Raw genomic sequence first — 57,671 nt, forward strand, 5'->3', positions numbered from 1 at the left:
GGCCCGGGCGAAAGCTCTTTCGATCAGATCGCTCCGAGATTTGAAATGGAGATAGAAGCCGCCGTGCGTCAGACCGGCGGCCTTCATGAGCCCGGCCACCTTGACGCCTTCAACTCCTCGCTCGCGGATTCGAGCCGAAGCGCGATCCACGATACGTGCGGATGTTTCGGCTCTATGTCCTTTTTCATATCGCATATTGTCTCGCGGTCACGAGCTACTCGACGACCGAAAAGTCCGCGCGACAATGTTGCCGCACCCGTCCTGCATCCACCGGTTCGGCCGCGCTCTGGACCACCGTAATTCATGCCGATGCGGCTCGACATGGCAAAGCTGGTGCTACGCCTATTCAACATTGAATTACGCCCTCGGATTTCTGGATGTTAGATATCATGTAGGTTCGCAAGGGAGCCGGACAATGACGAGGATTTCTGCGCCTTTGGACGACCGCCCCGGTGCTCCTGCGCAGGCGCGCCAGACTCGCTCGGGCGATATTCGCAAGCGGACGGTTCGGGCCAATGGACTCGATTTTCCGGTCCTCGAAGCCGGGAGCGGTCCTCTGGTGCTATGCTTGCATGGCTTTCCCGATCATGCGCAAAGCTGGGTCCACATCCTTCGCCGCCTTGCGCAGGAGGGATATCGGGCCGTCGCTCCCGCCTTGCGCGGATACTGGGCTGGTGGCGCAGCACCTGACGGATCCTACCGTGCCGCCGCGATCGGGCAGGACGTCCTCGCCCTGATCGAGGCCTTGGGGGCCGATCAGGCTCATGTCATCGGCCACGATTTCGGAGCGCGGGCTGCCTACTCCGCAGCAAGCCTCGACGCGTCGCGAATCTGCAAGCTTGTCGGGCTGGCGGTCCCCTACGGGAAGGGTCTGCCGCAGGCATTCGTAGCCGATGGCGAGCAACAGCGACGAAGCTGGTACATGTTCTTCTTTCACACGCGCTTTGCGGAGCCGGCCGTTCAGCTCAACGAGTTCGCATTTCTCGATCGGCTCTGGCGGGAATGGTCGCCCAGCTACAAGATGCCGGCTTCGGATCGCAGCGCGTTGATCGAGACGTTCAAACAGCCTGGCGTCCTGCCTCAGACGCTTGCCTACTACCGCCAGCTGTTCACACCGCCGCCCGAAGCGGAAGCCCAGGCCCTGGAAGCTCGCGCGAACGGCCCGATCGCTGTCCCCTCGCTCTACCTGCACGGGGAGGAAGACGGTTGCATGTCAGCTCGGCTCAGCGACGACATGGCAGCGGCGTTCACGAAAGGCTTCGAACGCGTCGTTCTGCCCGGCGTCGGCCATTTCCTTCATCTTGAAAAGCCCGAGGTTGTTTTGGGTCACATTCTGCCTTTCCTCAAGACCTGATCGCCGCAAGGCGCGGTCCTGCTACGGCGGGCTGCCTTTCCACTCAAAAGGAACGCCCGTCATCTCCTCGAAAAGGACGTTGCGATGTCGAAACCGAGCCCCATTCTGATTACCGGCGCCGGCGGCGACGTTGGAACGATCCCCGCGGCTCCGCGAAGCGCTCGGCACGCCATGACGGCAGGATCTCCCGTCATTCAACTGAAGCTCGGGCTACGTCTCGCGTCTCTAACCGGCTTTCGCTGCCGATTTGCCACCGGATTTTACGCGTCGGACCGGACGGCGGATCAAGGCATCGGAGGCTTGCTGTAGGTGGCGAATGCACTCGTCGTGCTGCAGGCCAGGCTTCAATCTCCCGTTGACGTGCCGGACGCCCCACTGACCGAGAGCCAGAACGACGACGCCAAGCTCGCGGCCCGAGTCCGTCAGGGTATAGGCCGCCCTGGGCGGATGATCGCTATAGAACTCGCGGCGCACGAGGCCGTGCTCCTCAAGTGTCTTTAGACGATCGGAGAGCACATTGGGCGCCATGCCGGGCAGACGCTCCTGAAGATCCTGGAAGCGCATGGTGCCGGGAAGCAAGTCCCGGACGATGAGGAGCGTCCAGCGCGCGCCGACGATATCGAGCGTGCGGGCTACAGGACAAGATGCATCCAGACTGTTTCTTGCCATCCAATATGGTCCAAATTCCTACCTTGTCCAAATATAGTCCATATTCCGGGAATTGAAACTATCCGCAAACTCCCGGCGGCCATGCCACCTCGGATTCTGGAAGGCTCTTCGAGAGCGCAAGGGGGCCTGTCAATGGCTCGGAAGCCATGTGCAGCCAAGGGGTCTCAGCGGACCGATCATCGCCCCCAGCCGGATTGTAACCGGACGGTAGGTCCCATTGAACGGCCAGACCAACGTCCGGATCGAGGCTGAGTCGTAGATTCCCTCGACCGAAAACGGCGCCTGGTAGGGTTCGACGATCCCGTCAGCCGCTGACTTCTTGCGCTTCACTCCTCAACTCGCGGCGCAGGATCTTACCTACATTGCTCTTCGGAAGTTCAGACCTGAACTCGATCTGCTTCGGAACCTTGTAGGGCGTCAACTGTGTCCCTGCAAAACTGACGAGCTCCTCTGCCGTCAGTCGAGGATCGAGACGAACGACGAAGGCTTTCACCACCTCGGTGGATTTCGGGTCCGGCACACCGATCGCGGCGCACTCCAGAACCCCGGGGTGACTCGATATGACTGCTTCGACCTCGTTCGGATACACATTGAATCCCGAGACGATGATCATGTCCTTCTTGCGGTCCACGATCTTGATGAAGCCGTCGGCGGACATGACGCCGATATCGCCCGTTCGGAAGAATCCGTCATTCGTCATCACCTGGGCGGTCTCATCCGGTCTGTTCCAATAGCCAGCCATGACCTGCGGGCCTTTTCCGCAGATTTCGCCGGCCTCTCCGATCGGCAGTTCGTTTCCTTCATCGTCGCGGATCGAGACATAGGTCGATGGCAGAGGCAAACCGATCGTTCCGGAGAACTCGGTCATATTCGGCAATGTGGAGGTCAGCGTTGGCGAAGTCTCCGAAAGTCCGTAGCCTTCGGAAAGGATACAACCCGTCACCGCGCGCCACATGTCTGCGACCCCCTTTTGGGTCGCCATACCGCCGCCGATGGCCATCTGCAACTCCGAGAAATCCACATTCTTGAAGTCGGGATGGCGCAGCAGACCATTGAATAGCGTGTTGACGGCCGGAAAGCTGTGAATTCTGTGTTTGCGGAGTTCTCGAACGAATCCATCGATGTCACGCGGGTTTACGATCAGAAGATTGACGCCGCCGACCCGGACGGAGAACAGGAAACAAACGGTGAGCGCGAAGATATGATACAGCGGCAGCGCGCAGACCGTCATAAGAGGCTCGCCCACGCGATGGTTGCGGAACGCGGGCTCGCTCCACGCAGTGATTTGAAGGACGTTTGCCACCATATTGCGATGGAGCAGGGTCGCTCCCTTCGAAACACCGGTGGTGCCTCCCGTGTATTGCAAGAAGGCAACGTCGTGCGGGCCGATATCGGGCCTCCTCAGCGCCATCCTTCGACCGGCCGATAGGGCATGGTTGAACGAGACGGCGCCGGGCAGAGTGAAGGTGGGCACCATCTTCTTCACCTTGCGCACGACAAAGTTGACGAGAATGCCCCTCGGACCGAGCAACTCCCCCATGGAGCAGATGATGATGTGCTTGATGTTCGTTCTTGGCAGCACCTTTTCCAAAGTCGCGGCGAAATTCTCCAGAATGAAGATGGCCTCCGCTCCCGAATCGTTCAACTGATGCTCGAGTTCTCGAGGCGTGTAGAGAGGGTTGACGTTCACCACCGTGCAGCCCGCACGCAATGCCGCCGCCCCAGCGATCGGGTTCTGGAGAACGTTCGGCATCATCACCGCAACTCGACTTCCCTTGACCAGACCTTTGCCCTGCAGGTAGGCGCCGATTGCGGCCGACATTTCGTCGAGCTCACGGTAGGTGATTGCCTTGTCCATACAGATGGCCGCTTTGCGATCTCCAAATCTGGCAAAGCTTTCTTCGAACATTTCGATCAATGACGGAAACTGATCGACGTCGACGTCCGCCGGCACGCCGTCGGGATACTTCCCAAGCCAAAACCGTTCCACGTTACTCCCTCCCCAACAAGGACCGCCTTTGCAGTCTCTATTTCTCCGCCGAATGCGCCGCAGCCAGAAAAGACAGGCAGTCGGCGTCCGGGCACAATGCAGTCTGTCGAAGCCCTTGTTTGGCCAATGGACTGGCTATTGCCCGAACTTTGCTATGCGCCATCTCACCAAGTCGTCGGCCCCCGGGCCCGCCTTTGGACGAACATCCCTCAAGCGGACGGTCGCGCCCGATTCCTCATCAACAATCTCCAACTTCACCCGTCGCCCTCCGTTCTTGTTAACGAATTCGAGTGGAGCTCCGGCATCTCCAGTCACTCCCCATTTATCACCGACCTGAGCAAGCGCCTGGATGACGAGGATCATGTCCCAGCCTTTACCGGACAAGAAGTACTCGTAGCGATCGGGGCCGGTCCGATAGAGGCGCCGTCCGATCAATTCGTTTCGTTCGAGATGCTTCAGCCGATCAGAGAGCGTGGCATCGGTGATGCCGGTCGATTTTCTCAGATCATCGTACCTGCGCACGCCCAGCGATAAATCACGCAAGATCAAGAATGCCCAGCGGTCGCCAACGGCATCGAGTGCCCCGGCGATCGAGCACGCCATTCCTTCAAAGCTCTTCAATCGCATCCGTCTTCGTCCGAACAACCTGTATTCCAAGCACGCGCCAGGAGCTTGCATTCGATATCACCAAGCGCCAGCAAAAAATAGCTTGATACAAGTCACTATTATTATTAAAGTGACTTCAATAAAAGAATCGCGCTCCGGCGCGGGAGGAACCATGCCTACCCCAGCAAGCCCGCACACCGTGACAATCGAAATCAATGGATCGCGCAGGACCGCGACCGTCGAGGCGCGGAGGCTCCTGGTCCATCTCATACGGGAGGATCTCGGCCTCACCGGCACGCACGTCGGCTGCGACACGTCTCAATGCGGCGCCTGTACCGTCGAGATCGATGGAAAAGCCGTGAAATCCTGTACGGTGCTCGCCGTCATGGCGGACGGCGCGTCGATTACGACGATTGAGGGGGTGACCGGCAGCGGCGGCGAACTCAGTCCTGTTCAGATGGCATTTCACGACCACCATGCGCTTCAATGTGGCTTCTGCACACCGGGCATGGTGATGAGCGTCCGGAGCCTGTTGAAGGAAAACCCCAATCCCAGCGAGCGCGAAATCCGGCACGGCCTGGCCGGCAATATCTGTCGGTGCACCGGCTATCACAACATCGTTCGCGCTGTGGAAAGCCTCGCATCGAAAGGCGGTGTGGCGTGACCCTTCCGACCGGAATGCGACACATCGGCCAGCCGCTCAGGCGACGGGAGGATCTCAAGCTGCTCGCCGGCAGAGGGCGCTACGTCGACGATTTGAACTTGGCCGGCATGCTGCATGTGGCGATGCTGCGATCGCCGCACGCTCACGCCGCGATAAACGGCATCGATCCGTCGAACGCGAAGAAAGCTCCCGGTGTTCGCTTGGTTCTCTCCGGCAATGAGCTCGTCGACAAGATCGGCCCGATCGTGCCGAACTGGATTATTCCCGGTAGCAATGTGCCGGTCCGCCCGGTGATCGCGACCGATCGCGTTCGCTTTGTCGGAGAATGCGTGGCGCTGGTCGTGGCGGAAACCTTCGCGCAGGCCTGCGACGCACTCGAGCTGATCGAGGTCGACTACGAGGTGTTGTCCGCGGTGACCGACGAGGCGTCCGCCATCGGAAAGGACGCGCCGCAGCTTCATGACAACGTACCGGGCAACGTTACCACCTTCTACAAGGTCAAGGGCGGCGACTACGACAAGGCGAATCGAGAGGCCGATCAGGTCATCAGCCTCCGCGTACTCAATAACCGCCTCATTCCGACGTGCATGGAAACCCGCGCGATCGTCGCGGCACCGGAACCGGACGGCACGCTCACTGTCTATATCGGAAGTCAGGTCCCGCATATGCACCGCCGCTGGATCGCGGAGACGGTCGGTATTCCCGAGAATCAATTGCGCGTGGTCGCGCCGGATATCGGGGGCGGCTTCGGGGCCAAAATGCATCTGTACCCTGAAGATCTGCTCTGCCCGTACCTTGCTCGCGAACTCAACGCGCCGGTCAAATGGTGGGAGTCCCGCTCGGAGAGCCATCAATCGACCAGCCATGGCCGGGCGCATACGGAAGATATCGAGATCGCCTTCAACGACGATGGAAGGATTCTCGGCCTCAAAGTCAGCACACTGGGCAATGCAGGTGCATATCTGTCCAACATGGCAACCGGCGGGCCGACCGTGAACACGGTCAATTTCGGCACCGGCACCTACAAGATTGAGAACTACGAAGCTCTTTCCCGGGTGGTCGTCACCAACACGGTTCCGGTGGACGCTTATCGCGGTTACGGTCGCCCCGAAGGGGCCTACATCGCCGAGCGCGCCATCGATGCGGTGGCGCGCCATCTCAATCTCGACCAGGTGGACGTCCGGCGAAAGAACTTCATTCACTCGTCCGATTTCCCCTACCGCCCTTACAACAGCACCGGCGTGATGTACGACAGCGGCGACTATCAAGCGCTGCTGGACAAGGCACTCGCGGCATTTGGTTACGAAGAACGTCGCGCGGAATGCGAGGCCTTGCGCGAGCGCGGCATTTATCGCGGCGTTGGAGTTGCCGCCTACACTCATATGTGCGGCATGGCGCCATCACGCCGGTTGGCCCTCGGCGGCTTCAACCGCGGCGGCTGGGAAAGCGCACGGGTTAGTATCGATTCCAGCGGGCGAGCCACGATCTATTCGGGCTCGATGAGTCAGGGACAAGGCCATGCCACGTCGCTCTCGCAGATCGCTGCGGACGTTCTCCAAATTCCGATCGAGGATATCGAGATCGTCCAGGGCGACACCCGCCAGGTGCAAGCGGGCCACGGCACGTTCAACTCACGGTCGATGGCGGTCGGCGGATCGAGCGTCCATGTCTCTGCCCACCAGGTCATCGCCAAGGCCAGGAAGATCGCCGCGGGCATGCTGGAAGTGGATGAGAAGGATGTCTCCTACACGGCGGGCGCATTCACCGTACCCGGCACCGATATCGCGCCGCTGTCCTTCTCCAAGGTGGCCCGTATGGCATATGTCGGCCATAAGCTGCCCGACGGCGTGGCCCCCGGCCTCGACGAGACGGTTTTCTATGATCCGACCGGCATGGGCGCACCGTCGGGCGTCCATCTCGCTTACGTCGAGGTCGACCCCCAGACCGGAACGGTCGACATTCTCGATTATGTCGCGGTGGACGATGTCGGGACGTTGATCAACCCGCTTCTTGCGGCCGGCCAGATCCATGGCGGTGTCGCGCAGGGCATTGCTCAGGCCCTTTATGAAGAGGTCAGCTACGACCCCGACAACGGACAGCTCCTGACCGGTTCGCTGCTGGACTACGCCGTTCCGCGCGCCGAGCATGTTCCCAACATCAGATCGCTGTTCCAGGAAACGCCGTCGCCGACCAACCCAATCGGCGTGAAGGGCATCGGTGAGAGCGGCTCGATTGCTGCTCCGCCCTGCATGGTCCACGCCGTGCTCGATGCGTTGTCGCCATTCGGCATCAAGCATCTCGATATGCCTCTCACGCCGCCACGAATCTGGGCCGCAGTACGCAACGCACGCGGAGGAGCCGCCTGATGATCCCCGCTGCATTCGACTATGTCCGCGCGTCTTCCCTCGCCCAGGCGATTGAGCTGTTACGCGACAATCCCGACGGAGCGAAGCTCCTGGCCGGTGGCCATACCCTGCTCCCAGCGTTGAAGTTGCGGCTGGCTTCGCCCGAGCTTCTGATCGACATCCGAGGTGTCACCGAGATCAAGGGGATCGAGATCGGCGAAACCCATGTCAAGATCGGCGCGCTCACGACCCACGCCGAGTTGTTCGCTTCCGAACCGCTAAATCAAATATTCCCGGTCTTCCGGGAGGCCGCCAACGTTCTGGCCGATCCCCAGGTACGTAACCACGGCACGATCGGCGGTTCGCTGGCCAATGCTGACCCGGCAGCGGACTGGCCAGCCGTCGTCTTGGCGCTGCGAGCGGACATCGAGATCGCCGGCGCAGCTGGACGTCGCACCGTACCGGCGGAGGACTTTTTCGTCGATATCTTCACGACGGCCCTCGAGCCTGACGAAGTTCTTGCCGCAATCCGCATCCCGAGGCCGAAACTCGGCACGCGTTACACCTATCGGAAAATCCGGCATCCGGCGAGCGGGTTTGCCGTCGTGGGAGTCGCGATAGGAGTGCGAATACAGGGCGGTATCGTCAACGATGTTTCCATCGGCATTACCGGTGCAGCGAACCACGCTTTCGTGGGCAAGGCAGCGTCCGAATTCTTGACGGGCAAGGCTCTCTCTCAGGACAACATCGACGAAGCCGCCAAAGTGGTCGGCGAGATCACCGAATGCCTCTCGGACCGATATGCGCCGGCCGAATATCGCGCGGACTTGATCCGGGTCGAGCTCGGGCGGGCTCTACTTGCGCTTTCCTCTTGAGACGGCACTGACCGGCTTGGCGACATTACGGTCGCCTGAAGTGCCGCCAAATCGCTTTCGGTTGAAAGACACGGCACCCGCGCCGGGGACGATCTCAACGTCCTCGAGCCGCAAAGGCCGGCCGTCCGCCCTTTTCAGCTTCGGATACTCAATCGGACGTCCCGCCGCGCGATCGAGAAACACGACTTGCGGGCCTTCCGGCTCTGCCAGCCAGTCGTCGCCCCATTTCTTCAGCGCGAGATAGGCCGGGAAGAAATCACGTCCTTTCTCGGTGAGGACGTATTCATATCGTCCGGCATGTTCAGGCAATCGGACACGAGCCATGATCCCAGCATCGACCAATTTTTTCAGCCGCGAACTCAGAATGTTCGGCGCCACGCCGATGTAGAACTCGAATTCGTCGAAGCGCTTCACTCCGTAATACGCTTCGCGCAGGATCAAGATCGACCAGCGATCGCCAACAACCTCCATAGCCCGAGCCATGGAGCATTCCTTGTTCGCAAGCCGACTTTGCTTCACACCGGACATAGCCATCCTTCTGCCGCCAATATCAGCTCTACCATATTGATGCCGAATTCGCGCATGTCCAGCGCTACTCTCGCAATCTACCTCGGACCGAGCTGCAGAAACAGCTCAATCAGGATTTTTGCGGCCCCGGCCATGAAAGGCTGCGCCCGGCAGGACCGCGCCGGCGGGGGCGTTCTCAGGCGGTAAACGACCTGGATCTCCATGTCCCACGCACGTTGTCGGGAACATGGACTTGGAGCTCCGCCGGCTTGATGCAGCCAATAGAGGACGATCGATTGCCTATTGCAATTTCAGGGACATCGACCCGATGACCCTGAGATACTTCTCACGCTCGCTTTTGAAGAACGTCATTGCCTGAGACACGTCCATGGGCGCGACCGGTCGCGCGGCGCTGGCCTTGATTCTTTCGACATTCTCATCGCTCGCGCTCCAGACGTTCATTGCCCTATTCAAGCGCGCGACGACCTCGTCAGGCGTATCCGGCGCCGCGAACAGCGCAGACCAGATGCTGTACTCGAATCTGCCAACGCTCGCGCTTTCGCTGATGGTCGGCACCATGGGTAACATCGGATTGCGCTCCGCGCTAGCGACGGCAATCGCCTTGAGCTCTCCGGTCCGGATGAGGCTCAGCGCTCCAGTGCCCATGGGGACAAAGGCGAGGTCAATATGCCCGCCCAGCAGGTCTGCGATCACCGGCGCGGCGCCCTTGTACGGGACTTCCAGGAATTTTGCCCCCGTCCGCTGCTGGAAGTCGGCTCCGACGACCTGTGACGAAGAACCGGACCCCCAATGCGCAAGGGTCAATTCCTTGCCGTCCGGCTTGAGCGCATAGTCGACAAGCTCATCTGCCGACTTGAAGGAATGGGCTCTGCTCGACACCAGCAGGAAATCGGAATCGCCCACGATGCCGATGAGCTTGAACTTTGCTGGGTCGTACTTCGCCGATGGCAGGGTGACTGGCGCCGTGATGAAGTCCGAGCCTGTGGTACCCAGCAGCGTATAGCCGTCTGCCGGAGCCTTCAGTACAGCGCTCACAGCAATCGAACCATTCGCTCCCGGAACATTCTCCGTCACGAAGGATTTGCCGAGATCCCGCTCCATCACCACGTTCGCGGCGCGGATTGATACGTCCGCCGGCCCGCCGGCGGGGAATGCCACTTTTACGGTGATGGGCTTGGCGGGGAAGTCCTGTGCGACTGACGGCTCCGTCGCCCAAAGCAAAAGCAACGCAGCGCTCAGCAACGGTCTCTTCATGCGACCTTTCATTCTGGACCTCCCAAAGCCCGGTCCGTTCCGCGCTATGAAGCTGCGACAACGAACGCAACGAACGTTATGATTGTGACACTCCAACCCATCATGATGATCGTCCAAGGCTGCGGCGCACCCTCGGTCTGCTTGAACTCCATGCCTCCATCAATTTGCACCATCGGCTGGACACTCCTGATAGAGCTTCGGTCGTCGGACAACGAACGAAGAGCCACGCCTCAAAGGTGTTGCTGGAGCTAATCTCGCCCGCGGTTTCAACCGACCTGACGGCCGAAATCGAGTTCAGGTGGAAAGAGGGGCGCGCGGATGCGAGACGAGAACTCCGGCATCGCTCAGGCGTTTCAACTCCGCTTCGCTGATGCCAAGCTCGCCGAAGACCGCTGCGTTGTGCTCGCCCTGGAAAGCGGGCGCGCCGATCGGCGTCAACTCGTCCACCGAGAACCGCCACGGCCGTCCCGGCAGGCGATATTCGCCACCACTGCGATCAGGAACGTGCTGCACCGCGCCCCAGTAATCGCTCCAATCCGACGCCGTAAGCTCCTTGATCGACCGGATCTCGCCCATCGCGATCTTGGCCTCATCGAACTGCGCGTCGAGGGTCGCCATATCCGGAAAAGTCAATATCCAGGATTGAATCATCTGGTGCAGCAGGCCGAAATTGAGACGGCGCGCTGCCGCGGAGGAGAACCTCGGATCGTCCAGAAGATCGACCCGACGCATGGCGCGCAACCAGGATGGAAAGGTCCGGCTACCGACGATACTCGTGGCAACCGTGAACTCCTCGCCTTGCGGTCCCGTGAAGAAAGAACAGTCGGTGGCCCCAAGCACCGCAGGCTCCGCACCAATGTCGTCGTCCGAAAGGTCGACATGCGCGCGCTCGTTGACCGCGAGTAGGGTTGCTGCCATCGCGACATCGATGTATTGGCCCTGCCCGGTTTTCTGCCGGCTGTTCAACGCCGCAAGAATCGCGATCACCGCCTGCAGTCCCGCATAGACGTCGGCATGCGACAGGCTGTCTGTCCGCGGTTCGGTCAGCGCGCTACCGTAGTGACGGACGCTGTTTTCGGTGAAGCCGGCCTCCGCCTGCACGGTCGGTGCGTAGGCCATCCGGCTACGCCAAGGGCCGCCCTGGCCATAGCCGGTAATGGACGCATAGATCAGGCGCGGGTTGCGCCTGGACAGGGTTTCGTAATCCAGGCCGAAGAACCCCAGCGTGCCTGCACGGAAATTCTCGACGATAATGTCTGCCGTATCGCAGAGCTTCAGCGCCAGTTCATACGCTCCGGGAACGTTGAGATTGATGCTGACATTGCGTTTGCCGGCATTTTGCTGGGCGTAGTAACCTGACATCCCGTCAGTCGACGGAAAGGCGAAACGCGAGACATCCGGACTTGGTGGTTCGATCTTGATGACCTCGGCCCCAAGATCTTGCAACGTCCGGGCGCATAGCGGACCGGCAAGCACCCGGGAGAAATCCACCACACGGATTCCGCTCAACGGACCACTCATGTCAGCGCCCCGCGAACTTGGCAAGGCCGGGTCCATTCTTCCGGAATGACGCCAGGCCAGCCTTCAAATCTTCCGAGGCCCAGATCGGCGCCTGAACTCTAGCCATGGCCTCGTCGGCGGCCGCGACGCCTTCGTTCACAGCGATGTGCGCGAGTTGCTTCGTCGCCGCGTGCGCCACGGTCGGTCCCTGCGCAAACTCTTCGGCGATCGACATCGTGGCGGTCTCGAGCGACTCCTCCGGGACCGTTAGATTGATCAATCCCCACTTCTCCAGCGTCGGCGCATCGTAGCGCCGGGCCAGCATCGACATCTCCTTGGCGCGCTGCGCACCGATCCGCTGCACTTGACGCTGAATTCCACCCAGCAACGGATGTAGCCCGAGCGTCGCCTCGACCGAGCCGATCTTAGCCGATGAAGCTGCGATGATGTAATCGCACGAGAGCGCGAGCTCGAGACCGCCCCCGAGGCAAACGCCGTGAACACTGGCGATCAACGGGATTGGCAGCAACTCCATGAAGCGAAGAAATTCGACGCCGTTCAACCGTCGATTTTCGTTGGCCTGGTCGGCGCTACCCGCTTCCACCCGCTTGTCGAAGATGTCCAGATCTGCCCCGGCGGAGAAATGCCGCAAGCCACTTCGGATGACGATGGCTCGACTTCCGGCCTGCTGCGCACCCTCCACCTGTTCGACGATCGCGTTGATGAGCTTGGGGCCAAGCAAATTGTATGGCCGATAGACCATCGTCAAAACGGAGATATTGCCGCGCTGCTCGCGCGTCACCAATGCATCCTCGGACAAAGCTGCCTCCTGTACTGATGGCTCTTGCGACCATCCCTTAAGCTGAGACTACACGTTCACTTTCGTTTTGCAAGTTGCATTTCGCTCAGGCCGTCTGGCGCTCAACCCGATTTTTCAAGATCCCGATGCTCTCGACCTCGAGTTCGATGCTGTCGCCGTGCTCGAGGAACCAACCAAGTTCGAGGCCGCAGCCATTGCCCACAGTACCGGAGCCGATGAACTCGCCCGGCATCAACGTCTCGTCCTGCGTCACATGGGCGATGATTTCCTCGAACGAGAAAAGCATGCCTTCGCTGGCGCCTCGCGACCGGGTCTCCCCGTTGACGCGCGCTTCCATGGTCAGCTTGTAGGGATCGCCTATTTCATCTGGCGTCACGATCCAGGGCCCAAGCACGTTGCCGCCATCGAAGCTCTTGCCTTTGGCGGGCCCCAGCTTGCCTTCCATCTCAAGCCGCTGGGCATCGCGCGCGGAAAAATCATTGAAGATCGTGAACCCGAATATGTGATCGCGCGCTTTCGCTGCAGAGATGTTCGCGCCCCTGTTCTTGGTGATGATGCCGAACTCCAACTCGTAGTCCATCATTCGGCTATAGCGCGGCCATCTCACGGTGGTGTTGGGGCCTCCGACGCTGAAGCGGTTCGTGATGTAGTAGATCGGCTGCTTGCGATAGATTTCCGGCAATTCAGGCAGAGGCGCCGCCTGAAGGCGGGCGAGTTCAACCGCATCGCCGGCTTTTCGTGCCTGGAGCTTGAGGTGTCCAATCGGAGCTTGAACGATGTGCACCGGGAACGACATACCGTCGCGCATTTGGCGCGGCTCCGGCAGCGGTGCGAGAAGCTCCGATGCGGCGACATCGGACGACAGATCCTGGTCCTGCCCGTATCGACTGAACAGGTCCGACGCTGCATCGAGCGAAGCGTCGCAGTCGTCGATGAGATCAAGCATTGAATTGAAAGCCGGATTTGGTTTGCCGGCTCGCTCGGTTGCGGAAGCGAGATCGAACAAACGTGTGTCGCCGGCATGAACCAGCGCGACTTTGCTCCGACCGTTCGATCGATAGGTGGCCAACTTCAACAGCCCCTCCCCTGATTTGCGTCTTCCTTGTCGATCGAAGCATATCTTATAACTTGCGTTTTGCAAGTTGTACGACAAGCGGACCAGCGGCGTGTTGTCGACCATTGCATGACTGCCCCCGCATCAGGATGAGCGGCATCGTTGCCGACCCTACATAGCCAGCGCATAAGCTTTTGTCTTATATGCTCTTAATCGGCTCGCCGCCGGTGCCCGTCAGCACGTCTCACCGGTAGGCCGGGTGGCGGTTATGGCGTTTCACTCTACCAGATCGCCGACGATGAGAGCATCGAAGCGATAACCTCACAGGATCCCATCGTGAAGAACGGCGCCGGTCATGATGAGCACTATCCGATGCGTCATTTGGCGGCTCGGGACTGAACGCCGCGTCCATCAGTTGCACGAGCGGGGACTTGGCAACTCTGGCACTTGTCGCTCGGACTTGCGCGGTATTCGCGCTCCAATCCAGCGCCAAAATCAGCCGAGGAAGCAACGGGCTTCTCTTTCCGGCGATCGGCATGACTGAAGAATATGCGACAGACTCATAAGTGGACTGGACGCTGAGACCAATGAGCGTCCAGTCTGGTTATCCCTGCTATTCCAGAGGCGTTAAGCGATTGCGCGTGCCGGGACGGAACCCTTGCCCGCACCGTCGAGGAAGCCCGTCAGCCGCTGCCGGATGATACGTTCCGCATCGGCCATGATGCGATCGATCAGCTCCTTGACGGTCGGGATGTCATTGATCAGCCCCACGACCATGCCACAGCTCCAGGCTCCCGCATCCATGTCGCCATTTATCATCACCTTCGGGTAGACGCCGGCAACCTGGTCGAGAATGTCCTCGATCTTCAAGCTTGCCCCCTTCTCGCGCTCGATCTCGAGCAGCTCGTCGACACCCTTGTTCTTCAGGACGCGCTCGGTGTTCCGCAGCGCGCGCATGACAAGCACCGTGTCAAGCTCGGTCGCCTTGACCAGTGCCTGCTTCACGTTGTCATGGACAGGCGCCTCCTTGGTGGCGACGAAGCGAGTGCCCATGTTCATGCCGGCCGCCCCCATCGCAAGAGCCGCGACGAGGCTTCGCGCATCCGCCATGCCGCCCGAGGCGACGAACGGAATCTTGAGCTCATCGGCGGCGCGAGGCAGCAGGATCATGTTCGGCATGTCGTCCTCGCCGGGATGACCGCCGCACTCGAAGCCATCGACGCTGACCGCGTCGCAGCCGATTCTTTCGGCCTTCAGCGAATGCCGGACCGAAGTGCACTTATGGATCACCTTGATGCCGGCCGCCTTCAGCGCCGGCATGTACTCTTCCGGGCTCCGGCCGGCAGTCTCGACCGCCTTGATGCCGCCTTCCTTGATCGCCGCGATATATTCGGGATAAGGCGGCGCGGTGAAGCTGGGCAGAAACGTGAGATTCACGCCAAAGGGCTTGTCTGTCATATCGCGGCATCGCGCGATTTCCTTGGCCAACAGCTCGGGCGTCTTTTGGGTCAGGCCGGTAATGAGGCCGAGACCGCCGGCGTTCGACACCGCGGCTGCGAGTTCGGCGAACCCGACATAGTGCATCCCGCCCTGGATAATCGGATGCTTGATTCCGAACAGTTCAGTAATCGCTGTTTTCACGATGAACTCCCGCTGCTTCGCTCAATGGATGATTTCGAAAAGACCCGCCGCACCCATGCCGCCGCCAATGCACATGGTCACGACGCCGTACTTGGCCTTTCGTCGCCGCCCTTCGAGCAGGAGGTGGCCTGTGAGGCGGGCGCCGGTCATGCCATAGGGATGACCAATCGCGATCGAGCCACCATTGACGTTGAGCTTGTTCGGATCGATGCCGAGCTTGTCCCGGCAATAGATCACCTGAACGGCATAAGCCTCATTGAGCTCCCAGAGATCGATGTCGTCGATCTTGAGGTTGTGGCGCTTCAGAAGCCGCGGGATCGCGACGACCGGGCCGATACCCATCTCATCCGGCTCGACGCCCGCGGCAACGAAGCCTCGGAAGATACCGAGCGGCTTGAGTCCCTTCTTGGCCGCGATCTTGTCGCTCATGATCACGCATGCCGAAGCGCCGTCCGAAAGCTGGCTCGCATTGCCCGCACTGATGGTCTTGCCTTCGAACACCGGCTTGATCTTGGCGAGGCCATCTGCGGTCGTGTCGGGACGCGGACCTTCGTCCTTCGTGAGCGTCACTTGCTCGAAGGTGACCTGCTTGGTCTCCTTGTTGACGAGCGCCATTTTGGTCGTGATCGGGACGATTTCGTCGTCGAACCGACCACTTTGAAGAGCAGCTCCGACGCGGCGCTGGCTCTCCAGGCTGTACTCATCCTGCTTGTCACGGCCGATCTTGTAGCGCTCGGCGACCGTTTCCGCCGTCTCGAGCATCGACATGTACATGTCCGGCTTCATCGCCATCAATTCATCGTCGACCATGTGAAACTTGTTCATATGCTCGTTCTGCACCAGGCTGATCGACTCGATGCCGCCTCCGATCGCGACGTCCACGCCGTCCAGCATCACGGAACGTGCCGCCACCGCGATCGCCTGCAGGCCAGAGGCGCATTGCCGATCGATCGTCGTCCCGGCGACGCTCACCGGCATGCCCGCACGGATCGCCCCCTTGCGGGCCACGTTCATCACCATGGTGCCTTGCTGCATGGCGCAGCCCATCACCACGTCTTCGACTTCACCAGGGGCGATGCCGGCGCGCTTCACTGCCTCGGCCATGACGTGACCGGCCAGGGTCGGCCCCTCGGTATTGTTGAGGGACCCACGGTAAGCTTTGCCGACCGCCGTGCGAGCGGTGGAAACGATTACTGCTTCAGTCGTCATATTGCCTCTCTGCTTACGCTGCCGCGTCGAGCTGCGCGTAACGCAGCACATGGAACGCGGGATCGCCGAACTGGATGTTGATGGAGGAGATACGCTTGAAATAATGTCCGACGTTCAGCTCGTCGGTCATTCCCATGCCGCCGTGAAGCTGCACCGCCTGGTCGGCGACGAACTTGCCGGCATAACCAATCTTCGACTTGGCGCCCGAGGCAAGCCGCGGAAGCCCCGCATCGCCGGCGGCGAGGCTGAGGTTGAGATGTTGCATCAGGGAGAGCGCCTCCTGATGCGCGATGAACATGTCGACCATCCTATGCTGCAGCACCTGGAAGGAGCCGATGGTCGTGCCAAACTGCTTGCGGGTCTTGGAATATTCCAGTGTGGCGGAATTCAGCTCGCCAATGGCGCCGACGGCCTCCGCGCAGAGCGCCCCGATGGCGCGGTCGCGACACGCTTCAAGTGCCGCAACGCCCTCGCCTTCCTTTCCCAGCAGTTGTCCGCGGACCTCGCGCATGCGGATCTCCGCGGCGCGTCGGCCGTCGATCGTCTTGAAGCTTTGAAGATCGACACCGGCGACGCGACGGTCGACCACGAAAAGGCTGACGCCGTGCCGGTCGTTGTCGCAGCCGGAGGTCCGCGCCGACACGATCAAATAATCCGCCCAGGGCGCGGCGATCACTGCGGTCTTCTCGCCGCTCAGAACGTAGTCGCGTCCGTCTCGCCGTGCCGTTGTCGTGACATTGGCCAGATCGAAACGGGATTTCTTCTCCGTCCAGGCCAGCGCCCAGATCTTCGTGCCGTCGATAATGCCAGGGATGAACTCCTGCTTTTGCTCGGCGGTGCCCGCGGATTCGATCAAACCACCTGCCAGCACCACCGTCTCGACGAAGGGCTCGACGACGAGGTGACGGCCGAACTCCTGCATGATGATCATGGTCGACAAAGGACCGCCGCCGAGACCGCCTGCATCCTCGGAGAATGGCGCAGCGAGCAGACCGAGTTCGGCGAAAGCCTCCCACTGCTTCCGGCTGAGACCCTCTTCACTCGCCAGGATCTTGCGCCGCTTATCGAAATCGTACTGATCGCGCAGCACGCGCTGGACGCTGGATCGCAGCAATTCCTGCTCTTCCGTGAACTGGATGTCCATCCGGTCCTCCCGATATGCCGCGGCTAGAGGCCAAGAACGGCTTTGGCGATGATGTTTCGCTGGATCTCGTTCGAGCCGCCGTAGATGCTGAGCTTGCGCGAGTTCAGGTATTTCTCCGATGCCGTATGACCGTAATCGGGACCCGGCATGAAGCGGTTGGCACTGACCGGATGCTCCCGGATCGCAAGGCCGTAATTGCCGATCGCGCGATGGGTGAGCTCGGTAATGTTCTGGAAAATCTCGGTCCCGCGGATCTTGAACAGCGAGGCCGCCGGACCGGGATCGATGCCGCGCGCCATCTGGGCGACGACACGGAGTTCGGTCGCCTCCAGCGCCAGCACATCGAGCTCGATGCGGGCGATGTCCCGCAGAAACTCCACATGCGCCGGATCATCGGCGGGAATCTCGGCCTTCACGATCTGCTTGAGCTTCTGGATGTAACGGGTCGACCGGCCGATGCCCGCCATGCTGGTGCGCTCGTTGCCAAGCAGGAATTTGGCGTAGGTCCAGCCCTTGTTCTCCTCGCCGACCAGATTCTCGACGGGCACGCGGACGTTCTCGAGGAAGACGTCATTGACCTCATGGCTGCCGTCGATCGTGATGATCGGCCGCACCGTCACGCCAGGCGACTTCATGTCGATCAGCAGGAACGAGATGCCGGATTGCGGCTTCGCATTCGGGTCGGTTCGCACCAGGCAGAAGATCCAGTCGGCGTGCTGCGCAAGCGTCGTCCACGTCTTGTGACCATTGACGATGTAGTGGTCGCCGTCGCGCACGGCCTTGGTTCTGACGGTCGCAAGGTCCGAGCCGGAGCCGGGCTCCGAGTAACCCTGGCACCACCAATCCTCACCCGACAGAATCCGAGGCAGAAAGCGCTTTTTCTGCGCCTCGTTGCCGAAGGTGTAGATCACCGGCCCGACCATGGTCACGCTGAACGCGAGCGGAGGCAACGTGCCGGCACGGGTCGTCTCCTGCTCGAAGACGAAGCGCCGCGTCACCGACCAGCCGGGGCCGCCGTATTCCTTGGGCCAGAGCGGCGCGATCCAGCCCTTCTTGTGCAGGATACGGTGCCAGAGCAGCGACTGCTCCTTCGTTAAATCGGTCTCCGGATTCGGGACGCGCATCTCCGCCGGATAATTGTCCGCGATAAAGGAGCGGACCTCATCTCGGAATGCAGCGTCCTCCGGCGAAAGTGCGAGCTCCATGAAAGGCTCTCCTTACCACTTCTCGCCGAAAGGACGAATTTCCAGTTCGAACGTCCACGCGCTCCTGGGCTGCTGGTAGAGCTGCCAGTAGGACGTTGCCACGGAGGACGGAGGCATCAAGGCATCCGGATCGTCGAGTGCGGTGGGGCCGAGCGCTTCCAGCCGACGTTGCCGCACCCACTCGGTGTCCACGCCTGAATCGATGATGAGATGAGCGACGTGGATGTTCTGGGGCCCCAACTCACGCGCCATGGCCTGCGCCACCGCGCGCAAGCCGAACTTCGCACTTGCAAAGGCCGCGTAGCCGGAGCCGCCGCGGAGCGACGCCGTCGCGCCTGTGAAGAAGATATTGCCGCCTCCGCGCGGCAACATCAGCTTCGCCGCCTCGCGGCCGGCCAGGAATCCGGAATAGCAAGCCATCTCCCAAACCTTGCGGAAGACGCGCTCCGTCGTTTCGAGGATCGGAAAATTGACGTTGGCGCCGATATTGAAGATGCACGCTTCCAGGGGCGCGTGCTTGTCGGCATCGCCGAGGAAGGAGATGATCTCATCTTCCTTCCGCGCATCGAGCGAGCGGGCATGGATCTCGCCGCCGGAAGCCTCGATCTCCTTGACGAGCGGCGCCAGCTTGTCGCCGTTACGGCGACCCGCGAAAACCGTGAACCCTTCCGAGGCGAACTTCTTTGCGATCTCGCCGCCGATGAAGTCACCCGCGCCGATCACGGCCACGGTTGCGTTTCTCTTCTGCACGGGCGTGCTCCCTGTGAGATTACATCTCGCTTGTTGAGTATTCTGCTGCGAACCGCTGGATCATCTCGCCAACGGCCGCCTTACCTTCCCTGCACATAACGTTCTTTTTTAGAACTCGTCAATCGATATTTGGGCCGGTCCTCCTCGAAACGACGCTTGCTCGCGACGCAGGACAGTCTCGCTCACGAGAACCGAGAGGCGCAGTCACACGTCCGCGCGAGTCGCGGCTTTTGCGTCGACCGCACTCGCACCGATGGACCGCTTCGCAACGCAGTTCGACGAAGCAGAGCGCACATATTGCAGTTTCGATGAGCGAGCGAGGAAACCGCTCGCAATCACCAGCGGCCACCTTGGGCCAAGCCGGTCTTTTGGTGGATCTTAGGCCGTCGCAGATTGGAGTTTCGATTGCTCGACAATCGATTCCTCCACGTCCCGAAGCTGGTCCTTTCCGAAAAACATCTCCTTCCCGACAAAGAACGTCGGCGAGCCAAACGCTCCGCGGCTTACCGCGTCGTTCGTCAGATCGATCAGCCTCTTCTTCACGTCGTCTTGCTGGGCGCGCTTCGCCAACCTGTCAATATTGACGCCGGAAGCGACGAACGCGGTCCGGAACACCTCCGGATCGTCCATCTTCTTCGGCTCTTCCCACATATGATGATAGGCCGCCCTGAAATAGGGCTTGAACATCCCCTCCAATTGCGCGGCAACGGCGCACCGCATCAACATGAGCGTATTGACCGGGAAAAAGGGGTTCGAACGAAATTTGGTTACGTTATGCCGGCGAATGAACCGCTCCGTCTCGAGCGCCTGGTACTCGGGCTTGTTCTTGATGCCACGAAGGGAGTCGAAGGGCGACATGTTGCCGGTCGCCTTGTAGATGCCGCCAAGAAGAACCGGAACGTACTCGAACTTGGCGCCGGTGCGCTGCTCGATGCCAGAAATGGCGATCTCGGCCAGATAAGCGTTCGGGCTGCCGAAATCGAACATGAACTCTACTTTCGGGGTCATATCGGCGTTCTCCGGACAACTTAATGATGGTTGAGCTGGCCCATGAGATTATAGTTCCTTTTTCGAACTGTCAAACCTACCATGCGCATACCGGGCCAGTTTCCCTGAGGGTATTGTTCGAAGTTCAGTACCTATCTAGAATGCGGCAAACTATCGTTATCCCCCGGATTCGGGAGAACGGTCGGTATTTGGAGACCGCGATGAAATGGAAAGAACTTGAGGAAGAGCCATGCTCAATGGCCCGAACCATTGGGGTCATTGGCGATCGATGGACCCTGCTTATCCTGCGCGAATGTTTTCTGCGCACCCGCCGCTTCGAAGGTTTTCAGTCTGCACTGGGAATTACGCGCCATCTGCTCGCCGAACGGCTGAAGAAGCTCGTTCGGCAAGGCATTCTTCGTCGGATTCCCTATCAAGAGTCGCCTAAACGTCACGAGTACATCCTGACCCAGAAGGGGTTGGATCTCTATCCCATCATGATGGCGATCGTGCATTGGGGCGATACTCACATGGTGGACGAACGCGGCCGGCCCCTGCTGCACCAGCACCGCAATTGCGGGAAGGACTTCGATCCCGTCATGGTGTGCTCCGAGTGCGGCGAACCGGTTCTAGCCAAAGAGGTTCACACGCATGCGGGCCCTGGCGCCGGACGGCCCCTCGCAGGGAACGCAGCGGAAGGGCCTGCGCCGAAAGCCAAGGCGCGACGCAAGGCGGCCTGAGAGCGCTCCGCGCGGCAGCTCTGCCGTCCTGCGAGAGGTTGCGGCGTAGTCGGCTCTCCGCGGCTACGATGAGCCCTTCGTCTCGATCTCCCATGAAGCGATCAAGCAGCAACACGCTCAAACCCGGATTACGCCTCGGCTCGGGTCGGAACTGTAGAGAGCTTCGACATGGTCCGACCGGTGTTTCAGAACGGCACGTTGGTTGACGTACGCCTTGTCGGTAATTTCGCCCGCAGCCATCGAGGGCGGCTCATTGAGCAGCAAGAATGCGCCGACGTTCTCGCTGCTACCGACGGTCTGGTTGTATTCCTGGAAGCGGTCCTTCAGGAATTGCACGACGCGGTCATCGCGGTTGAGGTCTGCAGACGGCTGCGCCGCGATCTGGGCGGCTTCCGTCGGGTTGAGCCAGCAAAGCAGCCCGCACCATTCGCGGTTCTCGCCTGCAACCACGATGTCTGACAGCACGCCGCGCGCCGCCGCCAGGATCGCAGCCCGCATGTTTCCGATCGATACCCAAGTCCCGTTGGCGAGCTTGAAGTTTTCGGAGATCCTGCCTGTGAAGCGAAGCCCCGCCTCCGGCTTTTCCGGGTCCATGAAGGAGACAGTATCGCCGATACGATAGAAGCCCTCTTCATCGAAGGCCATCTTCGTCAGATCCGGTCTTCCGAGGTAGCCCGGCGTGACGTTGGGACCTTTGACCCTGACCTCGTAAGTATCGGAAACGGGGAGCAGTTTGAGCTGTAAACCGGGAGCCGGAAGGCCGATCTCCCCGGGACGGTCTGTGGCCCAATGGGTCGTACTGATCGTTGGAGCGGTTTCCGTCGTGCCGTATCCCGACATGACGGGGATCTGCCGGCCCGTGATCGACGACATCAACCGGTAAAGCCGCTCGAGCGTGTTCTGCGAGATGGCCGCGCCGGCGTAACTCAGCCGGTCCAACCGCTTCAATATGCTTGCGCCCAACTCGGGATCCTTCTCGATCGCATCGCATAGGAAATTATACCCGGCAGGCACATTGAACATGGCAGTCGGTGAAATCTCCTTCAGATTCAGGAGCGTTTTGTGGAAGAGCTGAGGTAGAGGCCGGCCATCATCGATATAGAGCGTTCCGCCATTCTTCAGTATGCCATGCAGAATGACGTTGCTTCCCATCGTGTGGTGCCAGGGCATCCACTCAACCTGGACCGGTGCCTCGGACGGCGCTACGAGCAGGCTGCCCATCTGCAGAGAGCTTGCCATCATGCGGTGGGTGTTCAAGACCCCCTTCGGAAGGCCTGTCGAGCCTGACGTGAAGAGAATTTTTGCGACAGCATCGCAAGATACCGCATTCGACGCGCGTTCGAAGCCCTCGTAGCCGTCCCGCTCTTTCATCAGGTCCGAATACGGTACCGTGTCCGGTGCACCGTCGACGCTGATCCAGGTGGCGGCTCCGAGTTCGGGAATGGAGCGGCCAGCGGAGAAGGCCTGTCCGCTCTGCACGAAGACGAACTTGGGACGCAGCACCTCTGCGATGTCCTTCAAGCGGGAAAGGCCGCCGGGCATCAAGGTGTAGTTCGGCGATACCGGCGCAAGGATTACGCCGATCGACATTGCGGCGAAGGAAATCATCGCGTTCTCGATCGAGTTTCCGGACAGGATGGCGAGGCTGTCCCCAGGCTTGGCCCCCATTTCGATCAGGCTTTGACCAACCGCCCGAACCAGAGCCCACGCGCGACCATAGGTGATCTCGTCCCACTCACCGCTTGAATTGCGTTGAGCCAGGAAGATACGATTCGGAGCCGCTTTCGCCCAGGTCGGGAGAAAATCCGTAATGCGCCAATCGCAATCTCCCAGCTCGATCGGCGAACTCAGGATGAGCGTACCGTCGTCCCGACGCTGCAGTGAGACCTCTTTGGGCGCGAAGACAGGTGTATTCGTTGACATTGAAGATGATCCCATGATTTACCGCAGGCCGTCCCGGCACGCTCGCGTGTGATCCGGCTTCTGATTGCCGCCAACCTCACGAAACTCGTGCGGGCGACTTGCCTAAGGAACTCGGGCAGCGCATTTGATCACGCGCTCCCTTGCAGTTTTCCTGCCCGAGACCGCTACTCGGACTTCGCGTCGAGCACGTCTCCGAACAATTTGTAGCTCGTGCCGGTCCAGCGCTGCAGCCTCATTTGAGTCCACATCATGTTCACGTTTTCGCTGGTGTTGACCTCGATCCCCGGCAGCGCGACGGGGACGATTACGCTCTTCAGATTCTTTGCTTGCGCCAGGATGTTCTTGCGGGACAGATCGTTGCCGCATTGTTTCAGTATTCGCTCGAGCAGAATGCCCTGCTGATATCCGACCGCGTAGGTCCCGTTGCTGATGTCGGCGCCGGGTAGATACTTCTCGAAGAAGTTTCGATAATCCCGCAGACCGGGATCGTCCTTCCACGCCTCGTCCCCAACGTCCTTGGTGATCGTGCCTGCGATCACGCCAATCGACTTGTCGAGCCCGGCCGGCGCGAGCGTCCCGCCAACAGATGCGGAAGGAAAGTTGATGATGATGGTCGCCTTCCATCCGATCACCGAGGCCTGCCTGATCGCCTGCGCCGCAAACTTCGGTGTCCCGGCGATCACGAGAGCCTCGGCTCCTGAACTCTTCAGGTTCGTGATCTGCGAGTCGATCGTCGGCTCGGTCACCTCGTAAGCGGCAGTCACGACCTTTCGATCGAAATCGCTGCCGAGATACGCCTTGAACGCATTGACGTAGTCTTTGCCGAGATCGTCGTTCTGATAGAGAATTGCGTACTTCGCGCTAGGAAGCACTTTGGTGAGATACTTGGCGTAGATCTTCCCTTCGGTATCGTAACTCACGATACCGGTCGTCATCAGGGGATAGTTCTCGACGTCCGAGAACTTGGATGCACCACTGACGATCGCGATGCTGGGCACTCCCTTTGCCCTGAGATACTTCGCCGTGGCCGAGACGCCGGGCGTACCTAGCTGGCCGTACATGAAGGAGATTTCATCGCTCTCGACCAGCTTGCGCACGTGCTCCACCGCCTTGGGTGGGCTGTATGAGTCATCGTAGGCGATGTAGTTGATCTTGCGCCCGTTGACGCCGCCTCGCTCGTTCAGCGATTGGATATAGGCGATAAGACCCTTGCCAATGAGCCCGATCGATGACGCCGGTCCGCTGAAGGGAAAAACCCCACCAATCTTGATCTCGGTATCGGAAATGCCTGGCTCTTCCGCAGCGGAGGCCGAACCGCTCAGAAGTACAGCGAGGGCTATCGCAATTTTCCATTTGGACATCATCAACCGTCCTCCCCCATGCGTGCCATAGCTGGCACGGAACTGTCTCTTGTTTGTCTTCCGCTGTGCGATCTCCTGACGACATCGTCGTTCAGAATCGCAGGCCGAAGCAGCCCTTTTTGTCGCTATTGGCTTTTCTTCAACCTACCGTTCTTTTTTAGAACTCGTCAAGCTCCACTGTTAGGATCTTCTTCGATGCAACAGACATTTGCCGGCATATTTGAGTTTTGCGCTCGACAACTAGATCCCGCGCGCGTCACTTCTATTATCGAACTTACTTACGCGCCGCCGACGAACAACGGGATCAATGGGAGCACGTGTCCAAGTTGCGTCCTCCTGGCAAGACAGTGAACCTGGCGCTGAAGCGCGCCTTCTCCCGGGCGAGTGGACAATGAGCTTCGGAAGCAGGCTACGACAATCTTGTGCCGCCCCTATTCAGAGATGAATGCCCGCCCGCGCCTGCCGCGCGGCCCTTTACGCATCGCACGCCCATGGGAGCGCACGCATATCTCAGCCGCCGACCATCATGTCGTCCCCGGTTCGGCGAGCGGGCGCAGTTTCGGGAATTCACTTCCACCATTCAGCACGTCCCACGGCGTGCGAAATGAGCATCGAGGCGATCTGGGACGCCGGTCTCCACCCACGTCCTCGCATGCCGACGCGCTGGTTTGCTTACGCCTCGAGGCGTCACGCGAACGTGACGCTCTTGTTCAACGGCAGTTCGCGCACACGCTTTCCGGTAAGAGCGAAGATTGCGTTCGCGAGAGCAGGTGCGGCTGGCGGGACTGGCGGTTCGCCAATTCCCCGCACTTCTCCCCCAAGCTCCAATCCCTTGACGATGATTTCCGGCGCCTGATGGAACCTCATAGCCTCAAATACGTGAAAGTTCGTCTGGCTCGGCGCGAAGTTCTCGTATGTCAGCTCGCAGTTCATGGCGTGGCCCAAGGCCCATATGATGCCTCCCTGCACCTGCGCTTCGAAATTGATGGGATCCAGAATGCGCCCCACCTCACAAACGGCATACACTTTGTCGATCTTGATTCCTTGAGGCGTATCGCTGACGTCGACGATTTGGGCCATCGGCACGCCGAATGACACCGTCAGCGCTATCCCTCGGGCTCGCCGATCGTCGATCCGCGAGCCTTTCCAGCCGGAAATATCTCGCAAGGTATGCAAGACCGCTTTTGACGGCTCATGATTGCAGAGACGAATGAGCTCGGACATCGGATCCGCACCGGCGGCGTGGATCAGTTCGTCCAAGAAGGAAGCATGGTGGAAGCCATTGCCGGACGCTCCGACAGATCGCCACGGGCTGACTGGCACCATCTCCTTCGCCCGGTAACCTGTCACACGGCAGTTCGGTATAGCGAAAGGTTGGTCCCAAATACCGTTGACACTGGAGACGTCGGGGCCGGGAGGAAGGGGCGCCTGCAGACGGTTGAACCAGGAGGCGCCCATCGATTGCCCAGCGACATCGATGTCCATGCTCTCGACCTTGCCGTCGCGAACCGTACCTTTCGCGCGCGAGAGCTGGATCGGGCGCGGATAGTCGTGCGCCATGTTCTCCTCGCGGCTCCAGATCATCTTGACCGGAACGCCTTCCATGGCTATCGCGAGCTCGATCGCCTGTAGCGCGTAAGTGTCGTCGAGGCGCGCTCCGAAGCTGCCGCCGATCGGCTGAGCGTGCACGTAAACCTTCTCTTCCGGCAGTCGGGTCAGCTTCGCCGCATGCCCCTGGAGGAACACCGGGATCTGCGTTCCCGTCCAGATGTCGAGCCGTTCCTTCGTATAGAGTACAACCGCATTCATCGGCTCGAGTGGGGCGTGGGCCAAGTACGGCGTCCGATACTCCGCCTCAACGGGCTTGGACGCGCCGGCGAACGCCTTCTCGACGTCGCCGTCATTGCGGAGCCGGCTATCCTGCAGGTCTTTGGAGAACGAATTCTCCAGCACCTTCCACATTCCGGCCGAATCGGCTGGATAAGGAGGATCGTTCCATTCGATCTTGATGGCGGCCGCGGCCCGAAAAGCTCTCCACGTGTTGTCGGCGATGACGCCTACACCGTCTTTGATCGGGACGATCTTCTTGACGCCCCTCATCTTCTCCGCGCTGGAAGCGTCATATCGTTTGATCGTGCCTCCCATGCCCGGATTGGCCCGGACGGTGGCGTACACCATTCGGTCCAGACGAACATCGATCCCATACTGCTGGATACCCGTGGACTTCGCGACCATATCGATCCGGCGCATCTTCTTGCCGATGTAGCGCCACTCCTGTTCCGGTCTGAGCGTGACATCGGCAATGGGCGCAAGCAGCGCGGCCTCGACGGCCAGCTCCGCGTAACTGATGGACTTGCCGTCAGGCAGGATGACCTGACCGTCCTTGGTTTTCAGTTGCGATCGGGACACTCCCGCCCTCTTGGCGGCCGCCTCCTTCAAAGTCTCTCGCGCGACCGCTCCCGCCAAACGGAGTTTATGATAACCGTCGGGTACCGTGGACGAACCGCCGGTGATCTGCATACCCAGCACACGGCTCAACATTTCGCCGCCTCCCCGCGCCCCGCGCGCCATCATGCCATCGTCGATCGTAGAGAACGGCAGGCTGTCGTCCATGACCCGGCTGTTGAAGTAGGCCGGACTTGGCGGACCGGGATGGATGCGAACCTTATGCGGATCGACGTCGAGCTCTTCGGCGATCAGATGAGCTTGAATGGAATACGAGCCTTGCCCCTTATCGGCTCGCGGAGTGATGAGCGTGACGCCCTTTGCGTCGATGCGGACATACGGCGTGATCGCGGCCTCGCCCGGCTTGAGGTCCTTGAGCAGCGGATTGAGAGGCTCCTTGCGCAATTGGTAGTAGCCGAACGCGACGCCGCCGGCGATCGCCGCGGAGCCGATCAAAAACGTGCGTCTTGCAATCGTCTTGAGCCGAGCCACGCTATTTCCCCTTCATCATCTGGGCTGCAGTTTTGACGGCGCTATGGATGCGGACATAAGTCCCGCATCGACAAAGATTTCCGTCCATGGCTTCGGCGATCTCGGCGTCCGAAGGATCGGGGGTTTTGGACAGCAGCGCCGCTGCAGTCATCATCTGGCCGGACTGACAATAACCGCACTGCGCGACCTGCTGCTCGATCCAGGCCTGTTGAACCACATGCAGGTTTCCGGGAGTCCCCAGACCCTCGATTGTCGTGATGCTGCCGCGAACCGCACCAGCGTTGATCGAGCAGGAGCGAACCGCCTCGCTGTCGATATGAACGGTGCACGCGCCACAAAGGCCCGCACCGCAACCATACTTCGGCCCCAAGATGCCAAGCTCGTCTCGAAGCACCCAAAGGAGCGGCATTTCCGGTTCAACGTCCAGGTCGTGGCGCTTACCATTGACGGTCAAATGCATTGCGAATGCTCCTGTAGCTGCGAAAGACGGCGAACAACGATCACCGGCCTCTCCGAGGGCTGCGGCCGGCCGGTTCCGGTGCGCTGGACTTGGCACACATCCCGCACTCTCGCTTCATTGATGAATGAACGGCCGCGCAGAGATCGGCAGGGCTTCGAGAAGGCGGCATTACTTTCCTCGTCCGCCCATTGATTTCATCCTCAATGATTAGGACGTTACGGAGGCCTCGGCCAATTCAGAATCGAATAACCTTGCTTTACCGCTGAATAGCCGCGAGGTGCGTGTCGGCAAAGCCGATCCATGCCATGGATTGTCGGAAAGCAACTCAAAAGCTACCTGAGTTTCCGCCGCCCTCCTCGCCCAGAAGTGGCGGCCTGCTCCGACCTGACTTTGGGCAATGGCGCATCGATGACCCGCTTCATGAGCTCGCGGAGATGGCCCGCCTCACGCACCCCGAACGCCGTTTCGAATCCAGCCCTCGCCTTTTGCCAGGCCGGATAGGCCGCGAGCAGCATCTCCTGCCCGCGATCCGTGATGGCAACCTCCCGCACCCGCCGATCCTCCTCGCTCACCTCGATCTTGAGGAGGCCATCGCGTTCCAGAGGCCGGAGATTATGGCCAACGGTCGCTCGATCCATCGTCATGATGTTCGCCAGGCTGGCCATCGTCATCGGGCCTTCCGAGGCGAGGAAGCCCAGCAGGCTATACTGGGTTGACTTGAGCCCGGTGCCGGCAAGACAGAGATCGTAATAGCGCGATATGCGCCGAGCCGCCCGCCTGAGCTGGCTGCAAGTGCAGTTCTGAGGAAAATCACTCATCGCAATCGAACGTCGTGCCAAGTTCAAGCTTCCTCGGTCGTTTGGGTCGGTGCTCCAGACCCTTAGCACCAAATCGACAGGCAGACTTCAATTGAAATGGCAGTTTGCCTGCATTGATGTCTAATGATAGTCTCATATGCCCGTAATTGCATGATACACCTCACAAGGGCGCACGCAGCCTTCGCATCAGGAGACCAGCATGGCGGGACTCAAGGATCACCCGATCGCCGACCGCATACGGCTCAGCCCGCCGGCACCGCCTGCATCGCTCAGCCTCGACGCTTTGAAGGCGCTGGTCATGGAGTGCGGTGCCGACGATTGCGGCGTCGTGAGCCTTGACGATCCGCTCCTGCGGGACGAAGCCGTTCATGCTCGCCGCGCCTTCGCGGGAGCTCGGCTGGCGGTGAGCATCGTGAGCCGAACGCATCGCGCCCCAATTCGCTCGCCCACCCGTTCGGCGGCCAACAACGAATTCCATCAAGTCAGCCACGACGTGGACGACATCGCGCGTGAATTGGTTGGTCGGCTCGAGGATATGGGAATCTCGGCGATGAACCCGCCGATGGCTTTCCCGATGGAGTTCGATCGCTATCCTGAACGGGGCTGGGTCGTCTCACACAAGCTCGTGGCCGAGGCAGCCGGCATGGGGAAGCGCGGTATCCATCGCAGCGTCATTCATCCCAAGTTCGGCAGCTTCATCCTGTTGGGCACGGTCCTGGTCGACCTCGAAATCGAAGCACCGGCGACGGCGCTCGACTACAACCCGTGCTTCGAGTGCAAGCTGTGTGTCGTGGCCTGTCCGGTCGGCGCACTCAAACCGGACGGATACTTCGATTTCTCGTCTTGTCTGAACCACAATTATCAGCAGTTCATGGGCGGGTTCGCACACTGGATCGAGGATATCGCCGATGCCAAATCGGCCAAGGATTACCGGAGCCGTCAACCGCTGGCGGAAACCGTAAAGCGCTGGCAGAGCCTCTCCTACGGCCCCAACTACAACGCCGCCTATTGCGTCGCGGTTTGCCCCGCCGGCGAACACGTCATGGCGGACTACCTGGCGGATCGGAAGGCCCACGTTGAGACCATCCTCAAACCGCTCCAGGAGAAGATCGAGCCTCTCTACGTCGTCCGAGACTCGGACGCAGCCAGTCATGCTGCGAAAATGTTCCCGCACAAGACGCTTCGGTTCGTGCGCAGCAGCGCGCGTGCGACGAGCATCGGTGCGTTTCTTTTCGGGATGGGACTTAGCTTCCAGCGGGGCAAGTCCAAGGGCCTCAACGCCACTTACCACTTCGTGTTCACGGGAGAACAGCCTGCAGAAGCCACAGTGGTCATAAAGAATCAGAAACTGACCGTCACCCCTGGCCTGACCGGAACTGCCGACCTGCGGATCCAAGCCGACTCGACGGCATGGTTGCAAACGCTCACGGGACGGCTCTCCGTCATCCTGGCACTCGCTCAACGGAAGATCCGACTCAAGGGGCCCCTGAAACTGCTCAAGGCATTCGGCGCTTGCTTTCCGAAATAGCTGGTTCGCCGACCACTCTCGCAGATTTGGCATTCGCGGCGAGGCGCAAACCTTGCTGCGATAGCCGCTTGCTGGTCGCTCCGCCCCTATTAGTTCTTTTTTTGAATTGACTAATCCGCGGCAGCGGTCTTCTATCCTGGGACCTCCCAGTCCGGTCCAGCACGACGAGGCTATGGACGTGGACTACTCAACCGGTTGCGAAAGCAGCCGGTTCTTTTTTGACGAGACCCAACTCAAATGTGCTCGATCGAAAACCGAGTTCAGAACTTCTCGAACGCTTCGGATTGCGGGCCTGTCGACGATGATCCGCGAAACTACTGCGGGAGCAGGATCGTCGCTTTCCTTGCTACGGCGTTTTCAGGAGCCGTTGCAGTTGCCGACGGACCGCGCCAAGCATCGTTTCAGAAGCGGCCGGCTTTGCGTCTTTCAAGGCGCGCGAAATGGCCAGCGCTCCGACCATCGCGGCGGCGACAAAAAGCGACAGATCTCGGGATTCCGCATTCGATCTGCCGGTAGCTTTCAGCCCATTCTTGATCAAGCCGGCGAATCCGTCGAACCCGGCGGCGAACTCCTCCTGGATCGCGCCCTCTTCGTGAGAGACCTGCGAGACCAGCGCGGCCATGGGGCAGCCGCTCTCCGGAACATCTCGGTGTTGCAGCGATAGATATTGGCTCAGCAACTCCGCAAGCGGCAGCTGGGAAAACTCCGAATGACATTGGCGGAAGCTCTCTGCCAGCGCTTGCGACGAGAGCACCTCCTTCGAAGGAAAATGACTATAGAGCGCACCGTGGGTAAGTCCTGCGGCCTTGGCGACCTCCCCCACCGTCATGGCTCCGAAACCGCCCTTGCGCATCCGTCTGGACGCGACCTCGAGGATTGAAGATCGGTTCTGAGCCGCCTGAGCTTTCGACACCTTCATATTCTGCTCGCTCGGATGCTCATGGGCTCCTTGACATTCATAGATTACGTACGCAATTAACACATTCATTGCAATCGCAATGAATATTGAGACGCCAACGTGGCCGCGCGGGCCGCGCACGAATTGGAGATCGAGATGAAGGTTGAAGGTTCAGTCGCCCTCGTCACCGGAGCGAACGGAGGGATCGGGAGAGCGCTCGTCGAGGAACTGCTCAAGCGAGGCGCAGCGAAGATCTACGCGGGCGTGCGCGACACGGGCTCGGTACAATCACTTTTCGAGGACCAATCGCGAGTGATCGCGCTCCAGCTGGACGTAAGCAGGCCCGACCAGGTCGCCAAGGCAGCCGTGACGGCATCCGATGTGACCCTGCTCGTGAACAATGCGGGATTCATCGGCGGCCACGGCGCACTGTCCGTCAGCGATCTTGCGGCGGCGCGCCAGGAGATGGAAGTGAACTATTTTGGTCCTTTGGCTCTTGCGCAGGCATTCAGGAACACCCCGGCGCTGAAAGGCGGGGCGATGATCAATATCCTGAGCTTCCTGTCGCTCGTGACCATTCCGCAAGCTGGAACCTATTCGGCTTCCAAGGCGGCGGCACTGTCGCTGACGCGCGTCCTGCGAGCAGAATTGAAGGCACGCGGATCTCAGGTCTTGGCTGTATTGCCGGTGCAGGTTGATACTCCGCTTGGAAAGGCGATGCCGGATCCCAAGCTGAAACCCAGCGAAGTTGCGGTCCATACCTTGGATGCCCTCGAAGCCGGAAAGGACGAGGTCTTTCCGGGGGTCCTTTCCGAAAGTGCCGCGGCAGCGTTCAAGGCCGACCCGGCGGGATTGCAGGCGAAGTTGGCCGCCATGGTCCACGCCATCGATTAGACCGCAGAGCGGCCGAGGTTGCCAGTCGACCTCGGTCGTTACTTTCTTATCAAGAGTTACTTGAATTTCTGTATCTACTCTGGCAGTCAGCCTTGGCAATCGACCCTCTCATCTCCAGGAAATCGGGTTCTCGCATGCGCCGAATAGTGGTTACGGGAATGGGGCTGGTGTCTCCGCTCGGCTGCGGCAGAGAGCTGGCCTGGTCGCGACTGCTGGCTGGCCGCTCCGGGCTGACGATCCTGCCCGACTGGGCCGCCTCGCTGCCGGGGAGAGTTGCCGGGCTCGTGCCGACCAAAGCCGACGACGTCGATGGTGGGTTCGACCCCGACCTGACGATTCCGCCCAAGGAACAGCGGAAGATGGATCGGTTCATTCAGTTCGCATTGGTCGCAGCCGCGGAGGCAATCAAGCAAGCTGGCTGGACTCCGGCCGATGAGCGCGCTCTCGAGCGAACCGCCACGATCATCGCTTCTGGAATTGGCGGTTTCCCAGCGATCGTCGAAGCGGTGCGGACCGTCGATCAACGCGGCATCCGCCGCCTGTCGCCGTTCACCGTCCCGTCCTTTCTGGCAAATCTCGCCGCCGGCCACATCTCGATCCAGTATGGCTTCAAAGGACCTCTCGGTGCTCCCGTCACAGCCTGCGCCGCCAGCGTACAGGCGATCGGCGATGCCGCTCGGTTGATCCGCTCGGGGGAGGCCGATGTGGCCGTATGCGGCGGTGCCGAAGCCTGCATTGATCTTGTTAGTCTTGGAGGCTTCGCGGCGGCTCGCGCAATCTCCACCCGCTTCAATGACCGGCCCTCGCAGGCGTCTCGCCCGTTCGATCGGGACCGGGACGGCTTCGTCATGGGTGAAGGGGCCGGGATCCTGGTGATCGAAGACCTCGAGCACGCTCTCGCCCGTGGCGCCCGGCCGATCGCCGAACTCGTCGGCTACGGAACTTCCGCTGACGCCCATCATATCACCTCGAGCCCCGAGGACGGTTCGGGCGCCCGGCGAGCCATGGAAGCCGCTCTGCGCCAGGCAGAGCTCGATCCGCGCAACGTGCAGCATCTCAACGCTCACTCGACCTCGACCCCGGTCGGCGACATCTCGGAGCTGGCGGCCATCAAATCGGTTTTCGGAGCCCATGGCGGCATCGCCGTGAGCGCGACGAAGTCCGCGACCGGTCATTTGCTCGGTGCCGCAGGGGGGGCCGAGGCCATCTTCGCAGTCCTTGCTCTTCGAGACCAGGTGGCCCCACCCACTCTGAATCTTGAGACTCCGGATGAAGCTGCCGAGGGCGTCGATCTCGTCGGTCCAAAGGCCAGAAGCATGGCGATGGACCATGTGATCTCGAATGGTTTCGGCTTCGGCGGCGTGAACGCGAGCGTCATCTTCAAACGCTGGTAGAAGGCCTGCGCGCAAAGTATCCCGGATCTCACCGCCCGCGATCGACAAACAGGAAGCGCGACGGTGGAACGTCGGCAGGGCGGCGGAGAGCTCGATTTCTTTCCTGCGATGCCGCAATTCAGATCCGGCCTTCGCACCCACAATCCAACTGGCAAAAAGCCCGAATGGCGGAGCTTCGGGACAGCCACGAAGGAGTGACCCGACGATTGGATGTTGGCTGTCATCCCCGGACTTTGATATGCCGTTTCCCGGAGCTATTGGACTGGAGTCGACTGGATGGGCCACTCCCAGGCAGACAAGGCAAAGAGCCGGCAGCGCATACTGGATGCGGCCGCAGTGCAGATCCGCGAGCTGGGATTGGACGGCCTCAGTATCGCCGAGCTCATGAAGTCCGCGAAATTGACCCATGGCGGATTCTACGGACATTTCGACTCGCGCGACCAGTTGATCTCCGAGGCTTTGGCGAAAGCTCTCTCGGAAGGAGGTCCCGAAGCGGTGCGCCCGGGAAGCGCGAACGGTCCGCGTACCCTCAAAGCGCTGCTGAACACTTATCTGAGCAAGGCACATCGGGACGATCCGAGCGTGGGATGTGGGGTGGCGGCCCTGGCCGGCGATGTCGCACGAAGCGATCGAAAGACGCGCGCCGTCATGACGGAATTTCTTTCGCATTACTTCGACAACGTGGCTGACCTGGTGGAAGGCGACCATCCCGACGAGTCGGCGGTTGCCATCGTCTGCACGATGGTCGGAGCGGTTGCTCTTGCACGGGTGACGAGGGATATCTCGATGTCCGACAAGATATTGCGCGCGGCGCAGCGAAGCATTCTCGAACTCGTCGAAACCCGCCGGTCGGCTCTCGAATGAGTGGTGAGAAACGACCATGACCCATGCTGCATGCCACGCGAAATGCTGCGCCGATCTTCGCCGGCAGCGTACGGATCATGCAACCTGCTGCAGGCGCTTCTGAGCCCCCTGCTGACCGACCAGCCACGACTTGGTGTTCGCGAACTCCGCTTCCAGGAAGCGCCAGACCTGCTTGGTCATCTTTCTGAGGTCGCTCTCGCGGCGGCGGAGCAACCACAAATCCAGCATGGCCGTGTCGTCCGGGAGCACACGTACCAAGCCTTCAGCCAGGGCAAACGGCACCGGCAGAAACGCCAAGCCGAGCCCTTCTGCCGTCGCCGCGAAATGATTGACGACCGGCATGAGCCTCAGCGTGCTATGGGCGTTTGCCGCTGAATTGAAAGCCGCCAACAACGAAATCTGACTCGTTCGCTCGTTTTCGGCTGCCCCGTACTCGACTGAGCATCCGATCAGTTCGTGGTCGACCAACTCTTTCAGCGTCTTCGGTGCAGCGTGTTCCGCCAGATAGCTATCGGATGCAAACAGACCAAAGGCGATGGATCCAACGCGGCGACCGATCAGTTCACCGTCACCCGGATGCCCGATCCGGATGACGAGATCGAGATCGCTGGTGGCCAGGTTCTGCTGCTCAACCGTCGAATTGATTTCGAGGCGGATCTGAGAACTCAGCGCACGCAACTTCTTGACGCGAGGCAGCAGCCAATGCTTGGTCAGACCTTCAGTCGCGGAAATCTTGACCGCCGTCGAACGCTGGCCGACGCGCAGGGACAAATCCCGCTGAAACTCCTCGAAAGAGCGAACCATCTCTTCCGCCGAGCGGAGCAGGTCCTGCCCCTCCTGGGTAAGCTTCACCCCCGACGATACGCGAAAGAACAGCGGCGCGCCGATATTGCGCTCCAGCTCCTTCAGGCGCCTGCTGAGGGTCGGCTGGCTCATGCCCAACTCGCGGGCCGCCCTATTGACGCTTCCGGTTCGCGCCACCGAAAAGAAGAGCCTGAACAGATCCCAGTTGGTTTCCGTCACGCGAGATCTGTGCTGGTTTCCACCGGCCGGCTCTGGCCCCACATCGCGGGGCCCAGCTTCGGAGAACGGGCCACCACGCGCAAGTTCGACGCCCACCACGTTCTCCATTTCCATCCCCACCATGAAACGTCCGAGCGGAACTGAAATGATGCTCGTCATCTTTCCAACAGGATGATGCCTATCATGCACAACGTCAAGTTCTGAATTAGCCTCAAGAAGACCTGAACACCAATCCCGAACCGGCGTAGAAGCGGTTCCGTTGGCCGGTGACTTGACGGCTCGACGCTTCGCGCAGGTGGAGATCGAGAGTGACGTTGGGCATATCCGGGGTGTGAAGCGACCACCCATTCAAGCCGCGGACATGAGCTCTCGATCTCGCGACAGACTACGCCCGAGCTTTGCTTCATCTCTCACCCTCAAAACCAAGAGGGCGCAGGGAAGGCCGGGTGCCAGCTCGCACCCGCGGTCCGCTGCGCGACATGCGCACGCAGGAAGAACCGCACAGCAGCATACAGGTGGTGCCGATCACTCGGCCTTCCCTGCGCGATGGTCGGACGGCTTATGCCGTGCTCTCCCGGGAGCCGAACTTTCCTCTGGCCTCCCTCGCCCCGCGAATTGGATGATGCAGTCCGCCCGGTTGGGCTCGCTCGCACCTTCGCAGACAGCTTGACCGTGGCAACGACGGCCAGGACCACACGGTTTTGCCGTACGCACGGCCCGCCATGTCGCCGCAGTATTCCCAGCCCTGTCGACAAAGCTGGAAACTTACAGGCGAGACGAAGCCTGGCAGCGCCGTCGTCCGCACGCGGTTACGGGCTCACAGGGACTACCCGCCCTGCCCGCTCCTCTCGTGCCGACGCTGCCGCGTCCACCGCAGACCCGGCTCGCGAAAATGACGACCTCATGATCGCCCCTCTTGAGTGAGCCGGGATGCACGACACATACGCCGAAACCGAATTTCGGTAAAGTGGAATCTTTTTTCCGGAAGGGGTTGACGGGTGGCGAAACAGATCGCCGATGCGTTCCTACAACTGCACCCCACGCGTGAGTGCACCGTCGACGACGAGATTTGTGCCGGTGATGAAGCTGGCGGCGCGGCTGGCGAGAAACACCACGGCGTTGGCCATTTCCTGCGGCGTTCCCATCCGCCCCGTCGGATTGAGCGCAAGCGCCGTCTGGTAGAGCTCGGGATTGTTGTCCTTGATCATGTTCCAGACCCCGCCGTCGAAATAGGTATTGCCTGGGGAGACCGAGTTGGCGCGGATGCCTTTCCCAGCGAGCTGATTGGCCAGTCCCTGCGTGTAATGGATGATCGCCGCTTTGAAGGTGCCGTAGGGACCCGCAGCGAAATCGATCTCGCGCCCCGAGACGCTGGAAATGGTGACAATCGCGCCGGCGGCACTCTTCTCCAGATAGGGCATGGCCGCATTCACGAGCCGGACCGTACCCATCATGTCCGTCGAAAACTCCTTCTCCCAGCTTTCGTCGTCCTGCCCGATCGCAAGCGCGCTGACATTGGCGACGACGACATCGATGCCGCCGAGCTTTGCCGCCATATCCCCGACCCAGGCCTTGAGCACGGCCGCGTCAGCAACGTCGACGGCGCCGCCATAAGCCGCGACGCCCTTGGTCTTGAGTGCGGCGACCGTGCTCTCGACCTCGGCCAGATTGCGGGAGCACACGCCGACATCGGCGCCTTCGGCGGCGAATGTCTCGGCGATTGCTCGGCCGATTCCCTTGGTGCTTCCCGTGACGAGTACTTTGGCTCCCTTGAGTCCCAGATCCATGGCCGATTTCCTTTTCTTGGTTCAGTAGTTGGTCGGCGCCGCCCTGACCAGTCCACGATAGCTGTGCGGCATTCGCATCGCCACCAGATCCTTTCGCCGGACGACGTTGGTCGGATAGACGCTGTCGAGATTGGTGGTATCGATCCGCGCGATGGCGAGGCCGGCGCCGCCGGCCGCGATCGCTTCCCGCCGCGGGAACTCGAACGTGTCGGGGCCAAACACACCGCTCAACCCCGGATAGCCGCGTTCGGGATCGACGACATTGGCGAAGGCGAAGAACAGGTTGTTCTCGCCGGCACGAACGCGGAAGTGATGCCAGTGATGCGGATCCGGGCCGGTCGGAATCGATTTTGGCTGCAACACCTCAGTGCCGGCATGGGACGAGCTGAAGCCTCCCTTGATCGCGGCGGGACAGGCGATGAGATCGCAGCCGCGCAGCGCCAGCACCCGGCCCGCCTCCGGGAAGGAGGCATCGTGACCGATCAACAGCCCGATGCGGCCGATCGGCGTGTCGACGACGCTCCAGCCGTCACCGGCCATGGCCCAGCTTCGCTCGTCGGCCGCCAGATGCGTCTTGCGATAGACGGAGATGCTTCCATCGGGCGCAACCAGGCAAGCGCTGTTGTAGACCAGATCGTCGTCGCGCTCGGCAAGGCCGCAGACGAGATAGACGTCAAGCTCCCCCGCAATCTCCCCGAGGCGAAGCGTTGCCGGCCCCGGTATCGGTTGCGCTGATGTCGCGGGATCGGTCAGTCCCGTCACAGCCAGCTCCGGAAAGACGACAAGCTCCGCCCCATCCGCTCTTGCCGCGCGCGCGTAAGCTTCGATCTCCTTCAAGTTCTGGGCGGGATCATCACCAGGTGCAAATTGCGCGACGCAAACCCGCGATGTCTTTCCGACCGGCCACGGCTCGTGGCCGTAGAGGCCGAAGAAGTCGCACGGATTCCAGCTGAATGTATCGGTCAGCAGTTCGGGATAGAGCTCCGGCCGACGCTGCGCGAACACGGTCTCGCCGAGCACGCGGCGTGCGCGGGCGGCGTCGAGATCGATCTCCGACAACAGCACCCCGTCGCCCTTGTCGAGCACGGCCATGACCTGCCCGTCCGGTGCGATCACGCAGCTGCCGCCGCTGAACTGCACCGTACGCTCCAGCCCCCATCGATTGCTCTCGATGACGTAGCAGCCGTTCTCGAAGGCCCGGCTGATCCAGTAAGGCGCCGGCGTACGCTCTGCCAACCAGTTGGAGATGTGGCAGATCACGTCCGCGCCGCCCAGCGCCATCAGCCGCGCGGTTTCCACGAAATGAATGTCCATGCAGATCAGCAGCGCGATCCGCCCGATCGGCGTCTCGAACACCTGGTTGTGCAAATCGCCCGCCGCGGCCCATTTCGGCTCGGAGATATAGGGGTGCGTCTTGCGGTGGCGGCCGACAATGCCGTCGGGCCCAATCAAGACGGCCGAGTTGAAGTAGATGCCATCCTCGTCGACCTCCGGCATGCCGATGACGATGTAGCAATCGTGCTTGTGCGCCAGCGCCGCAAATCGGTCCGTGGTCGGACCCGGGATCGTCTCGACGAAGGGGGCGACCTCGGCACGGTCGAGCCAGCAATAGCCGGTCGTTCCCATTTCCGGCGTGACGATAAGCCTTGCACCGGCCGCCGCGGCCTGCTCGCAAAGCTCGAGCAGGCGCGCGACGTTGCGCGCCTTCTCGAACATGATCGGCTCGAACTGGACAGCGGCGACCTTGTGAACGTTGGGCATGAACGGGCGAGCCTCAAACGAGATAGGACTTCTTGATGGAGGCCCCGAGCGTGTACTTGGGGTCGACCATGTTGCCGAGACGGACGCGGCCAGCCTGGGTCAGCAACATGTAGGCATCGATCTCCTCGAAGCCGTAGTCGGCGGCCATCCAGCGGCAGAGCTCGCGATAGGCGATGCGGGCTGCGTCCTCCATCGGCCGCGCCGAGCCGATGGTCATGATGAAATCGCTGGTCTCGAGTCGCGGCCAGGAAATGGTCCAGTTCTTGATGAGGTCGATCTGCACCGTCGTTACGGTTGGATGCTCGATGGCGACGCCGCAGAGCTCGCCGTCGCCTTGCGCGGCATGGCAATCGCCAAGATAAAGCAGCGCGCCCTTGGTGTTGACCGGAAGGTAGATGACGGCCCCGACGCCGACGTCCGGCAGGTCCATGTTGCCGCCGTAATAGTCCGGAACCAGCGAGGAAATCGCCTCGATCTCGGGCGACGTGCCGATGGTGCCGATAAAGGGCTCATAGGGCAGCGTGATTTTGTCGTTCCACTTCGTGCCGGTTTTCGCGTCGATCTCAAGCTTCTTGACGCGCTCCGGCAGTGCCGGATTGAGCAGCGCCGTATTGCCCGTGCTGACCAAGCCGCCGAAGTCAGGCATGATGACTGTCGTGCCCCGCGGCTGCGGCCCGCGCGGGACGATGCTCTCGATGTAGACCGCGAGCACGTCGCCCTTTTCGGCGCCGTTGACGTGAATCGGCCCGTTCTGCGGATTGAGGAACGGAAAGTTGAGGATCTTCGATGGACTGTCGGTCTCCTTCTTGATCGCGCCCTCGAACGCATCGTGCGTCTCGGCGGAGACGACCGCGCCGGGATCGACCGTCAGCACCGGCTTCACATAGGGGCCGTAGACGTAATGGTACTTGCCCTGCTCGGCTTCCGTGATCGTGTATTGCTTGCCGCGCTCGCCCCTGGCGATGCCTTTGCGCGCCATGATGGAATCGTCTTGCCAGGCCATTGCTGTTCTCCTTGGTTGGGCGTCGTTTCTTTCAAACCGCCAGATGACGGCGCATCTCCGCTTCGTCGCCGAGCGCGGCACGGTCGAGGCTTGCGACGATGCGCCCCTTGTCTATGACGTAGCAGCGCTGTGCCATGGCGCGGATCATGTCGATGTTCTGCTCGACCAGGATGATGGTCACACCGGTCCCGCGATTGAGCTCGACCATGTTGCGTGCGATGTCCTGGACGATGTTGGGCTGGATGCCCTCCGAGGGCTCGTCGAGCAGGATCAGAGCGGGGTCCGAGATCAGCACGCGTCCGATTGCGAGCTGCTGCTGCTGTCCACCGGACATGGTGCCGGCGCGCTGGTGCCAGCGCTCTTCGAGAATCGGAAACGCATCGATGATCTTGCGCCGGCCCGCCTCCGGAATGCCGCCGCCCTTGATCGCGGCTCCGACGGCGACGTTCTCGCCGACGGTCAGGCGCGGAAACACGTCGCGCCCCTGGGGCACATAGCCCATGCCAAGGCGTGCCCGCTTGTGCGCCGGCAGGGATTCAACGGCCTCGCCGCGATAGACGATCGAGCCGCTCATCGCCGGCACGAGCCCGATCAGGCTCTTCATCAGCGTCGACTTGCCGACACCGTTGCGGCCGATGACGGCGACGATCTCCCCTTCCCGCACCTCGATCTCGAGGCCCTGGAGCACGGGCTTTCCGCCGTAGCCGGCACGCAGGCTCAGCGTCGAAAGGATGACTTCCCTGCGCGGCATGTCAAGCATGAGCCTGCCCCAGATAGATCGCCGCGACGCGCTCGTCGGCCACGATCTGGTCGATCGAGCCCTGTGCAAACACTTGGCCGAGATGCAGCACGGTGACGCGCTGAGCGACCTGACGCACGAACGCCATGTCGTGCTCGATCGCCAGCACCGTCATGCCGCCGGCATTGAGCCGCTGCACCATTTCGCCGGTCATGTGGGTTTCCTCCGGTGACATGCCGGCGGTCGGCTCGTCCAGCAGCAGCAGGCGCGGCTTCAGGCTGATCGCCATGCCGATCTCCAGCCATTGCTTCTGGCCATGGCTGAGGTTTCCCGCCGTCTGCGCCTGTTCGGCGCCGAGCCCGAGGAAGGCAAGCAGCCGGTCGATCTCTTCCAGCAGCGTCCGCCCGCGGTGACGGCTCTGCAGGGCAATCTCCAGGTTCTGACGCACCGACAGGCCCTTGAACACACCGGGCACCTGAAACTTGACCGACAGGCCGCGGTGGATGCGCGCAAAGGATTTCAGGGCGGTGATATTCTCGTCCGCGAAGAAGATGTCGCCGCTGCCCGGATGATGCTCACCCAGGATCAGGCGGAACAGCGTGCTCTTGCCCGCACCGTTCGGGCCGATCAGGCAATGGATCTCACCGGCTTGCAGCGTCAGATTGACGCCGTTGGTGACATGCAGCCCGCCAAAATGCTTGTTCAGCTCGCGCAGCTCCAGCAGCGACATCAGCCCGCCCTCCGCATGAAGCGCGTGGCGAGGCCGCCGAGCCAGTTCATCACGCCGAGCACGAGGCCGTTGGGCGCGATCAGGACTGTGAGCACCAGCAGCACGCCCATGAAGACGAGAGCATACTGGCTGCCGTAGATCGTCAGTGCCTGGAAGGCGGCAAGCACCACCAGCGTGCCGATCACGGTCGAGGTCAGGTCGCCGCGGCCACCGACGGCGACCCAGATCAACGGCAGCGCCGCCGCCGTCATGCTCATGCTCGACGGGGTGATGTATTGCCCCCACACCGTGTAGAGCACACCGGACAGGCCTGCCAGGGCGGCCCCGATGACGAAGGTGATGAGCTGGTACTTGCGCACGTCGTAGCCGAGCATCTCCGCCCGCTCCGGGTTTTCCCGGATCGCGACGATGACGTTGCCGAACGACGAGTTCACCAGGATGCGCAGGGCCAGATAGACGAAGACCAGAAGGCCGAGCACGAAGTAGTAGAGCCCGACGTCGGCGAACAGAACGATCGGCTGCCCTGGCCACGGGATGGTCAGTGGCGGCATTGCGCTCATGCCGTTGAAGCCGTTGAGCCGCGCGCTGCCGATGTGCCATTCCGGCCCCGCGGTCTGAGCCATGAAGCGCTCCAGCATCAGGGTCACGGCGAGTGTGACGATGCCGAGGAAGACGCCGGCGATCCGGCCGAAGAACATGAAATAGCCGAGCAGGACTGCGAACAGCGCGGCGATCGCCACCGCGGCCACGAGTGCCACCAGCGTGAAGCCGTAGGCCGAGCCGAAATTGATGGTGAGGACGCCGTAGCCGTAGCCCGCGATCCCGAAGAAGGCGGTCTGGCCGAAGGAGAGCGAGCCGCCATAGCCCCAGATCAGGCACAGGCTGAGGGCGATGAACACCCAGACAAAGAAATAGACGGTGTTGCCGACCGTGTAGCCGTCGCTGAACAACGGGTACACGAGCGCGGCCAGAAGCACGACGACAAACAGGCCCCAAAAGGCCGGACCGCGACCGACGGTCTGCGGGCCTTCGAGACGGCGAAACAACGAGAGGAAACCGGTCACGACGCCATCACTCCGTCAGGTGCGCTCACGCAGCACAAAGCCGGAAATGCCCTTTGGCAGGACCCGGACCACGATGATGACGGCGACCAGGAGGCCGATCTGCCCGAACAACTGGCCCTGCCACGACGTCATCACCGATTTCACCACTCCAAGCACGGCACCCGCCGGCGCCGTGCCGAGGAAGACGTCGGCGCCGCCAATCACGACGGTGACGAAGGCCTCCATGATGAAGGTCGCCCCCATGGTCGGCACCAGTGTCATGGTCGGCGCGTAGAGACCGCCGGCAAGGCCGGCCAGCCCTGCGCCGCAGGCGAAGGTGAGGCTGTAGATCAGGCGCGTATCGACGCCGAGCGCGGCCGCCATATGCGGCACCTGGATGGTGGCGCGCGCCAGCACGCCGAAGCGCGTCCAGTTGAACAGCGCATAGAGCGCGGCGAGCACGCCGAGCGCAGCGCAGAACAGCACGATGCGATAGATCGAATACGAGTATGCGCCGACCTGGAAGCTGCCCAAGGGCGTGCCAACGCCTGCCATGGTCGAGCCGACCGCGATCAGCGTGCCCTGCGTCGCGATCAGGCTCAGCCCCCAGGTGGCGACGATGGTGTCGAGCGGCCGGTCATAGAGATGGCGGATCACCGCGAGCTCCACCACGACGCCGACCAGCGCCGACACGAGTGTGCCGGCCAGTATTCCCAGCGGCAGCGGCAGGCCCGCATGCACGGTTGCCGCAGTGACATAGGCGCCGCACATGATGAACTCGCCATGGGCGAGATTGATCACGCCCATCATGCCGAAGATCACCGCGAGCCCGCAGGCGGAGAGCACCAGGAACGCGAAGGCGTCGCCGAATTGGTAGAGCGCCGAGAAAACGTGGGTCGCAATGTCCATGAACCAACCGGGATGTGGGAGGATGCGGCGTCCCCGCCGCAGATAACCGTGATCGCCCCGGCGCGCCGGCAAGGCGTGCCGGAAAGGGCCGGAGCGACCAGCCGCCGGGTCAGGGTTTCGGCGGGGGATTCGACGGCGTGTACTGGGCCATCGGATCCTTCTTGGTGAGGTCGCAGCCGGCTTCACCCAGCCAGTAGGGCTTGATGTCCTCCCAGATCTTCGGGAAAGAGATCGAATGATCGGCGCCGACCTTGGCGAGATAGATCGTGTGCGACATGTGCTGGCTCTTCGGGTCGATGCAGACCTTGCCTTCCGGCGCGTCCATGCAGACGTCGCCCAGCGCGATCACCTTGCGGATATCCTCGCGCTTGGTCGACTTCGCCCGCTCGACCATCTGCTTGTAGAGATAGACGGCGAGATAGGAGTTTTCCGCCTCCTGGTTCACATAGGGCTCGCTCGGGAACTTGGCCTTGAACTTGGCGTAGAACTCCTTGCTCTTCGGCGAGTCGATCTCCTCGATGTAGTTGGTGGTGACGTACATGTCCTTCAGGCTCGGCGGCTTGAAGCGCTTGTGCTCGTAACCCTGGCCGACGTTGACCGAGGATGCCATCGGCAGGTTGACGTTGGCGGAAGCCGCCTGCTCGTAGTAGGAGGCCTGCGCGGTGCCGACCAAGAGCGTGACCACGAAGTCCGGCTTGGCCTTCTGGATGTTCTGGATGCTCTGCGAGAACTGCGACACGCCGAGCGGGATGAATTCCTCGCCAGCCATCTTGCCGCCGTTCTCCTTGACGATCTTGCGCACCCATTCCGCCGAGATCTGACCGAAATTGTAGTCGGCGGCGAGCGTGTAGACGTTCTTGCCGTACTTCTCCATCATGTAAGGGATCAGCGTCGAGAACTGCTGCTCCGGCACGGCGCCGGTGACGATCATGTGGCCGTCGCAGACACCGCCTTCATACTGGTTGTTGTAGAAGGCGAAGCCGTTGAACTGATCGACGATCGGGCGGTACGCCTCGCGCGAGGCCGAGGAGAAGCCCGCAAACACCACGTCGACCTTGTCGCGCTGGAGCACGCGGCGCATGAATTCCTGGTAGCGGGTGTTGTCGGACTGCGTATCGTAAGCGACGAGCTCGAGCGGCCGGCCCATGATGCCGCCCGCCTTGTTGATCTCCTTGGCGGCGAGCTGGATGGCGTGGACCTTGCCGATCGTGGCCGCGGCGAAGTCGCCGGACTGATCCTCCAGCACGCCGAGCTTGATCGGGTTTTCCGCCGCGCGCGCCAGGTGAGATCCGATGGGGGATCCGAAGACAAGCGTCCCCGTGAGGGCTGCGGCGCGCAGCCCCCGCAATACAGACTTGGTCATGTTGCTTCTCCTAGATGGCCTGCTTGTTGCCGCCTTGCAGCGTGATGCCGGTCGTGCGGCCGGACGTGTCGGGCGGCTTCGCCCGCTTGCTCAGAAACTCCTCGCAATAGAGTTCCATGTTCTGCCGCGCGCGCATGCTTTCGCGACGGAGCTGGGAATAGGCGCCCTCCTCGTCGAGGCCGCCCTGCTGCATCAGCAGGATGACGGCGCGGATCACCGCACGGCGGCCGCGGCGGCGCTCCTCGAGGCCCTGGAGGCGCTCATACATTTCAGCGCGCAGCAGGAACTGGTTGATGCCCATGAACAGGGAGGTGTAGACCGCGCCGCCATGGACCGGCTTGCGCAGGAAAGAGGTGGCGCCGAGATTGACGAGCGCCTTGAGTCGGCTCGGCGCCTCGACGCCGACGAGGCCGATCACCGGTACCGGCGGCAGCCGCGAGGCCGGATTGACCTCGATCGCGACGGCGCCTTCGAGATCGCCGTCCACAAAAAGGATGTCGCGGTCCGCCTGGAGGCTCGCAACGTCGATGCGCGCGCGACCGTCGATGATTTCGGGATATTCGGTGGAGACGCCGAGCTTGGCCAGCGTCGTTTCTAGCGTGCTCTCCCATCCGCCCCGCCGGGTGACGACGATGGCGCGGCCGCCCTTGAAGTTCTGTAGCAGTCGAGAGCTCATGATTGCACCACTTTCAGAAGCGGAGAGCGCATTGCGCTGGCAAAGCGCGGCGACGACTGGACGAGATAGGGATCGGGCGCGATCGGCTCGCGGGATTCCAGCAGCACTTCGAACTGTCCGTTGGCGGCCGAGCGGCCGATCCGCGGTGTGAGCCAGGCGTGAAAGGTCTGCCGGTCGATCCGGACCTCGCCTTGCGGCGCGAGCAGCCGCTGGTCCGCCACCGCGGCGCGCACGGTGCGCGCGTCGTCGGTTCCGGCCTGCGACAATGCCGCCGCGAGCAGCTTGACGGCGATGTAGGACGACTCCGCATCGGCCGAGGAGACCGGTCCATCAGGAAAGGACGTCGTGTAAGCATCGATGAATGCGCCGTTCTCGGGCGAATTCAGCGACGAGAAATAGACGCTCGACGACAGATGTCCGTCGATCGCATCCGGCCCGATCTCCGGCAGCTCCGGTTCGGAGAGCGTGCAGCTGGCGACGGGAATTTCCGCGGCCTGATCGATGCCGCGCGCGCGGCAAGCGGCCCGGAATGCGCGGAAGAAGGCATAGGCGCTAGTGCCGATCAGATTGTTGAAGACGAAGTCCGGTCGCGCATCGATGATGGCCGCGATGACCTGATCGACCTCGGTGTCGCCGACGGAGAGATAGCGCTCCGCAAGCACCGTGCCGCCGCGCGCGATCAATGCCTCGCGGAAGATGCGGTTGTTCTCCCAGGCCCAGATGTAGTTGGAGCCGACGCAGAAGGCACGCGAGCCGACGCGGGACGCCAGATAGTCCACCAGCGGCAGCACGTGCTGGTTCGGTGCAGCACCGGTGTAGATGACGTTGTCGGAACTCTCGAAGCCCTCGTAATGCGAGGGATACCACAGCAGCCCGTCGAACTTCTCGAAGCATGGGATCACCTCCTTGCGGCTCGAGGAGGTGTAGCAGCCGACCACCTGACGGATGCCGGAACCGAGAAGCTCGAGACTGAGCGAACGGTAGCGCGCAAGGTCGCCCGACGGATTGACCACGACCGGCTCGAGTGTGATGTCCTGACTGCCTGCGTTGACCTCCTGAAAGGCGAGCAGTGCGCCATTGAGAATCGAGCGCGCGACGACGCTGTAGGAGCCCGTCGTCGAGAACATCACGCCGATCCGATAATGCTTCCGCGTCATCACTCGATCCAAAAACAAAAAAGCGCCCTCCGGCCGTTAAGCCGAGGGCGCCTTCGCCGCCAACTGAGCACGCGATGAACCGCGTGGCGTTGGAAATGGTTGAACTCGTCGCGTTAATGGGCAGGCTTGCCCTACGCTCACGCAATACGGTCGTTGAGATCAGCTATATTGTCAAGCGCGTTGTTGCAGCGAAAACTGCTGCAATTCATATCGGTGTGTAGCAAATCTATGCAAGCAACTGGCAAGCCGATCCCTCGCAGCGCTGAGAAGATTCCTCTTGCTGTCCGATGCTCACAGCGATTTCTTGCCTGTCTAACCATCTCATGCCGGAGACCACATGGTTGATGACCGCCGTTTGCCGAACCGCCCCCTCGATCCCCGTACCAAATGGTCCGCGCTTTCCCAGGCGGAACGCGATGCTGCCTATGACAACAACGCGGCCGTCAAGAACAGCGCGGCCCTGATCGCCGAGCGCAACGACGCTTCCGGCCGGCTGCGGGGCACGCTGAACTCCCATCTCGACCTGCCCTATGGCGAGCGTGCGAACAACAAGATCGATCTCTACCCGGCGGCAAGGTCCGATGCGCCCTGCCTGGTGTTCCTGCACGGCGGCTACTGGCAGCGCAATTCCCGGGAATTGTTCGCGATGCTGGTCGAAGGCGTTGCCGCGCACGGCTGGTCGGTCGCCATTCCCGGCTATTCGCTGGCCCCCGGCGTTACCCTTACCGACATCGTCGGCGAAATCCCGCGTGCACTCGACTGGCTCGCCGCGCATGGCGCGTCCTACGGCATCGCGGGACCTGTCGTGCTGTCAGGCTGGTCCGCAGGCGCGCACCTCGTCGCGATGGCACTGGATCATCCGCACGTCCACGCCGGGCTGGCGATATCCGGGGTCTACGATCTCGCGCCGATCCGCGACACAGGTCTCAACAACGCCCTGAAGCTCACGGACGAGGAGATCGCCAAGCTCTCGCCGCTGCGCCTGCCGGTGACGCCGAAGCGACTGGATATCGCCTATGGCAGCAACGAGCTCCCGGCGCTCGTGCTCGATTCAATCCACTTCCATGAGAAGCGCGCGGCCGAACGGGCGCCCGGCAAGCTCATTCCGGTCGAAGGCGCCGACCATTTCACCATTCTCGAGGCATTACGGCGCCAGGACGGCATTCTGGTCGATGCCGCGAGGCGGCTGCTGGACTAAAAGTGCGAAAACAACCCCATGCACAGTAGAATGCCTTTGTTTCCTCGAGCGAATTTCCGCAGGCCATTCACGTCGTGGACGGGCTTTGACGCGTCGGGCAAAACAGGGGCATGATGGCATCATCGCCCCGGTTGTCGTCGCCCCGCCTCAATCCAGACTTGCTCTCCTCTGATCCGCACCGGATAGAGCCGCAACGGCGGGCTCGGCCATCCCGAGGTGATCGTCCCATCGCGTAAATCGAATGAGGCCGCATGGCGCGGGCATAACAGCCGCCCCGCCGTCACCTGCCCTAAACCGAGGTCCGCCTGTTCATGCGGACAGGCGCGCTCGCATGCAACGACATCGCCCTCGTTCCAGATCACCAGCAGGTCGTGCCCGGCGACGCGGACGATGCTCTCCGCCTCCAGCCGGCCGAGATCGCAGACGGCAATCCAACCGGACTCGTCCGGACGAACAGCCGCATCATCCACCGAGATAGGCCTTCCGCACATGCTCGTTCTCGATCAGCTCGGCGCCGGCTCCGGACAGCACGATGCGGCCGTTCTCGAGCAGATAGGCATGATCGCACATCTCGAGCGCAGCGAACGCGTTCTGCTCGACCAGCAGCACCGTGGTGCCGGCATCGCGAATGGCGCGAATGATCGCAAAGGTGCGCTCGACGATATTGGGTGCAAGCCCGAGCGAGGGCTCGTCGAACAGGATCAATCGCGGCCGCGACATCAGCGCCCGCCCGATCGCGAGCATCTGCTGCTCGCCGCCGGACAACGTGCCGGCCGCCTGCCGGCGCCGCTCGGCGAGCCGCGGAAATTCCGTGTAGATGCGATCGCGATCGACCGCGATCTCGCCCGAACCACGACGGAGGTAGGCCCCCATGTCGAGATTTTCCTCGACGCTCATGTGTGGGAACACCCGCCGCCCCTCCGGACAATGCGCAATCCCGCTCGCCAGCACGCGCGGAGGCCTCGCCCCCGTGATGTCGATGCCCTCGAACCGCATCTGTCCCGCGCGCGGCGGCACGAGGCCGGAGATCGCGCGCAGCGTCGTGCTCTTGCCGGCGCCATTGGCGCCAATCAGGGCGACGAGCTGACCGGCCTTCACGTCCAGCGAAATCCCGCGTAATGCGGTGACGCCGCCATAGCCGCACACCATGTCGCGGATCTCAAGCACGCGCCGCTCCATGTCCGAGATAAGCCTCGATCACCGCCGCATTATTGCGGATCTCCTCCGGTGTCCCCTCCGCGATGATGCGGCCGTAGTTCAGCACCACGATGCGATCGGAGACCGTCATCACCATCGGCATGTCGTGCTCGACCAGCAGGATCGTGATGCCGCGGTCGCGGATGCTACGGATCAGCTCGATAAAGCGGTGCGTCTCCGAGGCATTCATGCCCGAGACCGGCTCGTCGAGCAGCAGCATCGACGGCTCGGCCGCGAGAGCCAGCGCGACGCCGACTAGGCGCTGCTCGCCATAGGAGAGCGAGCCGGCCGCATCATGAGCGCGGCGTTCGAGACCGACCCACTCGATCAACTCGCCGGCGCGCTGCCGCAGCTTGCGCTCCGAGGCGCGCGCGCCGGGCAGCCCCAGGATGGCGTCGAGCAGGCGGACCCTGCCCTGGCGATGCAGCCCGATCAGGAGATTGTCGTACACGGTGTCGTTGGGAAAAACGCTGGTGCGCTGGAAGGTGCGGATCAGGCCGAGATCGGCGATCTCGTGCGGCTTCAACCCGGCAAGCGTGATTCCCTGATAGGTGACGCGGCCCGCGCTCGGCGTCAGGAAGCCGGTCATGACGTTGAAGGCGGTGGTCTTTCCAGCACCGTTCGGCCCGATCAGACTGACGATCTCGCCCTCGCCGACGGTGAAGCTCATGTCGGAGATCGCAACCAGCCCGCCGAAGCGGACCGCGACCTGCTCGACCGTCATGGCAATGCCGCGCGCCGTCATCATGCCGGCTCCTTGGCGCCGGTTTCGGGAAGCGTCGCCGGCGCCAGCGCCGGCGGGGGGCTCCCTCTCCGGTTAAATCGCTGTGCCAGCGAGGGCACAATGCCGCGCGGCAATACGAACAGGATGGCCATCAACACGCCGCCATAGGCGATCCATTGCGCTTCCGGCGCCATGACCGGCCGCAAAGCGACCGGCAGCAGCCCGAAGATCAGGCCGCCAACAACGGGCCCGGCCAGCGACCCCTTGCCGCCGGTGATGACCATGATGACCATGGTGACGGTGTTGATGAAGGCAAAGACTTCAGGATCGATGATCCGGATGTAGTGCGCATAGAGGCTGCCGGCCGCACCCGCGATCGCCGCCGAGATCACCGCGGCAATCGTGAGCGTCCTGGTGACGTCGATACCGACGGAGACGGCGAGCGTCTCGTTCTCCATCAGCCCGCGCATGGCGCGGCCGAAATGGGAATGAACGAGGCGCGCGACCAGAAGATAGGCGATGAGCGCCACCACCAGCACGAGGTAGTAGTTCTGCATCTTGGTGCGCAGCGTCAGCTCGCCGAAACCGGGTAACGGCAGCGCGACGGATGGAATGTTGGTCAGCGCCAGCGGGCCCTGCGTCAGCTCGACCCAGTTCAGCGCGACCAGCCGGACCACCTCGGCAAAAGAGATCGTGACGATGACGAAATAGGCGCCGCGGACGCGGAACGAGAGCAGGCCGACGAAATAGCCGCATAATCCCGCGATCAGGGTCGCGAGCACGAAACCCGCAATCGGCGGCCATGGCGTATGGACCAGACGCAGGTCGCCGGGCAGGCCGATATCGAAGCCGAGCGATGTCAGCGCACTGACATAGGCGCCGATGCCGAAGAAGGCGATATGACCGAGGCTGAGCTGGCCGGTGAAGCCGAGCAGCAGGTTGAGGCTCATCGCGCCGATGATAAAGATACCGGTCGTGATCAACGCATTCAGGAGATAGGGGTCGCGCAGCCAGAGTGGCACCGAGGCAAGCGCTGCGACCGAAAGAAGGGTGATGATTGCCTTCATCCCACGCGCTCCGCGCGCGCGAACAGGCCGGTCGGCCGGAAGATCAGGACCGCGATGATGATCAGAAAGCCCATGGCGTCGCGATAGCCCGACGAAACGTATCCGGCACCGAGCTCCTCGGCCAATGCAAGGATGAAGCCGCCGATCACCGCGCCCGTGATGTTGCCGAGGCCACCCAGGATGACGATGGCAAAGGCCTTGACGGCAGCGAGATCACCCATTTGCGGGAAGATCACATAGACCGGCCCGAGCAGAGCTCCCGCGGCGGCGGCAAGGCTCGAGCCGACCGCGAACGTCGATGTGTAGATCATATCGACGTTGACGCCCATCAGCGAGGCCGTGTCGTGATCCTGGAACGTCGCTCGCATCGCTCGGCCGAGGCTGGTCTTGTTGATGAGGAGGTAGGTCACCACGATCAACAGCGCTGCGGCGGCGAGAACGAACAGGCGCAACCAGGACACCGACACCGGCCCGAGCACCAGGGGCGCCTCGGGGAATGGCGTGGCCACCGACTTGGCGACGCCGCCCCAGATCCACAGCGTGCCCGACTGCATCGCGATCCAGGCGCCGATCATGACCAGCATCGTGGTGTCGATGTCGGAGCCGCGCAGCGGGCGCAGCAGGGTGAGTTCGATCGCTGCGCCGAGCAGCCATCCGGCCAGCACGGCCACCGGCAATGCGAGGAAGAAGTTCAGGCCGAGCTGCTGCACCACGATGAACATGACGTAGGCCCCGAACGTGTACAGCACGCCGTGCGTGAAGTTCACGACGTTCATGATGCCGAAGATCAGCGTCAAACCGATGCCGAGCAGCGCATAGGTGCCGCCAAGCACGAGCATGTTGACGAGATGCTGGAGAAATTCGTTCAAGGCCGTTCCCGAATGATCTGGATGCCGGCGAGGGCCGCGATACGCCGCCCTCGCCCCGGAAGAAGCGAAGCTAGAGCGTCTTCATCTCGATCTTGCCGTCGTTGATCTCGATGAGATAGACGTTCGGCTGGCTTTGCCCGCTCTCCTTGCCTTCGGGCCCGGACTTGCGGAACACGATATCGCCGTTGAGCCCCTTCACCTTGATGTCCCAGAACGCTGCCTTGATCGCCGCCGGCTCGGCCTTGCCCGCCTTCTCGATTGCAGCGGCCACGGTGCGGATGCCGTCATAGCCGCGAAAGCTCTCGGTGCAGCCGGCGAAGTCGAAACCGCGCTTCTTCCATTCGGAGACGAAATAATTGGTCGCTTCCGGGTTCGGCGTCTTGTCGGGGAACCACGGCAGGAACGTGGTCAGATGCATGGTCCCGTTGGCGGCAGCTCCCGCCTGGGCGATGATCTGGTCCGGATTCTGCGAGCCGCCCGTCGTGATGATGCGCTTCTTCAAGCCTAGCGCCGCGGCCTGCTTGAAGATCAGGGTGAGCTGATCGACCGCGGTGGTGACGATGACCGTTTCGGAGTCCGAGCTCTTGATCTTGGAGAGCTGCGCGCTCATGTCCTGCGCGCCCTGATCCATGGTTTCGACAAGGCCGACGGCGATCCCCTTCTCCTTCACCATCTTGCTGAAATCTTCGGCCGTGCCGCGGCCCCAGTCGTTGTTGATCACAAGGAAATCGACCTTCTTCAGCGCGAGCTTGTCGACGATGCCCTTGAAGGCCGCGGCCTCGACCGCAGAGGGCGGCGAGATGCGGAAGATGAAGGGATTGCCCGTTGTCGTGATCTTGCCCGAGGACGAGGTCTCGACCACCATCGGTGTCTCGTATTCCATCAGCTTCGGCATCACCGCAAGCGTGAGGCTCGAGCCCCAGGCGCCCATCAGCACCGGCACCTTGTCGCTGGTGATGAGCTTTTCGGCGACGGCAGCGGCTTCCGTCGGGTTGCTCTTGTTGTCCTCGATCACGAGTTCGATCTTCTTGCCGAGCACGCCGCCCTTGGCGTTGATCTCGTCGGCGGCGATCCTGGCACCGTTGACGACATAGGTGCCGGAGGCGGCGAACGCGCCGGTGAGCGGCTCGTTGACGCCGATCTTGATGGTCTGCGCCTGTGCGGTGCCGCCGAACAACGCCGTCGCCAGCGCGATTGTCCCAACCAATCCGAATGCTCGTGTCATGTTGTCTCTCCAAATCCCACGCTGTTGATGCCTTGCAGTCCAAACTTCGTCGCTCTGCCGGTGTTCGACGCACCGATCCGTCATCCCGGCTCGGCTTTGCGACCGAACAGGCGCGCGATGCGGGCGCGCAGGACGTCGGAGACGATCGACCAGCCGCTCAGTTCGGCCGGGGTCGCCATCCCGGAGGGCACGCCCGACATGTGGCGGTCGAGATTGTTGGCGAACTCCGCAACCAGGCGCCGGGCGAGATCCCTCACCAGGCCGGGACGGCCGACCTGCGCCAGTAGTCCGGTGAGCGTGTAGCCGATCGACAATTCGACGCGGGTCGCCGCGCCGCCGTCGAGCGGCAGCAGCCGATAACGGATCTCGCCTTGCGTCGCCGAATGGCTGCGCTGGTCGCTGCCGATGCCGACGATTCTCCCCGTGAGCGTCGCCGGGTCGCGCTCGACGCGCGCAGCTCCCTCGAAGGCCGCCGCGATCGGCCCGAGCCTGACGCGGATGGCACCTTCGGCACGCTCCGGCGTGGGTCGTGCCGTCAACGTCACGCCGGGAAGGCAGGCTGCGATGCCTTCGATCTCATCGAACATCGCGAACACTCTTTCCGGCGCGTGCGACAGCGTGAAGTGTTGATCAAGAACAGTCGCCGGGGTGAAGTCGGGAATGATGCCCCGAGCGGCATTATCCGATGTCGGTGCCAACGCCTGGCGGGTCGGCTGCCGCGACGGCTCGGTTCGGCTGGGCGCGGCGCGCCCGGAACCGGCGGGACCGAGGATGGTCCGGCCCCCATCGGCCTGCGGCGCAATGTTGCGCGCGCGCCGGGCTTCGATCACGGACTGCACCGCCCGCACGATGCCGACATAGCCGGTGCAGCGGCAGAGGTTGCCGCTGAGGCCGACGCGAATCCGTCGTTCGTCGGCATCCGGCAAGCGCAGTACCAGGTCGCGCGCGGAGACCAGCATTCCCGGCGTGCAATAGCCGCATTGCAGCGCATGCTCGCGGCTAAAGGCGGCGCGCAGCTCGGTCGTAACCTCGTCCTCGTCAAGTCCTTCGATCGTGGTGATATCGGCGCCTTCGCAGGCCACCGCATAGGTGATGCAGGATCGCGCCGGCACGCCGTCGAGCAGCACGGTGCAGGCGCCGCAGACGCCGTGCTCGCAGCCGAGATGCGTGCCGGTCAGGTCGAGCTTGTCGCGCACGAAATCGGCGAGGCTGGTACGCGGCTCGGCCGGCAGCTCCACCGCGCGCCGATTGACATTGAGCGCGATCGTGGTCATGCCGCGGCCTCCTGCACGGCGCGCTTCAACACGCTGAGATGGATGTGGCGCTGCGCGGCGTCGTCGATACCGGCCTTGACGAGAAGAGCGTCGGCAACGCGGATGTCGAAACGCTGCTTGTAGTCCGCGGCAATGCGCCCGCCGAACAGCTCGGCCGCGTCGGTCACGACGATCGGCGCCGCGTCGATCGCCCCGATCACGATGCGGGCGGAGGCGGCGGCCGGATCGACCAGCGCCGCGCCGATGGCATGGGCGAACTCGCCGGTCTTGCGGCAGCTCTTGGCATAACCCCAATGCGCGGAGGCCGCCCGCGCCGGCACATGGATCGCTTCGACGATCTCGCCGGTGTGGAGAGCCGATTCCAACGCACCGACGACGAACGCTTCGATGGCCATCGCGCGCGCCCCGGCAAGGCTGCGCAGCCCTACCCGCGCGCCCAGGGCAGCCAGTGCCGAAATCCAGTCGGCGGCGGGATCGGCGTGGCTCAGCGAGCCGCCGACCGTGCCGCGATTGCGCACCGCGCGATAGGCGATGTTCGCAGCAACACCGCGCATGGCGCCGCGTGTCACGTCGGACGTGCGACCGTCCTCGATATCGGCATGCGTCACCAGGGCCCCGAGCACGAGCTCCCCACCGGAGAGCTCGGCCCGCTTGAGTTCGGCAAGGCCGGAGATGTCGACCACCAGCTCCGGCTGCACCAGCCGCAGATTGAGCATCGGGCCGAGCGACTGACCGCCGGCGATGATTTTTGCCGCCCCGCCGCTTGCGGCGAGCATCGACAGCGCCGTGTCGAGATCTCGCGGACGTTCGTAGGCGAAGGGCGCCGGTTTCATGCCGCGCTCCGTTCTGCAGCGCGCGCCGCCAGCACGGCCGCAACGACGCGATGCGGCGTGATCGGCGACTGCATCAGCTCGACGCCGAGCGGGCGCAGTGCATCGTTGACGGCATTGGCAATCGCGGCCGGCGGCGCGATCGCCCCGCCTTCGCCGATGCCCTTGACGCCGAACTGCGTATAGGGCGACGGCGTCTCCATGTGATCGAGGCGGGCTGCAGGAACCTCGGTCGCGCCGGGAAGCAGATAGTCGGCGAGCGTCGTCGCCAGCGGCTGGCCGGAGGCGTCGAACGGCATTTCCTCGTACAGCGCGGTGCCGATGCCCTGAGCGAGACCGCCATAGATCTGGCCGTCGACGACGAGCGGGTTGACCAGCACGCCGCCATCCTCGACGATCACATAGTCGAGGATCTCGACTTCGCCGACGTCAGGGTCGACGGCGACGACGGCCGCATGCGCGGCATAGCTGAAGGTCCCGCTGTCCCGCACGGGCTTGTAGCCTTGCGTCACCTCCAGCCCGCCGGGATCGACATCAACAGGAAGATCCTGCGGGCGGCGATACCAGGTGTGGGCGATCGCCCTCAGGCTGACGCTGCCATTGACGCCGCGCACCTCGCCGTTCTGCAACACCACCGAGGCCGGATCGTGCTGCAACAGCTTTGCGCCGATGCGCCTGGCTCGTTCGCCGAGCTCCCGGCAGGCCGTCGCCACCGCGCCGCCGGCCATCACCATCGAGCGCGAGCCCCAGGTGCCCGTCGAATAGGGCGTCATCGCGGTATCGCCGAGAATGATGCGGATTCTTGCAACGTCGATGCCAAGCATCTCATGCGCGACCTGGGCAAGCGTCGTCTCCATGCCCTGCCCGTGCGAATGCACGCCGACGCGCAATTCGAGGCCGCCGTCCGGCGTCAAGCGTGCGGAAGCCTGTTCATGGCCGGGCACCATCGGGATGCCCCAGCCGGAATAGACCGAAGTGCCGTGCGCGGCCTGCTCGCAATAGATGGAGACGCCGACGCCGATCCGGCGGCCGTCGGCCTCACCCTGCGCCTGCTTCGCGCGAATGGATTCGACGTCGATCGCGGCCAGCGCACGCCGCATCGCCTGCGGATAATCGCCGCTGTCGAAATGCTTTTTCGTGATGTTGTCGAACGGCATCTGCTCCGGCTGGACCAGGTTGCGCAGCCGCACCTCGCCGGGCTCCAAGCCGGCCTCCGCCGCCACGAGGTCGAGCATCAACTCCAGGGCAAAACAGACGCCGGTGCGCGCCACACCGCGATACGGCAGGATCGGGCATTTGTTGGTGGCGATCGAGAAGGTGCGGCAGCGATAAGCCGGCATCTTGTACGGACCGGGCAGGATGCTTGCGACCTGCGCAGCTTCCAGACACGCCGAAAACGGATAGGACGAATAGGCGCCGGAATCCACGGTCGCCTCGCAATCGATGCCGCGCAACGTCCCGTCGCGATCGGCGTAGAGCGTGATCCTGTAATGATGCTCGCGGCAGTTGGAGCTGGCGACGAGGTGTTCGCGGCGGTCCTCGGTCCAGCGCACCGGATGGCCGCGTTGCATCGTCAGCCAGGACAGGCAGACCTCTTCGGGCAGCAGAATGCCCTTGTGGCCAAAGCCGCCGCCGACATCGGGCGAGATGACGCGGATCTGCCCTTCCTCCAGGCCGAGACATTCGGCAAGGCCGCTGCGCGTGATGTGCGGCATCTGCGCCGCCGAATGCAGCGTGAGCTGGTCGAGCCGCGGGTCGAAGGTCGCAACGACGCCGCGGCCTTCCAGCGGCGACATGCATTGTCGCGCGGTCGAGATCTCGCGCGTCACCTTGATCGGCGCATCGAGCGCGGCGGAGATGTCGACCTCGTAATTGGTCTCCAGAAAGACGTTGTCGCCCCAATGCTCGTGCACCAGGGCCGAGCCCGGCTCGCGCGCCTTCAGCATGTCGTAGACGGCGGGCAGCTCTTCCAGATCGAGGATCACCGATGCGGCGATATCCTCGGCCTCGGCGCGCGTCGGAGCGACACACATCGCAACGAGCTCGCCGACCTGGCGCACCTTTCCGGTCGCGAGCACCGGCTGCTCGGAGATCTTGAAACCCGGCAATCCCGAGACGGCGCGGATCGGCTTGATGCCGACGAGGTCGGCGGCCGTAAAGACGCTGCCGCGATAGCGTTCGGGCACACGAATGCCCCGGATTCGCGCATGCGCCAGCGGGCTGCGCACGAAGGCGACGTCCTGAAGACCTGCGAGGCGGATGTCGGCGACGAACTGGCCGCGGCCGCGCATCAGGCGGTCGTCTTCCTTGCGCGGCAGCCGCGCCCCCACGCCCTGCCCGAACTTGCCAGAGGGGAATTCTCGCTCGTTGCGCACGCCGGCTTTCTCCTTCACCGCGAGACTTACGCCGCGACGGCCTGTGGCAGGATCGGCGCAACCGCGTCAAAGCGGCTACCGGCGCGCAGGCAGAACGCCGGCTGAAGCAGACGTTCGGCGATCACCTCGTTCTTCTCGTTGTCCTTGAGGACGAAGCGGCCGTTCCTCTCGTTGAGCACGGACACGTCGGCGTCCATGCCGACCTTGAGCGCGCCGATCTCCCCGCTGCGGCCGAGCATCCTGGCGGGATTGGAGGTGACCATCGGCACCACCTGCTCCAGCGACAGGCCGAGCGCCATCATCGAGCTC

53 protein-coding genes (2 of these 53 cut by a window edge) are annotated in these 57,671 nt (G+C 62.2%); 11 read left to right on the forward strand and 42 right to left on the reverse strand.

What is annotated here, in order from left to right:
• Window positions 1–195 carry the 5' end (the start) of a TetR/AcrR family transcriptional regulator gene (locus RX330_RS24270; protein WP_317240107.1) on the reverse strand. It extends 474 nt beyond the left edge of the window, so the window shows 195 of its 669 coding nt (coding positions 1–195); its start codon is at window positions 193–195; its stop codon lies beyond the left edge, outside the window.
• Between the two features lie 220 nt (window positions 196–415).
• On the opposite strand from RX330_RS24270, the gene RX330_RS24275 reads away from it, so the two are divergent.
• A complete protein-coding gene (locus RX330_RS24275) occupies window positions 416–1,354 on the forward strand; it encodes an alpha/beta fold hydrolase (protein ID WP_317240108.1) in 939 nt (312 codons plus the stop codon).
• A 225-nt stretch (window positions 1,355–1,579) separates the two neighbouring features.
• Here the strand turns inward: RX330_RS24275 and RX330_RS24280 are convergent, their stop codons facing one another.
• The 3 genes from RX330_RS24280 to RX330_RS24290 form a co-directional block, all read right to left on the reverse strand.
• Window positions 1,580–2,023, reverse strand: coding sequence for a winged helix-turn-helix transcriptional regulator (locus RX330_RS24280; protein WP_212092607.1), 444 nt, complete (start codon window positions 2,021–2,023; stop codon window positions 1,580–1,582).
• Window positions 2,024–2,327: 304 nt separating this feature from the next.
• Window positions 2,328–4,013: a long-chain-fatty-acid--CoA ligase gene (locus RX330_RS24285; protein ID WP_317240109.1), complete on the reverse strand. Its 1,686-nt coding sequence runs from the start codon at window positions 4,011–4,013 to the stop codon at window positions 2,328–2,330.
• Between the two features lie 135 nt (window positions 4,014–4,148).
• The gene (locus tag RX330_RS24290; RefSeq protein WP_212092609.1) at window positions 4,149–4,640 is read right to left on the reverse strand and encodes a winged helix-turn-helix transcriptional regulator; all 492 of its coding nucleotides are present in this window, start codon (window positions 4,638–4,640) and stop codon (window positions 4,149–4,151) included.
• A gap of 151 nt (window positions 4,641–4,791) precedes the next feature.
• Between RX330_RS24290 and RX330_RS24295 the strand changes: the two genes are divergently transcribed.
• From RX330_RS24295 to RX330_RS24305, 3 genes are read left to right on the forward strand one after another with little or no spacing between them, the layout of a single operon-like run.
• On the forward strand, window positions 4,792–5,283 hold the full coding sequence (locus RX330_RS24295) for a (2Fe-2S)-binding protein (RefSeq protein WP_212092610.1): 492 nt from the start codon (window positions 4,792–4,794) through the stop codon (window positions 5,281–5,283).
• Window positions 5,280–7,649 carry a xanthine dehydrogenase family protein molybdopterin-binding subunit gene (locus RX330_RS24300; RefSeq protein WP_317240110.1) on the forward strand — a complete coding sequence of 790 codons (2,370 nt, stop codon included), beginning with the start codon at window positions 5,280–5,282 and terminating at the stop codon, window positions 7,647–7,649. Before RX330_RS24295 ends, RX330_RS24300 begins: the two co-directional genes overlap by 4 nt.
• Entirely contained in the window at window positions 7,649–8,503 is an 855-nt protein-coding gene (locus tag RX330_RS24305; RefSeq protein ID WP_212092611.1) for an FAD binding domain-containing protein, read from the forward strand. The genes RX330_RS24300 and RX330_RS24305 overlap by 1 nt, the downstream gene beginning before the upstream one ends.
• Here RX330_RS24305 and RX330_RS24310 read toward each other — a convergent pair.
• The 11 genes from RX330_RS24310 to RX330_RS24360 form a co-directional block, all read right to left on the reverse strand.
• Window positions 8,483–9,031: a winged helix-turn-helix transcriptional regulator gene (locus tag RX330_RS24310; RefSeq protein WP_317240111.1), complete on the reverse strand. Its 549-nt coding sequence runs from the start codon at window positions 9,029–9,031 to the stop codon at window positions 8,483–8,485. The genes RX330_RS24305 and RX330_RS24310 overlap by 21 nt on opposite strands.
• Before the next feature lie 279 nt (window positions 9,032–9,310).
• Window positions 9,311–10,297 carry a tripartite tricarboxylate transporter substrate binding protein gene (locus RX330_RS24315; RefSeq protein WP_317240112.1) on the reverse strand — a complete coding sequence of 329 codons (987 nt, stop codon included), beginning with the start codon at window positions 10,295–10,297 and terminating at the stop codon, window positions 9,311–9,313.
• Between the two features lie 282 nt (window positions 10,298–10,579).
• On the reverse strand, window positions 10,580–11,806 hold the full coding sequence (locus RX330_RS24320) for a CaiB/BaiF CoA transferase family protein (protein ID WP_317240113.1): 1,227 nt from the start codon (window positions 11,804–11,806) through the stop codon (window positions 10,580–10,582).
• Between the two features lies 1 nt (window position 11,807).
• Window positions 11,808–12,605 (reverse strand): enoyl-CoA hydratase/isomerase family protein, encoded by a 798-nt coding sequence (locus RX330_RS24325; protein WP_212092614.1) that lies wholly within the window; start codon window positions 12,603–12,605, stop codon window positions 11,808–11,810.
• Between the two features lie 85 nt (window positions 12,606–12,690).
• Window positions 12,691–13,680 carry a fumarylacetoacetate hydrolase family protein gene (locus tag RX330_RS24330; protein WP_317240114.1) on the reverse strand — a complete coding sequence of 330 codons (990 nt, stop codon included), beginning with the start codon at window positions 13,678–13,680 and terminating at the stop codon, window positions 12,691–12,693.
• A 606-nt stretch (window positions 13,681–14,286) separates the two neighbouring features.
• A complete protein-coding gene (locus RX330_RS24335; RefSeq protein ID WP_317240115.1) occupies window positions 14,287–15,300 on the reverse strand; it encodes an NAD(P)H-dependent flavin oxidoreductase in 1,014 nt (337 codons plus the stop codon).
• 21 nt (window positions 15,301–15,321) lie between these two features.
• A complete protein-coding gene (locus RX330_RS24340) occupies window positions 15,322–16,509 on the reverse strand; it encodes an acetyl-CoA C-acyltransferase (protein ID WP_317240116.1) in 1,188 nt (395 codons plus the stop codon).
• Between the two features lie 13 nt (window positions 16,510–16,522).
• Window positions 16,523–17,653: an acyl-CoA dehydrogenase family protein gene (locus tag RX330_RS24345; RefSeq protein ID WP_317240117.1), complete on the reverse strand. Its 1,131-nt coding sequence runs from the start codon at window positions 17,651–17,653 to the stop codon at window positions 16,523–16,525.
• Between the two features lie 23 nt (window positions 17,654–17,676).
• Window positions 17,677–18,858, reverse strand: coding sequence for an acyl-CoA dehydrogenase family protein (locus RX330_RS24350; RefSeq protein ID WP_317240118.1), 1,182 nt, complete (start codon window positions 18,856–18,858; stop codon window positions 17,677–17,679).
• A 12-nt stretch (window positions 18,859–18,870) separates the two neighbouring features.
• The gene (locus RX330_RS24355) at window positions 18,871–19,608 is read right to left on the reverse strand and encodes an SDR family oxidoreductase (protein WP_317240119.1); all 738 of its coding nucleotides are present in this window, start codon (window positions 19,606–19,608) and stop codon (window positions 18,871–18,873) included.
• Window positions 19,609–19,986: 378 nt separating this feature from the next.
• On the reverse strand, window positions 19,987–20,616 hold the full coding sequence (locus RX330_RS24360; protein WP_317240120.1) for a 2-hydroxychromene-2-carboxylate isomerase: 630 nt from the start codon (window positions 20,614–20,616) through the stop codon (window positions 19,987–19,989).
• Between the two features lie 200 nt (window positions 20,617–20,816).
• Here RX330_RS24360 and RX330_RS24365 point away from each other — a divergent pair, with 200 nt between their 5' ends.
• The gene (locus RX330_RS24365) at window positions 20,817–21,335 is read left to right on the forward strand and encodes a winged helix-turn-helix transcriptional regulator (RefSeq protein WP_317240121.1); all 519 of its coding nucleotides are present in this window, start codon (window positions 20,817–20,819) and stop codon (window positions 21,333–21,335) included.
• Window positions 21,336–21,452: 117 nt separating this feature from the next.
• On the opposite strand, the gene RX330_RS24370 is transcribed toward RX330_RS24365, so the two are convergent.
• From RX330_RS24370 to RX330_RS24390, 5 genes are all read right to left on the reverse strand, one after another.
• On the reverse strand, window positions 21,453–23,258 hold the full coding sequence (locus tag RX330_RS24370) for an AMP-binding protein (protein WP_317240122.1): 1,806 nt from the start codon (window positions 23,256–23,258) through the stop codon (window positions 21,453–21,455).
• 164 nt (window positions 23,259–23,422) lie between these two features.
• A complete protein-coding gene (locus RX330_RS24375; RefSeq protein WP_317240123.1) occupies window positions 23,423–24,622 on the reverse strand; it encodes an ABC transporter substrate-binding protein in 1,200 nt (399 codons plus the stop codon).
• Between the two features lie 684 nt (window positions 24,623–25,306).
• Entirely contained in the window at window positions 25,307–27,556 is a 2,250-nt protein-coding gene (locus RX330_RS24380) for a xanthine dehydrogenase family protein molybdopterin-binding subunit (RefSeq protein ID WP_317240124.1), read from the reverse strand.
• A 1-nt stretch (window position 27,557) separates the two neighbouring features.
• A complete protein-coding gene (locus RX330_RS24385; RefSeq protein WP_317240125.1) occupies window positions 27,558–28,016 on the reverse strand; it encodes a (2Fe-2S)-binding protein in 459 nt (152 codons plus the stop codon).
• Window positions 28,017–28,348: 332 nt separating this feature from the next.
• A complete protein-coding gene (locus RX330_RS24390; RefSeq protein WP_212092627.1) occupies window positions 28,349–28,855 on the reverse strand; it encodes a MarR family winged helix-turn-helix transcriptional regulator in 507 nt (168 codons plus the stop codon).
• Window positions 28,856–29,033: 178 nt separating this feature from the next.
• Here RX330_RS24390 and RX330_RS24395 point away from each other — a divergent pair, with 178 nt between their 5' ends.
• Complete coding sequence (locus RX330_RS24395) at window positions 29,034–30,362, forward strand: SCP2 sterol-binding domain-containing protein (protein ID WP_212092628.1); 1,329 nt, start codon at window positions 29,034–29,036, stop codon at window positions 30,360–30,362.
• A gap of 346 nt (window positions 30,363–30,708) precedes the next feature.
• Here RX330_RS24395 and RX330_RS24400 read toward each other — a convergent pair whose 3' ends face one another.
• Entirely contained in the window at window positions 30,709–31,281 is a 573-nt protein-coding gene (locus RX330_RS24400; RefSeq protein ID WP_317240126.1) for a TetR/AcrR family transcriptional regulator, read from the reverse strand.
• A 99-nt stretch (window positions 31,282–31,380) separates the two neighbouring features.
• On the opposite strand from RX330_RS24400, the gene RX330_RS24405 reads away from it, so the two are divergent.
• From RX330_RS24405 to RX330_RS24415, 3 genes are all read left to right on the forward strand, one after another.
• Entirely contained in the window at window positions 31,381–32,154 is a 774-nt protein-coding gene (locus RX330_RS24405; protein WP_317240127.1) for an SDR family NAD(P)-dependent oxidoreductase, read from the forward strand.
• Window positions 32,155–32,288: 134 nt separating this feature from the next.
• A complete protein-coding gene (fabF, locus tag RX330_RS24410; protein WP_317240128.1) occupies window positions 32,289–33,548 on the forward strand; it encodes a beta-ketoacyl-ACP synthase II in 1,260 nt (419 codons plus the stop codon).
• 276 nt (window positions 33,549–33,824) lie between these two features.
• Complete coding sequence (locus RX330_RS24415) at window positions 33,825–34,412, forward strand: TetR/AcrR family transcriptional regulator (protein ID WP_212092631.1); 588 nt, start codon at window positions 33,825–33,827, stop codon at window positions 34,410–34,412.
• Window positions 34,413–34,487: 75 nt separating this feature from the next.
• Here RX330_RS24415 and RX330_RS24420 read toward each other — a convergent pair whose 3' ends face one another.
• The 11 genes from RX330_RS24420 to RX330_RS24470 form a co-directional block, all read right to left on the reverse strand.
• Complete coding sequence (locus RX330_RS24420; RefSeq protein WP_249153969.1) at window positions 34,488–35,594, reverse strand: LysR family transcriptional regulator; 1,107 nt, start codon at window positions 35,592–35,594, stop codon at window positions 34,488–34,490.
• Between the two features lie 866 nt (window positions 35,595–36,460).
• The gene (locus RX330_RS24425) at window positions 36,461–37,222 is read right to left on the reverse strand and encodes an SDR family NAD(P)-dependent oxidoreductase (RefSeq protein ID WP_317240129.1); all 762 of its coding nucleotides are present in this window, start codon (window positions 37,220–37,222) and stop codon (window positions 36,461–36,463) included.
• A gap of 21 nt (window positions 37,223–37,243) precedes the next feature.
• Entirely contained in the window at window positions 37,244–38,983 is a 1,740-nt protein-coding gene (locus RX330_RS24430) for a nitrilase-related carbon-nitrogen hydrolase (protein ID WP_317240130.1), read from the reverse strand.
• Window positions 38,984–38,996: 13 nt separating this feature from the next.
• Complete coding sequence (locus RX330_RS24435; protein ID WP_317240131.1) at window positions 38,997–39,986, reverse strand: acetamidase/formamidase family protein; 990 nt, start codon at window positions 39,984–39,986, stop codon at window positions 38,997–38,999.
• 31 nt (window positions 39,987–40,017) lie between these two features.
• Window positions 40,018–40,737 (reverse strand): ABC transporter ATP-binding protein, encoded by a 720-nt coding sequence (locus RX330_RS24440; RefSeq protein WP_317243962.1) that lies wholly within the window; start codon window positions 40,735–40,737, stop codon window positions 40,018–40,020.
• 1 nt (window position 40,738) lies between these two features.
• Complete coding sequence (locus RX330_RS24445; RefSeq protein ID WP_317240132.1) at window positions 40,739–41,455, reverse strand: ABC transporter ATP-binding protein; 717 nt, start codon at window positions 41,453–41,455, stop codon at window positions 40,739–40,741.
• On the reverse strand, window positions 41,455–42,519 hold the full coding sequence (locus RX330_RS24450) for a branched-chain amino acid ABC transporter permease (RefSeq protein WP_317240133.1): 1,065 nt from the start codon (window positions 42,517–42,519) through the stop codon (window positions 41,455–41,457). Before RX330_RS24450 ends, RX330_RS24445 begins: the two co-directional genes overlap by 1 nt.
• A 15-nt stretch (window positions 42,520–42,534) precedes the next feature.
• Window positions 42,535–43,407, reverse strand: coding sequence for an ABC transporter permease subunit (locus tag RX330_RS24455; RefSeq protein WP_212092910.1), 873 nt, complete (start codon window positions 43,405–43,407; stop codon window positions 42,535–42,537).
• Between the two features lie 109 nt (window positions 43,408–43,516).
• Window positions 43,517–44,770, reverse strand: a complete 1,254-nt coding sequence (locus tag RX330_RS24460; protein WP_317240135.1) for an urea ABC transporter substrate-binding protein — start codon at window positions 44,768–44,770, stop codon at window positions 43,517–43,519.
• Window positions 44,771–44,780: 10 nt separating this feature from the next.
• Window positions 44,781–45,446, reverse strand: a complete 666-nt coding sequence (locus RX330_RS24465) for an ANTAR domain-containing response regulator (RefSeq protein WP_317240136.1) — start codon at window positions 45,444–45,446, stop codon at window positions 44,781–44,783.
• Window positions 45,443–46,603 carry a transporter substrate-binding domain-containing protein gene (locus RX330_RS24470; RefSeq protein ID WP_317240137.1) on the reverse strand — a complete coding sequence of 387 codons (1,161 nt, stop codon included), beginning with the start codon at window positions 46,601–46,603 and terminating at the stop codon, window positions 45,443–45,445. Before RX330_RS24470 ends, RX330_RS24465 begins: the two co-directional genes overlap by 4 nt.
• A 74-nt stretch (window positions 46,604–46,677) precedes the next feature.
• Here RX330_RS24470 and RX330_RS24475 point away from each other — a divergent pair, with 74 nt between their 5' ends.
• Together RX330_RS24475 and RX330_RS24480 are read left to right on the forward strand one after the other, a co-directional pair.
• Entirely contained in the window at window positions 46,678–46,824 is a 147-nt protein-coding gene (locus RX330_RS24475) for a hypothetical protein (protein WP_212092914.1), read from the forward strand.
• Window positions 46,825–46,940: 116 nt separating this feature from the next.
• Window positions 46,941–47,801, forward strand: coding sequence for an alpha/beta hydrolase (locus tag RX330_RS24480; protein WP_317240138.1), 861 nt, complete (start codon window positions 46,941–46,943; stop codon window positions 47,799–47,801).
• A 119-nt stretch (window positions 47,802–47,920) separates the two neighbouring features.
• Here the strand turns inward: RX330_RS24480 and RX330_RS24485 are convergent, their stop codons facing one another.
• The 10 genes from RX330_RS24485 to RX330_RS24530 all read right to left on the reverse strand — a co-directional run.
• On the reverse strand, window positions 47,921–48,271 hold the full coding sequence (locus RX330_RS24485; protein WP_317240139.1) for a Rieske (2Fe-2S) protein: 351 nt from the start codon (window positions 48,269–48,271) through the stop codon (window positions 47,921–47,923).
• Window positions 48,264–48,968 (reverse strand): ABC transporter ATP-binding protein, encoded by a 705-nt coding sequence (locus tag RX330_RS24490; RefSeq protein WP_317240140.1) that lies wholly within the window; start codon window positions 48,966–48,968, stop codon window positions 48,264–48,266. Before RX330_RS24490 ends, RX330_RS24485 begins: the two co-directional genes overlap by 8 nt.
• Window positions 48,961–49,743 carry an ABC transporter ATP-binding protein gene (locus tag RX330_RS24495; RefSeq protein WP_317243963.1) on the reverse strand — a complete coding sequence of 261 codons (783 nt, stop codon included), beginning with the start codon at window positions 49,741–49,743 and terminating at the stop codon, window positions 48,961–48,963. The genes RX330_RS24490 and RX330_RS24495 overlap by 8 nt, the downstream gene beginning before the upstream one ends.
• Window positions 49,743–50,789 (reverse strand): branched-chain amino acid ABC transporter permease, encoded by a 1,047-nt coding sequence (locus RX330_RS24500; protein ID WP_317240141.1) that lies wholly within the window; start codon window positions 50,787–50,789, stop codon window positions 49,743–49,745. The genes RX330_RS24495 and RX330_RS24500 overlap by 1 nt, the downstream gene beginning before the upstream one ends.
• Window positions 50,786–51,658 (reverse strand): branched-chain amino acid ABC transporter permease, encoded by an 873-nt coding sequence (locus RX330_RS24505; RefSeq protein ID WP_317240142.1) that lies wholly within the window; start codon window positions 51,656–51,658, stop codon window positions 50,786–50,788. The genes RX330_RS24500 and RX330_RS24505 overlap by 4 nt, the downstream gene beginning before the upstream one ends.
• Before the next feature lie 70 nt (window positions 51,659–51,728).
• A complete protein-coding gene (locus tag RX330_RS24510) occupies window positions 51,729–52,883 on the reverse strand; it encodes an ABC transporter substrate-binding protein (protein WP_317240143.1) in 1,155 nt (384 codons plus the stop codon).
• Between the two features lie 80 nt (window positions 52,884–52,963).
• The gene (locus RX330_RS24515; RefSeq protein ID WP_317240144.1) at window positions 52,964–54,157 is read right to left on the reverse strand and encodes a xanthine dehydrogenase family Fe-S subunit; all 1,194 of its coding nucleotides are present in this window, start codon (window positions 54,155–54,157) and stop codon (window positions 52,964–52,966) included.
• On the reverse strand, window positions 54,154–54,990 hold the full coding sequence (locus RX330_RS24520) for an FAD binding domain-containing protein (RefSeq protein ID WP_317240145.1): 837 nt from the start codon (window positions 54,988–54,990) through the stop codon (window positions 54,154–54,156). The genes RX330_RS24515 and RX330_RS24520 overlap by 4 nt, the downstream gene beginning before the upstream one ends.
• A complete protein-coding gene (locus tag RX330_RS24525) occupies window positions 54,987–57,380 on the reverse strand; it encodes a xanthine dehydrogenase family protein molybdopterin-binding subunit (protein WP_317240146.1) in 2,394 nt (797 codons plus the stop codon). The genes RX330_RS24520 and RX330_RS24525 overlap by 4 nt, the downstream gene beginning before the upstream one ends.
• An 8-nt stretch (window positions 57,381–57,388) precedes the next feature.
• Window positions 57,389–57,671, reverse strand: partial view of an amidohydrolase/deacetylase family metallohydrolase gene (locus tag RX330_RS24530; protein WP_317240147.1) — the 3' portion only. Its footprint extends 995 nt past the window's final position; only the last 283 of its 1,278 coding nucleotides appear in the window; its start codon lies off the right edge, out of view; it ends in the stop codon at window positions 57,389–57,391.

The sequence above is a fragment of the Bradyrhizobium sp. NDS-1 genome (assembly GCF_032918005.1).
GTDB lineage: Bacteria > Pseudomonadota > Alphaproteobacteria > Rhizobiales > Xanthobacteraceae > Bradyrhizobium > Bradyrhizobium tunisiense.

Bases quoted from the DNA above. Each gene is read 5' to 3' on its own strand.
- RX330_RS24275 (WP_317240108.1), top strand. From the start codon at position 416: ATGACGAGGATTTCTGCGCCTTTGGACGACCGCCCCGGTGCTCCTGCG.
- RX330_RS24280 (WP_212092607.1), bottom strand. From the start codon at position 2,023: ATGGCAAGAAACAGTCTGGATGCATCTTGTCCTGTAGCCCGCACGCTC.
- RX330_RS24290 (WP_212092609.1), bottom strand. From the start codon at position 4,640: ATGCGATTGAAGAGCTTTGAAGGAATGGCGTGCTCGATCGCCGGGGCA.
- RX330_RS24295 (WP_212092610.1), top strand. From the start codon at position 4,792: ATGCCTACCCCAGCAAGCCCGCACACCGTGACAATCGAAATCAATGGA.
- RX330_RS24305 (WP_212092611.1), top strand. From the start codon at position 7,649: ATGATCCCCGCTGCATTCGACTATGTCCGCGCGTCTTCCCTCGCCCAG.
- RX330_RS24310 (WP_317240111.1), bottom strand. From the start codon at position 9,031: ATGTCCGGTGTGAAGCAAAGTCGGCTTGCGAACAAGGAATGCTCCATG.
- RX330_RS24315 (WP_317240112.1), bottom strand. From the start codon at position 10,297: ATGAAAGGTCGCATGAAGAGACCGTTGCTGAGCGCTGCGTTGCTTTTG.
- RX330_RS24320 (WP_317240113.1), bottom strand. From the start codon at position 11,806: ATGAGTGGTCCGTTGAGCGGAATCCGTGTGGTGGATTTCTCCCGGGTG.
- RX330_RS24340 (WP_317240116.1), bottom strand. From the start codon at position 16,509: ATGACGACTGAAGCAGTAATCGTTTCCACCGCTCGCACGGCGGTCGGC.
- RX330_RS24345 (WP_317240117.1), bottom strand. From the start codon at position 17,653: ATGGACATCCAGTTCACGGAAGAGCAGGAATTGCTGCGATCCAGCGTC.
- RX330_RS24350 (WP_317240118.1), bottom strand. From the start codon at position 18,858: ATGGAGCTCGCACTTTCGCCGGAGGACGCTGCATTCCGAGATGAGGTC.
- RX330_RS24360 (WP_317240120.1), bottom strand. From the start codon at position 20,616: ATGACCCCGAAAGTAGAGTTCATGTTCGATTTCGGCAGCCCGAACGCT.
- RX330_RS24365 (WP_317240121.1), top strand. From the start codon at position 20,817: ATGAAATGGAAAGAACTTGAGGAAGAGCCATGCTCAATGGCCCGAACC.
- RX330_RS24370 (WP_317240122.1), bottom strand. From the start codon at position 23,258: ATGTCAACGAATACACCTGTCTTCGCGCCCAAAGAGGTCTCACTGCAG.
- RX330_RS24375 (WP_317240123.1), bottom strand. From the start codon at position 24,622: ATGATGTCCAAATGGAAAATTGCGATAGCCCTCGCTGTACTTCTGAGC.
- RX330_RS24385 (WP_317240125.1), bottom strand. From the start codon at position 28,016: ATGCATTTGACCGTCAATGGTAAGCGCCACGACCTGGACGTTGAACCG.
- RX330_RS24395 (WP_212092628.1), top strand. From the start codon at position 29,034: ATGGCGGGACTCAAGGATCACCCGATCGCCGACCGCATACGGCTCAGC.
- RX330_RS24400 (WP_317240126.1), bottom strand. From the start codon at position 31,281: ATGAAGGTGTCGAAAGCTCAGGCGGCTCAGAACCGATCTTCAATCCTC.
- fabF (WP_317240128.1), top strand. From the start codon at position 32,289: ATGCGCCGAATAGTGGTTACGGGAATGGGGCTGGTGTCTCCGCTCGGC.
- RX330_RS24415 (WP_212092631.1), top strand. From the start codon at position 33,825: ATGGGCCACTCCCAGGCAGACAAGGCAAAGAGCCGGCAGCGCATACTG.
- RX330_RS24420 (WP_249153969.1), bottom strand. From the start codon at position 35,594: ATGACGAGCATCATTTCAGTTCCGCTCGGACGTTTCATGGTGGGGATG.
- RX330_RS24425 (WP_317240129.1), bottom strand. From the start codon at position 37,222: ATGGATCTGGGACTCAAGGGAGCCAAAGTACTCGTCACGGGAAGCACC.
- RX330_RS24430 (WP_317240130.1), bottom strand. From the start codon at position 38,983: ATGCCCAACGTTCACAAGGTCGCCGCTGTCCAGTTCGAGCCGATCATG.
- RX330_RS24435 (WP_317240131.1), bottom strand. From the start codon at position 39,986: ATGGCCTGGCAAGACGATTCCATCATGGCGCGCAAAGGCATCGCCAGG.
- RX330_RS24440 (WP_317243962.1), bottom strand. From the start codon at position 40,737: ATGCCGCGCAGGGAAGTCATCCTTTCGACGCTGAGCCTGCGTGCCGGC.
- RX330_RS24445 (WP_317240132.1), bottom strand. From the start codon at position 41,455: ATGTCGCTGCTGGAGCTGCGCGAGCTGAACAAGCATTTTGGCGGGCTG.
- RX330_RS24455 (WP_212092910.1), bottom strand. From the start codon at position 43,407: ATGGACATTGCGACCCACGTTTTCTCGGCGCTCTACCAATTCGGCGAC.
- RX330_RS24460 (WP_317240135.1), bottom strand. From the start codon at position 44,770: ATGACCAAGTCTGTATTGCGGGGGCTGCGCGCCGCAGCCCTCACGGGG.
- RX330_RS24465 (WP_317240136.1), bottom strand. From the start codon at position 45,446: ATGAGCTCTCGACTGCTACAGAACTTCAAGGGCGGCCGCGCCATCGTC.
- RX330_RS24470 (WP_317240137.1), bottom strand. From the start codon at position 46,603: ATGACGCGGAAGCATTATCGGATCGGCGTGATGTTCTCGACGACGGGC.
- RX330_RS24475 (WP_212092914.1), top strand. From the start codon at position 46,678: ATGAACCGCGTGGCGTTGGAAATGGTTGAACTCGTCGCGTTAATGGGC.
- RX330_RS24480 (WP_317240138.1), top strand. From the start codon at position 46,941: ATGGTTGATGACCGCCGTTTGCCGAACCGCCCCCTCGATCCCCGTACC.
- RX330_RS24495 (WP_317243963.1), bottom strand. From the start codon at position 49,743: ATGACGGCGCGCGGCATTGCCATGACGGTCGAGCAGGTCGCGGTCCGC.
- RX330_RS24500 (WP_317240141.1), bottom strand. From the start codon at position 50,789: ATGAAGGCAATCATCACCCTTCTTTCGGTCGCAGCGCTTGCCTCGGTG.
- RX330_RS24510 (WP_317240143.1), bottom strand. From the start codon at position 52,883: ATGACACGAGCATTCGGATTGGTTGGGACAATCGCGCTGGCGACGGCG.
- RX330_RS24515 (WP_317240144.1), bottom strand. From the start codon at position 54,157: ATGACCACGATCGCGCTCAATGTCAATCGGCGCGCGGTGGAGCTGCCG.
- RX330_RS24520 (WP_317240145.1), bottom strand. From the start codon at position 54,990: ATGAAACCGGCGCCCTTCGCCTACGAACGTCCGCGAGATCTCGACACG.